Source organism: Microbulbifer sp. YPW16, assembly GCF_021290385.1.
Taxonomy (GTDB): domain Bacteria; phylum Pseudomonadota; class Gammaproteobacteria; order Pseudomonadales; family Cellvibrionaceae; genus Microbulbifer; species Microbulbifer zhoushanensis.
In genome coordinates, this window is record NZ_CP089928.1 from 2,294,290 (window position 1) to 2,350,243 (window position 55,954).

Sequence of the window (55,954 nt, forward strand, 5' to 3'; positions counted from 1 at the left end):
CCGTCGCGCGAATCTGGTTCCCGCATGCACTGCCCGCACTGTCACTGATGTGGTGGGGCGCGGGAGCCTTGCTGCTGGCAACGATGGCGCTGGATGGCCTGGCTGTTTTCCGCCTCAATGGCCTGTCAGCAGACCGCCAGCTGGCCTCCAACCTGGCACTGGGCGTGCGCAGCGTCGTTAACCTGGAGCTACGCAACGAGGGCAGCCACCGCCTGCGGCTGGAGGTATGCGACCAGGTGCCGCCGCAGCTGGCCGTCGCCGATTTGCCCCGCACGGTCGAGCTGCAGCCGGGCCAGGTTTCCACCCTGGAATACGCAGTGACACCGGAGAATCGTGGCCTCGCCCGGTTCGGGCAGGTTGAAGCACTGGTAAGTTCTCCCCGGGGACTCTGGCAGAGAAAGGTGCGCCTGGCGGGGCCAGATGGGATCCGCGTCTACCCGAATTTCCTTGGCGTATCTTCACTGCAGGCCCTGTCCGCCGAACAGAGCCTGCGCCTGCTGGGATTGAACCAGCAGCAGCGCCGTGGCGAGGGCATGGATTTCCACCAGTTACGTGAATATCGCCGCGGAGACAGCCAGCGCCAGGTGGACTGGCGGGCCAGTGCCCGGCTGAGCAAACTGATCAGCCGCGAGTACCAGGATGAACGCGACCAGGACATCATCTACCTGCTTGATTGCGGTCGACGGATGCGCGCCCGGGACGGTCGCTACAGTCACTTCGACCACGCACTGAATGCGCTGCTGCTGTCGGCGTATGTAGCCATCCGCCAGGGGGACGCGGTGGGCCTGCAGACCTTCGCCACCGGCGCGGGCCCCACGGTGCAGCTATCCCCGATTCGCGGCGAAGACAGCATCAACGTGCTGCTAAACCATGTTTACGACCTTCACTCCAGTACGGCGCACAGCGATTACACCACCGCCGCCCGCGACCTGATGGAAAACCACCAGAAGCGCTCGCTGGTAATACTGGTCACGAACCTGCGCGATGAGGACAGCGATGAGCTGCTGGACGCCGTGGAACTGCTTGCGCGCCGGCACCTGGTGATGGTGGCGAGCCTGCGCGAGGAGGCCCTGGATGACCTCCGGGAGACCCCGGCTGCACAGTTCCCGGCCGCACTCGAATACCTGTCGGCGACAGACCTGGCCCGCCGCCGCCAGGGGCTGCTGCAACACCTGCGGGCACGCAATATTATCGTTGCCGACGCGCGCCCCGAAAATATGCACCTGTCACTGGTGGAAAATTACTGGCGACTCAAGCGTAGCGGCAAGTTGTGAGGCGCGACACCACTGCCGTCGGGGGAACGGGATCTGAGCGGGCCCGGCCGGGTCCCTGATGATTGCCGGCAGAGCGGGCGAGTGACCGGCTGCGGCGCGGGAAAACGCCGCAACTTATCCGTGCGGGCGGGCTGCTTACTGCGGCCCGAAAAACCGATAGCTGAAGTTGAGGGTCAGTGAACGCAGGTGGCCCAGGTCAAACCCCGCCACCGTGCCAACGTCGTTGTACATGTACTCCACCGAGGTATCGAAATCCCGCGTCCAGCGGTAGCGATAACCCACACCGGTATGCCAGTAGTCGTCACTACCGTCTTCTTCCACCAGGATGGTAAGCCCGCGGCTGTCGATGGTGTCGACGTCGAATTCACCGTATGTCCAGCCGGCCATCCAGTACAGGCACTGCACATCACAGTCAAAACTGAAGTCGACCTTGAAATTCAGGCCGTAGGTATCGGCGGAGACACCGCCATCGTCAAAATTGGAATAGCGCAGCTCTGTCTGCCACACCCCCACCGTGGGGGTAATGCCGATGCTGGCATAGCCGAAACCATCCTGGTCCTTGTTCACCTGCAGCTCGCCCGCGCCAAGACCGACTGTGCCCACTACCTGGTATTCACCGGCACAGATACCGGCGATCGGGTTATTCCACTCCACTGCCAGGCTGGCCGTGGAAAACAGCAACGCAATCGCGAAAACAACCTTTCTCATTACATCCTTCCTTGGTACTGACAAGCTTCCTTGCTAATCACGTGGGTAATCACATGCTCCGGTAACTGGTTCAGGGCTGTGTCTTCGGTGATGACTGCTCGTGTGCCACATCGATGATGGCCCAGATGCCGCCACTGAAAGCCGGGTTGCCGCGCAGCTTTTCCAGCTCGCTGGGCGGTGGCGGGGCGCTACCCGCGGCACCCAGTTCCTCGACTCGCTGCAGGATGGTTTCGGCCATTTTCTGCAGGATGTCGTCGAGTGTTTCCGCGTGGCAGTGGCAGTGGGGCAGGTCCGGCGCAATGGCACCGAAGCCGGCATACTCGATATTGTGGATCACTACCGGATAGCGCATCGGGCTGACTCTTTATGGCTTTAACTCACCAAGCGTAGACCCGATTGAAACTTTTGTGCTGCTTTGGCGCCACAGTCAAACCGGCCGGCAGGCCGCGGCGGGGGAACAGGAGGGGCCGTCAGCGGGGGATACGGCCGAGCAGGGCGCGGCGGGAAAAAATCATTTCCTTGTAAGTCTGCACCAGGGTGAGGTCCAGCTCCTCGCCATCCCCCCGGGCCGCTTCCATCTGGCGGTCCAGCCAGGCGATTTCCTCTTCCAACTGCTGGCGCAGGCGGCGGATCTCGGGTTCGGGGAGGTTGAAATAGTGGCTGTTTTGACTGGACATGACTCCGGACACAATTCCTGTGCGGGCAGCGGACAGCCCGCAGGTGCTTTTACGGTGCTGTACCGGCGGATGGCACAGCACCGTAAAGCTTAGTCCAGGGTCACTCAGTCAGAGAGCAGGCGGCGCCAGTCGAAACTGTCATCGCCGATTACGTAAAAAAACGGGTTGAGGAGGGAGTCCTTGCGGTTGTAGCGCAACAATTCGAACCGGTCATCCACCACCGTGCCCCCGGCAGCCTCCACCACTGCCTGGGCCGCGGCGGTATCCCACTCACAGGTGGGTGCCAGGCGCGGGTAGAGGTCGGCGGCGCCCTCGGCCACCAGGCACAGTTTCAGGGAACTGCCCATGTTCTTGAGACCGGTCTTGCCCAGCTCGCCCTCGATCCGCTCCAGCAACTTGTCCACAGCACCGGCGCCGTGACTGCGGCTGGCCACCAGCTCCACCGGCTGGCCCGCATCCAGGCGCTCGCGCACGGAACGCACACGGATCGGCTGCTCGCCGTCGGCAGTGCGCTTGAAGGCGACGCCTTTGCCTCCGGCGTCCCTGCAACCGGCGTAGGTGATGTTCAGTACCGGCACGTAAACCACCCCCAGCACCGGCTCGCCGTCCTCGATCAGGGCCACATTGACGGTGAATTCGCCGTTGCGGCGGATAAATTCCTTGGTGCCGTCCAGCGGGTCGACGATCCAGTAACGCTGCCAGCTGCGGCGCTCGTCGAAGGAGGGCATTTCCTGCTCCTCGGACAGTACCGGTACGCCTTCCACCAGTCCGGCCAGTGCCGGCTCGAGGACCTTGTGAGCGGCCAGGTCCGCGGCGGTGACGGGGGAATCATCCGCCTTGGTGTCAATCTCCAGCTCGGCGCTGCTGTTATATACCTCGAGGATGGCCTCGCCCGCGCGCTCGCAGATTCCAATCACCTGCTCGAGCAGTTGTTTCTTGTCCAGCTCTGTACCCATAGGTCCCCCTTGTTAGCGATGGCGGCATTATACGCGGTTGCCGCCAGCGCTGATAACCCGGGGATCGCTGGCGCGGCCGCCGTCAGGCGGGGAACAGGTCATCAATGGAAAGATAGCGCTCGCCGGTGTCATAACTGAACACCAGCACCCGGCTGCCGGGGGCGAACTCCGCCTGCCGCTGCTTCACTGCGGCCAGGGTTGCACCGGAGGAGATGCCGACGAAAATGCCTTCCCGTGCTGCGCACTGGCGCGCCATCTCAAAGCTGTCCTCCTCGGAAACCTGGATGGTACCGTCGAGGGTTTCCCGGTTGAGGATTTCCGGCACGAATCCCGCACCAATACCCTGCAGGCGGTGGGGGCCCTTTTCGCCGCCGCTGATTACCGGTGACTTCTCCGGCTCCACGGCGAAGGTCTGCATCTTCGGGAAATGCTCCTTGAGCACCTCGGAACAGCCGGTGATATGCCCGCCGGTGCCCACCCCGGTGATCATGTAATCGAGCCCCTCGGGGAAATCGGCGAGGATCTCCCTGGCACTGGTGTCGCGGTGCACCTGCACATTGGCGGGATTGCGGAACTGCTGCGGCATCCAGCTGTTGGCATGCTGCTCCAGCAGCTCCTCGGCCTTCGCGATGGCACCGGGCATGCCGGTCTCTTTCGGCGTCAGCACCAGTTCTGCGCCCATGGCCTTCATGATGCGACGGCGTTCCAGCGACATCGACTCCGGCATCGTGAGGATCAACCGGTAGCCGCGCACGGCCGCCACCATGGCGAGGCCGATCCCGGTATTGCCGGAGGTGGGCTCGATGATCACGCCACCGGGCTTCAGCGCACCGCTGCGCTCGGCATCCTCGATCATCGCCAGGGCGATGCGGTCCTTGATGCTGCTGCCGGGATTGAAGCGCTCCACTTTCATCCACACTTCGATATCGTCGCGGAATAACCGGTTGAGCCGCACATGCGGGGTATCGCCGATTGTCTCGAGAATATTCTCAGCCTTCATCGATTACGCTCTCCCTTCCTGGATTTGCCTGTTGATTGATGTCCCGCCGGGCGTGACCTTGCCGGATAGCGGCGGTCGGCGTCATCATACGCCCCACGGTAAACAAGAAAACACGAAAAGCCGGGACAATGCCATGACCGCCACCACCGCTACAGCTGACTCCAGTGCCAGATCCGGGCACCACCGCCCTGTCGCCGACGGCGGCATTCCCATCGCCGCGTTCCTGGTTGGCGCCGCCGCCTACATGCTAGTGGACGCCTCCGGCTGGCAGGGTGCCGGCAGCGGGCTGCTGCTGCCGCTGGTGAAGGCCGCCCCCATCCTGTTGCTGCTGTGGCTTTCGAGCCGCTGGCTGCACGGCGCCACCCGGGTCCTGGCGGCCACCGCGCTGGGCTTTTCCGCCCTGGGGGACATCCTGCTGGCGCTCGACTTCCCGCAGCAGTTTGTCTTCGGCCTGGGCGCCTTCCTGCTGGCCCAGCTGACCTATGCCTGCCTGTTCCTGCGCCACGCCGATTTCCGTTCCTGGCGCTTCCTGTTGCGCGGCCTGCCGGTGCTGGCTGCCGCCTTCCTGCTGGCCCGGCTGCTGCTCCCGGCCGCAGGGTCCCTGGCCGGTCCGGTCACTGCCTACCTGCTGGCGATCCTCGCCATGGCCCTGGCCGCCGCGGCCCATCGCGGCAACTCGGCGCTGCTGTTCTGTGGCGCGGTGACGTTCATGGCATCCGACGCCCTGATCGGCCTCAACCGCTTCGTGGTCACCATCCCCATGGCCGGCACACTGATTATGGTCACCTATTACGCTGCCCAGCTGTCCCTGCTGGTGGGTATCCGGCGCGCCAGCCCGGGCGGGCGCGGCAATAATCGGGCATAATAGGGGGACCATGCCTTCGATCAGAGAGGTTTACCGACCGCATGCTGGACTGGCACGACGTCGACACGGTGATGCTGGACATGGACGGCACCCTGCTCGACCTGCACTACGACAACCACTTCTGGTTGACCCACCTGCCCCAGCGCTATGCGCAGACCCACGGATTGACCCTGCAGCAGGCCGAACAGCGGCTGGTCGGCCAGATTGACGCCCGTCGCGGCACCCTGGAGTGGTACTGCCTGAACTTCTGGTCGCGGGAACTGAATATGGATATCCCCGCGGTGCTCCGGGAAATCGAGGACCGCGTCGCCCTGCGCCCGCACACGCCTGCCTTCCTGGATGCGTTGCGACGCATGGAAAAGCATGTCCTGCTGGTCACCAACGCCCACCCGGACGGCCTGGTGCGCAAGCTGGAGATCACCGGTATCGATCGCTGGATGGACGGCATCATTACCTCGCACGAGCTGAAGCACGCCAAGGAGAGCCCCTTTTTCTGGGAGGCCCTGTCGAAGCATATCGAGTTCGATCCCGATCGCACCCTGTTCGTCGACGATAACGAGCAGGTGCTCACCGCCGCCCGGGATTTCGGTATTGGCCACCTGCTGTGCATCCGCCAGCCGGACAGCCGCGGCCCGCTCCGGGATATCACCGATTTCCCCGCCATTCACCATTTTGACGAGATTGTCCCGCTGTAATCCCCCCATGGATAAAGTACGTATCGACAAGTGGCTCTGGGCCGCGCGCTTCTACAAGACCCGCAGCCTCGCCAAGCAGATGATCGAGGGCGGCAAGGTGCAGGTGGACGGCCAGCGCATCAAGGCCAGCAAGGAGATCACCACCGGCGCCACCCTGACCCTGCGCCAGGGCTGGGACCAGCTGGAAGTGGAGGTGCTGGCGCTGTCGGACCAGCGGCGCGGCGCGGAGGTCGCCCGCGAGCTCTACCGCGAGACCGAGGCCAGCCAGGCCAGGCGGGAACGCGAGGCAGCGGAGCGCAAGGTCGCCAATACCGGTATTCGCAGCGAGCGCCCGAACAAGAAGCAGCGCCGCCAGATTCACCGCTTCCTGCGCGAGCAGGACTGACCCCGGGCAACGAACAAAACGCCATTGCCCCCACAGGTGGCGACCAATGCCGGACACCGCTGTCCAATAATTCCGGCCTGCTGGCCGACACCGGGCCGGGCCGGGCGCCCGGGCAACTACTGCTAAACTGGCCCCACAACCGGCCCCCACACCGACGGGACACAGATCCATGCTGACAAGAATCCTTTCACTCGCCGCCATCCTCCTGCTGCTCTGCCAGCCGGCGCTCGCCGATAACCGTGAGCACGAGCAACTCAAGCGGTCGATCATCAAGATCTACACCACCGCCGCGGCACCGGACTACTTCAATCCCTGGTCGCTGCTCAATCCCAAGCAATTGTCCGGTTCCGGCGCGGTGATCGACGACGAGCGCATCCTCACCAATGCCCATGTGGTTGCCAATGGCAGCTTTATCCAGGTGCAGCGCCACGGCGACGCGCAGAAGTTCCGCGCCCACGTGGAGTTCGTTTCCCACGACGCGGACCTGGCCCTGCTGCGGGTCGAGGACGAGAGCTTCTTCGACACCACGCGGCCGCTCGACCTGGGCGAGCTGCCGGACCTGCAGGAGGAAGTGTCGGTGTACGGCTACCCGATCGGTGGTAAATCCCTTTCCATAACCCGCGGCGTCCTGTCCCGGATCGAACACCAGTTTTACGCCCACGCCGGCAGCTACCTGATGGCGGGCCAGATCGATGCAGCCATCAATCCGGGTAACAGCGGCGGCCCGGTGATTTCCGGCGGGCGCATTGTCGGTGTCGCCATGCAGACCAACCACAGCAAGGGCGCTGAAAACCTGGGTTACTTCGTACCACCGAGCGTGATCGAACATGTCCTCGAGGATGCCGAAGACGGCGTGCACCAGGGCTTCCCCGAGCTGGGCGCGGTCACCCAGAGCATGGAAAGCCCGGCCATGAAACAGGCCGCGGGCCTGGCCGACGGCCAGGAGGGCGCCCTGGTGGTGAAGGTATTCAGCGACTCCCCCGCGGCGGATGTACTGCAGACCGGGGACGTACTGCTGGAGGTGGACGGCTACGAGGTGGCCGCCGATCGAACCGTGGAATGGCGCGAAAACCAGCGCACCAACTACCACTACGCCGCCGATCTCTACCACGTGGGTGACCGCCTGCCGGTCAAGTTCGCCCGCGCAGGCGAGGTCATGGAAGCCGAAATCGAGCTGGCCGCCCCGTCGCCGTCGCGTTCCCTGGTCCTGAGCGAGAAGTTTGACCAGCGCCCGCGCTACTACATCTATGGCGGCGTGGTGTTCGTGCCGCTGAACATGAACCTGATCAAGCGCTGGGGCAATAACTGGCACTCCAAGGCACCCATCGAATACCTCTATGCCCGCAACCAGTGGAGCGAACAGGGGCGACGCGAACTGGTGGTGGCGCTGAAGGTACTGCCCGCCGGGGTCAACCTGGGCTACCACGACTGGAAGAACTGGATTATCGATTCAGTGAATGGCCATCGCGTAGCGGATTTCGATGAGTTCGCCCAGTTCATGGAGGGCAACGAGCAGCAGTTCGTCGAATTGCGCGATGAATCCGGCTACCGCATGGTGCTGGATGCGGCAGCCGCCCGCGAACAGGAACCACTGATCCTGCAGACCTACCATATCCCCCATCGCCACTCCCCGGGCCTTTTCAGTACACTGGCAGACAACGAGGACAAGCCCAGGGAAACACCGTGACCACAGCACCTCCCGGCCGGCTGGCAACAGCGCTGGCCGCCCTCCTACTGGCGTCCGCTGCCAGCGCGGACAAGCTCTACCGCTGGGTGGACGAACAGGGCAATGTTCATTTTGGCGACCGCCCGCCCGGGGAGGCCCGGGCGGAGGACCTGTCGGGGAAGCTGGCACCGGTCAACAGTGCCGATGCCACCAGCGCCCGCTCCCGCAACAGTAGCGGCGACGCCAGCCTGCAGCGCGACTACCAGGAAAACCAGCGGCGCCAGCGCCTCAAGCAGCAGCAGGAAAGCCGCCGGGCCTGCGCCCTGGCCCGCAATCGCCTGCGCATCCTGCAGGGACCGGTGGCCCTGGTGGACGGCAATGGCGAGGAAATCCGCATGAGTGAACGCGAGCGCCAGCGGCGGGCGAAGGAACTGGAGCGGGAAATCACACGGCTGTGCGGTCAGTAGCAACACCACCCGGCCGGGCCTCGCGCCGTCCATGGCGCGTCCGGCAACTACCATTTATGGTAACGGGGCACTAAAATCCCGCGCCTTAAATCCCCGAGACTGCCCGAGGCCTTCGATTCATGTCCGACCAGCTGGAACGCTTCATTTTCTCCCACCACGATATCCGCGGCCAGGTCGTCACCCTGACTGGCGCCTATCGCGAGGTTCTGGAAAATAACCAACTGCCGGCCCCGGTGGCGCTGGTGCTGGGGGAGTTCCTTGCCGCGGCCTGCCTGCTGTCCACAACCCTCAAATTCGAGGGCCTGCTGAGCCTGCAGGCCCGTGGCGATGGTGACGTGCCGCTGCTGCTGGCAGAGTGCACCCACCACAGCGACCTGCGCGGCATCGCCAAGCTCGCCGACGGGGCACAGATCGAAGAGGGCGCCAGCCTGCGCCAGCTGGTGGGCAAGCGCGCCGCCCTGGCCATTACCGTGGAACCCGAGCAGGGCGAGCGCTACCAGGGCATAGTCCCGCTGGAAAAAGATACCCTGGCGGAGTGCCTGGAGGATTACTTCACCCAGTCCGAGCAGCTGGCCACCCGCTTCTGGATCGAGTCCAGCCCGGACACTGTCGGCGGCATCATGCTGCAGGTACTGCCGGGCAATAACGCCGCCAGCGCGGCCGAGAACGAGGATGCCTGGGAAACCGCCCAGCACCTGGCGGAAACCGTGACCGCCGACGAGCTCCACTCCCTTCCCCACGAACAGCTGCTCACCAGGCTGTTCCACCAGCTCACGCCCGCCGCCCTGGGCACCGCCAACATCCGCTTCCGCTGCAGCTGTTCGCGCGAGCGCAGTGCCCGGGCCCTGGTGGCCATGGGCCCCGAGGAGGTTTACCAGCTGCTGGAGGAGCAGGGTGGGGAGATCATCGCCGATTGCCAGTTCTGCAACGCCCGCTACCGATTCGATGGCGACGATATCGAGAGCCTGTTCAACGCGCCCCCGCATACGCTGCACTGAGGCCGCGGGTGCTCCCGCCGGCCACGGGGAGACACAACGGAAACCGGGCCCAAAACGGTGCAAACCATCGACCTTTATTCACGTGATCGATAGGCGCATTTATCGACATCATACAGGCGGATAAAACAGCACAAAATTTTGCCAGACAACGCTGTCATTGGGTAAAAAATAGCCTTTTTTGCTATCCCGCCAAATTGAACTTTGCCATAATTCGCCACCCGAATATTACCGGCCGCGCTCCCTGTGGCGCGGTCGTACTATGTTTTACTCCATACAACTTTCACGGGTAATCGACGAATGGCACAGACCGATGATACGGCGCAGGTGATGAAGAACCTGTCTGCGGCGCAACTGGTTGAACAGGCGCTGCTGCGTGGCGAGGGCAAGCTGTCCGACACCGGCGCGCTGGTAACCGAAACCGGTGCGCGCACCGGCCGCTCCCCGGCCGACCGCTTCGTGGTGGAAGAGCCTTCCACCAGCGACAGCATCGCCTGGGGCAACGTGAACCGCGCCTTCCCGCAGGACAAGTTCGACGCGCTGTGGAGCAAGGTGGAAGAGTTTGTTTCCGGCTCCGACACCTTTGTCCAGCAGCTGCACGTGGGCCAGCACGAGGACTACTACCTGCCGGTCGTCGTCACCGCCCAGACCGCCTGGCATTCGCTGTTTGCCCGCAACATGTTCATCCGCCCGGACAAATACAATCCCAAGGGCAAGGAAGAGTGGCGCATCCTGCACGCCCCCAACTTCGTCTGTGAACCCGAGCGCGACGGCACCAATTCCGAGGGCTGCGTGATCATCAACTTTGCCCAGCGCAAGGTACTGCTGGCTGGCATGCGCTACGCCGGCGAGATGAAGAAAGCCATGTTCTCCGTGCAGAACTTCCTGCTGCCGGAAAAAGACGTCATGCCCATGCACTGCGCCGCCAACGTCGGCAAGGACGGCGATGTATGCCTGTTCTTCGGCCTGTCCGGCACCGGCAAGACCACCCTGTCCGCCGACCCGGAACGCTACCTGATCGGTGACGACGAGCACGGCTGGGCCAAGGGCGGCGTGTTCAATATCGAGGGCGGCTGCTACGCCAAGACCATCAACCTGAGCCGTGAAAACGAGCCGGTGATCTGGGATGCCATCCGCTTCGGAGCCATCGTGGAAAACGTGGTGACCGACGACGCCGGCACCCCCGACTACCACGACACCAGCCTGACCGAGAACGGCCGCTGCTCCTATCCCCTGGAGCACGTGGTGATGCGCCAGCCGGGCAACCAGGCCGGCGAGCCCAAGAATGTGATTTTCCTGACCTGCGACGTTTCCGGCGTATTGCCCCCGGTATCCATCCTGTCCAAGGAAGCGGCCGCCTATCACTTCCTGTCCGGCTACACGGCCCGCGTGGGCTCCACCGAACTGGGCGCGGAAGCGGGTATCCACCCGACCTTCTCCACCTGCTTCGGCGCGCCCTTTATGCCGCGCGCACCGCGCGAGTACGCCGACCTGCTGATGAAGCGTATCGAGGACTTCGGCTCCAATGTCTACCTGGTAAACACCGGCTGGACCGGCGGCTCCGGTGACAAAGGCAAGCGCTTCCCGATCCCGGTGACCCGCGCAGTGATCGCCGCGATCCAGAGCGGCGCGCTGGAAGGCGCCGACACCCAGCACCTGGAAGCCCTGAACCTGGATATCCCGCTGGACGTACCGGGCGTGGACAAGGCCTACCTGAACCCGCGCGAGGCCTGGACCGACCAGGGCGCCTATGACGAGCAGGCCGCCAAACTGGCCAAGCTGTTCGCCGAGAACATCGAGAAGTTCGAAGTGAGCGCAACCGTCAAGGGCGCCGGCCCCCGGGCCTGAGCCTGACCGCCGGCGCCCCACCCGGGTCGCCGCGGATTCAAAACGCCCCCGCGGAGCATTCCCCGGGGGCGTTTTTATTGGGGCCGGCACGGTCACGCCGGAGGATTGGGCAGATAGCGACTATATTGAATAAATGACGCGCCGCCGAAGGCGCCAGATCCATCGCGACGACGACCACAGGCACAGGTAAGCCCATGCCAGCAGGCCAGCCGTTTTCCAGCTATCGGACCCGACCACCGGGCCAGCGCACCAATCGCCTGGTGATCGCCGCCATCGTGCTGATTTTGCTGGGAATCGTCGGTGGCCTGTGGCTCTACCTCTATTTCAAGGCGCTGGAAAAACCCTATCGCGATGTGCAGGGCTATCGCGTGCCCGCCGACCATGCACTGAGGGCATTCCTGCGCCAGGGGGACAACCGCACGCGCATGAAGGCCCTGGAAGGCTACCTCCGGGCCGAGGGCGCCGGTGACGTGGTCGAGGCCGGCGTGCTCTTTCGCCAGGGTTCCGACTGGCTGGACATCAATGAGCCGCCCTTCGCCATCCCCCCGCGCCGGCAGTGGGAGAATATGGTGAACACCCTGGCACTGGTGCGGGACGAACTGGTCCCGGCAATCGGGCCGGTGGAAATCCTCTCCGCGTACCGCACCGACAGTTACAACCGCAAGGGTGGCGGTGCCGGTGGCAGCAAGCACCGGGAATTCTGTGGCCTGGACCTGGTGCCACTGTCCAATATCAGCCACAAGGAACTGGTGGAGGAGCTGAAGATGCTGCACGCGCGGCTGGGCGAGCCCAGCCGGATGGGGCTGGGTATCTACAGCAACGTGCGTTTCCATATCGACACCTGCGGTTACCGCAGCTGGTAGGCAGTTTTTCCAGGAGCGGTTGAGCAATGGATATCAAGGAGAGCCCCGATCACGAGTGGATCGACATACATATCGAGCGCAAGCGGGTACTGTGGATCACCGCCGCGGTGCTGGCGGGCATCCTGCTGCTGGTGATCCTCACCGTGGACAAGGTCCGCGAACTGGCGGAGCGCGCCGTTACCCCGCGGGAGTATGCCCCGGTAGAGCGTATCCCGGAAACCGCCGAGATCCCCGAGGTATATGACATCAAGGGCTACGCGGCCGCCTCGGCGCGCGCCTTCGAGCGTTTCCTCGGCGACAGCGACCGGCGAGAACTCTACACCCGCCTGCAGCATTTCCTCTTCCTCAACAAGGTCGATGGCGTGCTCCCCTCATACCAGCTGCTGCGCCAGGGCAGTGACTGGCAGAAAATCGATGAGCCACCGTTCGCCATTCCACCGGAGCAGAACTGGGAGACCATGGTGGATACGCTGCGCGTCCTGCAGGACGAAATTATTCCCCGTATCGGCCCGGTAACCGTCCTGTCCGGCTGGCGCACCCCGGCCTATAACGCCAAGGCCGGCGGCTCCAAGCGCAGCAAGCATATGCATTTCTGTGGCATCGACGTGGTGCCGGAGCGCGATTACACCCGCGAGGAGTTGATTCCCATCCTGCGGGATATCCACCGCAAAGTGGGCAAGAAGTGGAATATGGGGCTGGGGATATACAGCGGTGTGCGCTTCCATGTGGACACCTGCGGTTACCGGCGCTGGTAATTGCGACGCCCGGTTGCCCTGGAGGCGAGCGGCAGTGGTAGCATAGCGCGCATCGACAACAATAACCGCGGGGGCTCCCTTGGTTCAGGAAAAGCTGGAACGGCGCTCATTCATCGCTGCGCTGCTGCTGGTGACAGTGGCATTTACCTTTCTGCTCAGGCCCTTCTTCACGCCCATTTTCTGGGCCTGTGCCATCGCCGTGATTTTCTTTCCCGTGCATCGCACCCTGTCCCGTCGCTACCCGAACTGGCCCAACCTGATGGCACTGCTGACGCTGCTGCTGTGTATGGTGCTGGTCGTGATACCGGTGCTGGTGGTGGCCAGCTCGTTCGTCAATGAGGCGGCCAGCGTCTACCAGAAAGTCCAGAGCGGCGAGATCGACGTGGCCGGCCAGGTGGATCGGGTGCGCAGCGCCTTCCCCGGCTTCGAGGCCCTGATGCAACGCATCGGTATCGACCTGGACCAGCTGCGCGAGCGCCTGCTGAGCGGCTTCATGAGCGCCGGCAGCCTGATCGCCAAGAATGCCCTGGCGCTCGGCCAGAATACGGTGAATTTCTTCGTGATGCTGGGCCTGATGCTCTACCTGACCTTCTTCCTGATTCGCGACGGCGAATCCCTGGTGGGGCTGCTGATCCGTGCCCTGCCACTGGGCGATGAGCGCGAGCACCTGCTGCTGGCCAAATTCGCCGAGGTCACCCGGGCCACCGTCAAGGGCAACCTGGTGGTGGCGGTTACCCAGGGCACCCTGGGCGGATTGATTTTCTGGGCCCTGGGGCTGCCGGCTCCACTGCTGTGGGGCGTGGTGATGACGCTGTTGTCACTGCTGCCCGCCATCGGCGCTGCACTGATCTGGCTGCCCGCCTCGATCTACCTCTATGCCATCGGCGATGTGGTCAAGGGCACGGTGTTGCTGATCTTCGGTGTGGCGGTAATCAGCCTGGTGGACAACCTGCTGCGCCCGATCCTGGTGGGGCGCGATACCAAGCTTCCAGACTATATCGTGCTGTTTTCCACCATCGGCGGGCTGATGATGTTCGGCATCAGTGGCTTTGCCATAGGTCCGTTGCTGGCTGCACTTTTTATGGCATTCTGGGAAATTTTCATGCGCGAGTTCATCAACTCCGCCGAGATGAAGTCCCTGTGAATTTCCGTACTGGAGTTGCGACGACACAAAAATAGTCAGTGCACATCGGGCACAGTGTCGTCGCGACGGGCCTTCTCCGCCCGCTTCAGGTGCTCATTCAGTTCTGCCATCGGCCGCTGCTCGATGACCAGCGTGCCCTCAGTGGCGCGGTCCAGGTCGGCGATCAGCAGGATCGCGGTGGAGAAGGTGATCGCCAGGGTCACCGCCACATGCACCGACCCCCCGCGGCTGATACCGAACTGGTAGCCGATGGCGAGCATTGCCAGTGCCGTCATGAAGTACAGTGCCAGCCAGATGGGCGTGGGAATACGGAACTCCAGCCCCACCACCACCCGCGAATAATGTTTATTGATTACGTCACTGACCGGCTCCACGAACTGGCGCAGGTAGCCGGCATCGTATTTTTCGGCCACGTGCTCATCGACCAGTTCCCACAGCTGCTGGTGCAGGCGCTCACTCTGGAGCAGGTCATCGGCAGTGATTTTTTCCTTCAACGGATCAAAATCACGCAGGTCCGTGTAGGCCGCCAGTAGCGACCTGGCGCGGGCCGCGGCATCCGGCACAAGGAAGTCCGCGTGCAGGTATGCCGTATGGATCGCGTTCACTTCCTCCACGAGCAGGGCCTTGCGCTGGTTGAAGCGGTCGGCAGTCATGTTGAAAGTAAACGCCAGCAGGAAAGCCAGCAGCCCCAGGGTGGCCGTGATGGCATTGCGCATCGAGGATTCTTTCTGTTCCCCGTAGCGATGTACCGACCAGCGCCCCACGACCAGGCCCGCCCCCAGCGCGGCAAGTACAAACAGCACCGTTAAGACATAGACGGCGGCCAGAGGCATGGTATGGAACAGGTCTTCGGCGTACATGGGGGACCGGGGCAATTTAGGACAAGTCTGGCCCAGCCGGAATCCGCTCGCCAGTCGATGATAGCCGCGCTAATCCGGGCCGGCGCCCAGCCGCCTGCGCTCGGCCGCCTGTAACTGCTGGCTCAGTTCTGCCATTGGCCCCTGGTCCACCACCAGTAGGCCCTCGTAACTACGGTCCAGGTCCTCGATCAGCAGGATTACCAGTGAAAACGCCAGTGCCAGCGCCAGGGCCACCAGTGGCGAAGCCCCCCGGCTGGTGCCCAGCTGGAAGCCGATCCCGAACATCGACAGCGCAGTGATTGCGTAGAGTGCCATCCAGATAGGAGCGGGTATCTGGTAGCGCCCACCCACCAGGACCCGCCGGGTATGGTAGTCGAATACCTCATTCAGGGGCTGGTAAAAGGCCCTCAGCTCGCCCGCGCCATAACCACGGGATTCGTGCTCCGCCACCAGGGCCCACAGGGACGCCTGGATCTGCTCGCTACGGGCCAGTGCCCGCAGATATTCCCGCTCGTCAAGGGTATACGGGTCGAACGCCCGGACCTGCGCATACTCGGCCAGTAATTCCCGTGCCCGTGCCGTGCCCTTCTCATCGAGAAAATCCGCCCGCAGGTAAGCGGTGGAGATGGCGTTGATTTCTTCGAGCAACAGGGCCTTGCGCGCACCGAAGCGTTCGGCTGTCATATTGAAAGTAAACGCCAGCATAAACGCCAGCAGGCCCAGGGTGGCCGCGACGATACTGCCGATGGAGCCCTCGCTGACCTCCTTGTTGCCGCGTGCGAGTATACGCCCCAGCAACATGCCGGCGGCGAGTGACACCAGCACCACCATGATGGCAAAGGCGCAGACACCCCACAGCGGGAGACTTGAAAAAAAAGTATTGAAGGTCATGACGGCTTCCGGCAGCTTCTTACTATTCTGGACCAGCTGCGCACCGGCTGCCGTGGGAAGCACTATGGCTGCGCAGCCGGCCGGAATCCCCCGCCCTCCCGACGGATCAATTCGATCGCGCGCTTTGCAAACCGTTCACCCAGGACCCGGTATCCGGTGGTGGAATAGTGCAGGTCATTGGCCACCTGCCTGCCATCCCGGTTCAAGCCATCGTTCAGGTCGTCGGTATCGACCCAGGCCGCCCCGGGCCGGCTTTCAGCGAACTGCACCTGGATCTCGCGGATGCGCTGCCAGTGGGCGGCGCTGCGACGCGCCAGGCCGTAATCGCTCAGGCGACCGATCACCACATTGATCTGCGGCTGTCCCAGGTCCCGCTGCAGTTGTGTCACCAGCGTGCCGAGGGCAGGGCCGTAGGCGGCGCTGCGACCAAACCTGGCGTCATTCTCACCCTGCATCCAGACAAAAGTTACCGACGCAAGGTGTTTCCCGTGCGTGGCGCGCCCAACCTTGCGCAACAACCTCTGGTACAGGTCACCCACCTGTTTGCCCGGATCCCCGATACCCTCCTGTGGGGCCACCAGCCAGCGCTGGATCGGCTGGCCTCCCTGGGCATCCTTGACCACGAGGATGCGATCCCGGCCAAACTCTGCAGCCACCAGCGGTGTGAAGAAAGCATCCGCATCGAGCCAGGCCATGTTGGATTGGCCGGAGAGAATAAACAGGTGCTGGCCCTGGACGGCCAGTGCCTGCGGCGGCGCGGCCACCGAAATCAACAGGATAGCCAGGCCAAAGAAATGCAATGCACGCATACCGTGCCTCCAGTCCCTGGAAAATAGCCGGCGGCACCAATCCGGGTGCCGGGTTTTGCGTATGAATGTAATTCAAGTCCCGGGCCTGTGCCAGCCCGGCCAATGGCAGCACCGCTCCCGGCGCGTTAGCATAGCCATCACCCGATCCAGTAAATACCTACCCGGAGAATTCGATGAGACATGCACTGACCCTGCTGCTGGCCACGCTGGTAAGCCTGCCGGCGCTTGCCCTGGAAGTGGGCCAGCCGGCCCCGGACTTCACCCTGGAGGCTTCCGACGGCAAGACCTACTCCCTGGACGACTTTCGCGGCAAGCGGGCGGTGGTCATCGCCTGGTATCCAAAGGCGTTCACCAGGGGCTGCACCATCGAGTGCAAGTCACTGGCGGAAAACGGCCACCTGATCCGTGAGTACGACGTGGCCTACTTTATGGCGAGCACTGACGAGGTGGAAACCAACAAGAAGTTCGCCGCCGCAGAGAAAGCGGATTTCCCGCTGCTCAGTGATCCCGAGGGGAAAGTGGCAAAAGCCTATGACGTGCTGGTGCCGGCGTTGAACATCGCCAAGCGGGTGACTGTCTACATCGGCAAGGACGGCAAGGTCCTCAAGATCGATCGGGATATCAAGCCCGCCACCAGCGCCGAGGACATGGCTCAGACCCTGGGGGAGCTGGGTGTGGCCCGTAAGGGCTGAGCCTGTCTGTGGCAGGAATCCCGGAATTCCTGCCACGGTATCCTGGCACCACCAGCGCGACAGGAGCTGGCTTACCGGCGGCGGAATGGCCGCGGTCGCACCCAGAACCAGCTGAGCACCACCAGCAGCCCAAACACCGTGTAACAGAGCGCAAAGACCCAGGCCGGGGCACGGTAGTAGAGGATGCTTTCCAGCCAGTGGGCGATAAAGGAGCCGGTATAGGTCACTTCCCCGGCCCGCGCCCGCAATGCCATTTCCCAGGTGGTGAGCGGGCAGATCACCCCCAGCCACGCCTGTAAAACCACGACCCCGATTGCCATCAGGTGCGCCAGGCGGAACCAGGGATTGTGCACCCAGGCCCAGCCTCGCAGCCTCCCGACCAGGATCAACAGCAGGCCGCTGACCACAAAGGCAACGAAGAGCACGTGCAGGAACAGCACGAGATCTGCGGCGAATCGATAGAGGAGTTGTGGTTCCATTGGCTTCCAGGCAGTTTCCCGGGCGGTCACACCATCCCGGTTTTCTCCCGGATGGCTCTGGTCAGGAACCTACTGTAGGGATCAGGCGCATAGTCGGCAAATGGTCCGCATTCGATAAAACCATATTTTCTATACAGTGCAACCGCCGGCTCAAACGCGTTATGCGTGCCGGTCTCCAGGCTGATCCGGGTATAACCACGCCGCCGCGCCTCGCGCATGATTGCCTCAAGCACCCGGGCGGCTATCCCCATTCTCAGGAAAGCTGACCCGGTTTTCATTGACTTGATCTCGCCCAGCCGCGGCGAGATTTCCCGAAGGGCCCCGCAGCCGGCCAGCTGGCCATCGACACGGGCGGCCCAGAAAGTCATACGCGGATCTTTCAGCTTGCCTGTATCGAGGGCATGAATGCTGGCCTCCGGAGAGTATTTGCGCATATCTTCCAGGTGCGCACGCAGTAATTCGATAACCGCGCCATCCGATAAATCATCCGTTTGCAGGTCGACATACATTCAAAAGATTTCTCTCGTTTTCAATTCAGTCTTTGCCACTGCAATTCGGCCATAGCCTGAAAGTAAAGAGGCCGCTCCGGAAAGCGGCCTCTCAGGGTTAATGACTGACGCCATCCACTGGCACGGCTCTACTCGGAGTCGCCGTTCATGCCCAGCTCTTTCAGCTTGCGGGTCAGCGTGTTGCGGCCCCAGCCCAGCAGTTCGGCGGCATCGCGCTTGCGCCCTGCGGTGTGCTTGAGTGCGATCTCGATCAGCGCGCGCTCGAACTGGGGCACCGCCTCACTGAGGATCTCGCGGCGGCCATTGGCCAGGGCCTGGTCGGCCCACAGGCGCAGTGCCTTCTGCCAGTCCTGCGGGGCCTGGGTGCCGGCGGTCTGCTGGTGCAGCTCCTGCGGCAGGTCCTCAATATGCACCTCGCGGCCGGAGGCCATTACGGTAATCCAGCGACAGGTATTCTCCAGCTGGCGCACGTTGCCGGGCCAGTCGAGGCCGGTGAGGTATTCCTCGGTCTCCTTCAGCAGGATCTTCGGCTCCACCCCCAGGTCCTTGGCGGCGCTGGTAAAGAAATGCTGCACCAGCCGCGGGATATCCTCGCGACGGTCAGACAGGCGCGGAATATGGATGCGGATTACATTGAGGCGGTGGAAAAGGTCCTCACGGAATTTATGCTCCTCCACCAGTCGCTCCAGGTCCTGGTGGGTGGCAGCAATGATGCGCACATCCACCTTGACCGGGGTGTGGCCACCCACGCGGTAGAACTCACCATCGGCCAGCACCCGCAGCAGGCGGGTCTGGGTTTCCGGCGGCATATCGCCGATTTCATCAAGGAACAATGTGCCGCCATTGGCCTGCTCGAAGCGGCCGGTACGTTGCGCGGCGGCACCGGTGAAGGCACCCTTTTCATGGCCAAACAGTTCGGATTCCATCAGGTCCTTCGGAATCGCGGCCATGTTCAACGCGATAAAGGGCTGGCTGCGGCGGGGGCTGTGGTTATGCAGCGCCTGGGCCACCAGTTCCTTACCGGTACCGGACTCGCCATTGATCAATACGGTGATATTGGAATGGGACAGGCGACCGATAGCGCGGAACACCTCCTGCATCGCCGGCGCCTCGCCGATAATCTCCTTGCTGGCCTGGCTGTTTTCCAGGCTGACCTGCTCACCGCCCTGCTGCTCGCTGGCATGGGCCAGGGCACGGCGGGTCACAGCCACCGCCTCGTCGACGTCGAACGGCTTGGGCAGGTATTCGAAGGCACCGCCCTGGTAGGCGGCCACGGCGCTGTCCAGGTCGGAGTGTGCCGTCATGATGATGATTGGCAGGGCCGGGCGTTCGCTCTGGAAGCGTTGCAACAACTTGAAGCCATCGGCACCGGGCATGCGAATATCGCTGATTACCACATCGGGGGAGTCGCTGTAGAAATCGTCCAGTGCCCGGTCACCACTCTCGTAGCACTTGGTCTCGATACCGGCCCGGGTCAGGGCCCGCTCCAGTACCCAGCGTATCGATCGGTCGTCGTCAATGATCCAAACGCGGTTGCTCATGGTCTTTCCCAGTGTCTAATCGTTTATTCGGTTTCCAGCGGCAGGTAAATCTGGAACACACTCTGTCCCGCCTGGCTGTCGCACTTAATCAGTCCGCGATGCTGGTTGATGATGTTTTGCGAAATAGAGAGCCCCAGCCCGGAGCCCTCCGCGCGCCCGGAAATCATCGGGAAGAAAATCCGCTCGCGGATGTCTTCCGGGATACCCGGGCCGTTGTCCTCAATTTCGATCCTGCACACCAGCGGGCAGTGGTGCTTGCCGATGGTGAACTGGCGCTGGATGCGCGTGCGCAGCACGATCTGTCCCGCCGGCAAACCGATGCTCTCGTCGACAGCCTGCATGGCGTTGCGGGCAATATTGAGCAATGCCTGGATCAGCTGTTCCCTGTCGCCCGGCAGGTCGGGGATCGACGGGTCGTAGTCACGGCGTATGCTCAGCTCCCCATCGCACTCGGCGTCGATCAGCTGCGCCACCCGCTCGAGCACCTCATGCACATTGGTGGGCTGCATATTGGCGGGCTGGCGTGGCCCCAGCAGGCGATCCACCAGGTTCCGCAGGCGGTCGGCCTCGTCGATGATGATCTGCGTATATTCCGCCAGCTCCGGGTCCGGCAGCTCCCGCTGCAACAGCTGTGCCGCGCCGCGGATTCCGCCCAGGGGGTTCTTCACCTCGTGGGCCATGCCGCGGACCAGGTTGCGGGTGGTTTCCTGGGCATCGATCAGGGCGTCTTCCCGCGCAATCCGCAGCAGCCGGTCCATGGTCTGCACTTCCACCAGCAACAGGCCCAGCTCCGCCACCGGGCTCACCGAGTAATCGACGGTACAGGTTTCCAGGTTGTGCAGGTGCCAGGTGGCACGTCGCACGGTGTACTTCTGCCCGCTCACCAGCGCCCCGCGCATGGCGCGCTGCGCGGCGTCAGATTCCCGCACGACCTCTTCCAGCGGCTGCCCGCTGACCCTGGCACTGGATGCGGCCAGCAGGTCCTCGGCAGCGGAGTTCAGGTAGCAGAGCGCCAGGCGCTCATCCAGCACCAGTACTGCGGCGGAAAGGTTGTCCAACAGTTGACGCAACTGGCGGTCATTCAACATGCAAAAGTCCCGGGGTCATTCAGCGGGCGGTTCTGGGGCACGGCGTACCCTGAGGTCGCGGTGCCCGCCAGCACTGTTTAAGACAGTGCAAGAAGCAAACCAAAATGGCGCACGATAGTGAGTGCGGTGAGTTCCGGGGGCAGGCAGGCAATAGCCAGCCCCCGAGCGCACCATTGTGGTGCATAGATCAAAAAAACGCCAGTGCAGGCGCATCATTTTGGTGTGGAAGTGCGCCCGCCCGGTCAGCCGGGCGGGAGAAAGCGGGCCGCCTTCAGTTGCGGGAGCGCCGGGACTGGCTGGTTGACTGGGGCACGCCCGGCGCCGTGGGTGCCTGGGGCGCGGGCACCGCCTGCGGGGAGGGGTTGTCCGGCAGGGTGCCGCCCGGGCGCTTGACGAAGATGGTGATGGGCTGGGAGCGCGCCAGCACCTGGCCGTCGGGATCGGTAAGCACGGCCTGGATATCGTGAGTGCCCCGCTCCAGTGCGGAGATATCCAGGCTGTTGCCACTGGAACTGCCCTGCCACGGCCGGCCGTCGACTACGGCGAAAAAGCGGTAACCGCCGGGAGGCGCCGGGTCGATGGCCACCCGCAAGACGATCAAGCGCTGTCCCGGGGGAATGGTGGCGCCACTCTGGGGACTGACGATGGCGAAGTTGATAGGGCCCAGGGGCCTGTCGCGTTCGCGCCGGTCATTGGGTGACAGCTTGCGCGTGGGCATGGGGCGCGGCCGCACGATCGGCTGCACGTTGGTGGGAGCCAGCCTGATACGTTCCGCCTTGCCGTCTTCCGGCGGTACATCGGTGAAGGTCACCTTACCATCCGGGCCCACGGTCTTGTAGATCGCCTTGCCGTCGCTGGCGTCATCTTCCCCCGAACCGCCCGCCAGCGCCCCGGCAGTGGCGAACATGAGGGCCGCTGCGGCAAAGGTTGCGACGACAGCGCCGGTGATGGTGTGGTATCTGCGCATTGGCACTCCTGCCTCCGGCATGCCCGCAAAATGGCGGGGCTTCATTAGGTGAAGGCTAGTTTACCCCCAATAAAAAAGCCCGTACCAGACGGTACGGGCTTTCTTGACACGCGGATTGCGTGAGGGCGCCTATACGGAGTAGTACATGTCGAACTCGACCGGGTGAGTGGTCATGTTCAGGCGCTCCACTTCCTCACGCTTCAGCTCGATGTAGGCATCGATGGCGTCGTCGGAGAATACGCCGCCCTCGGTCAGGAAGGCGCGGTCCGCGTCCAGGGCATCCAGGGCCATTTCCAGGCTGGAGGCAACGGTCGGGTACTCGGCCACTTCTTCCGCCGGCAGGTCGTACAGGTCCTTGTCAGCCGGGTCGCCGGGGTGGATCTTGTTCTTGATGCCGTCCAGGCCGGCCATCAGCATGGCGGCGAACACCAGGTACGGGTTGGCGGTCGGGTCCGGGAAGCGGGCCTCGATGCGCTTGCCTTTCGGGGAGGCAACGTACGGAATGCGGATGGACGCAGAGCGGTTGCGCGCGGAGTAAGCCAGGATCACCGGCGCCTCGAAGCCCGGTACCAGGCGCTTGTAGGAGTTGGTCGAGGCGTTGGCGAACGCGTTGATGGCGCGCGCATGCTTAATGACACCACCGATGTAGTACAGGGCGGTCTCGGACAGGCCGGAATAGCCGTCACCGGCAAACTGGTTCACGCCGTCCTTGCTGAAGGACATGTGGATGTGCATGCCGGAACCGTTGTCGCCTACCAGCGGCTTGGGCATGAAGGTGGCAGTCTTGCCGTAGGCGTGCGCAACATTGTGCACCGCGTACTTGAGGATCTGCACCTCGTCCGCCTTCTTGGTCAGGGTGTTGGCGCCAACGCCGATTTCACACTGGCCAGCGGTACCCACTTCGTGGTGGTGCACTTCAACGTGCAGGCCCATCTGCTCCATGGCGGAACACATGGCGGCACGCACGTCGTGCAGTGAGTCGACCGGCGGTACCGGGAAGTAACCGCCCTTGACGCCCGGGCGGTGGCCGATATTGCCTTCCGGGTGCGGCATGCTGGAGGACCAGGCCGCTTCCTCGGAGTTGATCTTGTAGAAGGCACCGCCCATCTCGGCACCCCAGGTGATGTCGTCGAATACGAAGAACTCGGGCTCCGGGCCGAACAGCGCGGTGTCGCCCAGGCCAGTGGACTTCAGGTATTCCTCGGCGCGCAGGGCGATGGAACGCGGGTCGCGCTCGTAACCCTGGCCGGTGGACGGCTCGACGATGTTGCAGCGCACGATCACAGTGGGCTCATCGGTGAACGGGTCCAGGAAAGAGGCCTCGTCATCCGGCATCAGGATCATGTCGGACTCGTTGATGCCTTTCCAGCCGGCGATGGAGGAGCCGTCGAACATCTTGCCCTCTTCGAAGAACTCGCCGTCGACTTCGGAAGTCGGCAGGGAGACGTGCTGCTCCTTACCCTTGGAATCGGTAAAGCGCAGGTCTACCCATTTGGCTTCACTCTCTTTAATCAAACCGAGCGTATTCGCTGACATTGCTGTCCTCCAGGTCTTGAAAGTTTGTAGGTCGCTGAACGTTAACCCTTGGTGAGGCTCGACTCTTTAGCGACGGCGTACTGTTCGTGGTCAGTACTGAAGCAAGGAGTGTGCCAAATTGGGGCAATTGGGCCGGAGCCACGGGCACCGGGGTCCAGGGCACGGATTGGGCGCCGCCCTGAGCAAAATAGACGCAAACTGGCGCGCCGGCCACCAATCTGCGCACCAAAATGGCACGAATTGGGACCCTGGCGCACAAATTCAGTGCAGCACAATATTCAACATTGCGCCAGTCACCCCCAACTGCTCCCCGGCCCGGTGAATTTACAGCCAGACTGTTTATAATTCCGTGCTCATCATCAACCTGCGGTACCCGGTCAACAACTCATCATGCACTTTGTCGTCAAGTTCTTCCCCGAGATCACCATCAAGAGCAACCCGGTGCGCAAGCGCATGTCGCGGCAGCTCAAGGACAACCTGCGCATCATGCTGCATCGGCTCGATGACCGCATCAAGGTGCTGAAGGACTGGGAAAAGATAGAGGTGATTGCACCGGATGCCGTCTCGCACCTGGCGGACCGCATCGAGGAGGTACTGGCACACACCCCCGGTATCGCCAACTTCGCCCGGGTGCGCCAGTACCCCCTTGGTGATTTCCACGACATCTATGAGAAGACCCTGTCCGTGTGGGGCGACAAGCTGGACGGCAAGACTTTCTGTGTGCGGGTCAAGCGCAGCGGCAAGCACGACTTCCAGTCCCTGGATGTAGAGCAGTACGTGGGTGGCGGCCTGAACAAGAACACCGGGGCCGCCGGGGTCAAGCTGAAGGACCCGGATATCACCGTGCGCCTGGAGATCCGCCACGACAAGCTCAACGTGGTGGAGCAACAGCACGCCGGCCTGGGCGGCTTCCCCATGGGTACCCAGGACCCGGTCCTGTCGCTGGTTTCCGGTGGCTTCGACTCCACCGTGTCCAGCTACCTGACCATGAAACGCGGCATCCGCACCCACTTCCTGTTCTTCAACCTTGGGGGGCGCGACCACGAACTGGGCGTCAAGGAAGTGGCCTACTACCTGTGGAACCGCTACAGCTCATCGCACCGGGTAAAGTTCATCACCGTGCCCTTCGACGAGGTGGTAGCCGAGATACTGCAGAATGTGGACGACTCCCATATGGGCGTGATCCTCAAGCGCATGATGCTGCGCGCCGCCACGGCCATCGCCAACGAGCTGAAGGTAGACGCGGTGGTGACCGGTGAGGCCATTGCCCAGGTATCCAGCCAGACCCTCAAGAACCTGAAAGTGATCGACAGTGTCACCGACACCCTGGTGCTGCGCCCACTGATCACCAGCGACAAGGGCGACATCATCCGCACCGCGCGGGAGATCGGCACCGAGGAGTTTGCGGCCAATATGCCCGAGTATTGCGGGGTCATCTCGGTCAAGCCCACCACCCGGGCCAAGCTGTCGCGGGTGGAGGAGGAAGAGGGCCACTTCGATTTCAGTGTCCTCGACCGCGCCATCGACGAGCGTGTGCTGCAGAACATCGACAAGGTCATGGAGGATGTGACCGAAGGCGCGCCGGAGGTTGAGATCCTCGCCGAGCCCGGCGACGCGGTGGTCATCGATATCCGCCACCCGGACGAGGAGGAAGTGGACCCGCTGGAGATAGAGGGCAGCGACGTGGAGACCATTCCCTTCTACCGCCTGAACAGTGCGTTCGCCGGACTGGACCCGCAAAAGCAGTACCTGCTGTACTGCAGCCGCGGCGTGATGAGCCGCCTGCATGCCTCCCACCTGCTGGACGCCGGCTATCGCAATGTGGGCGTGCTGCGCCCGCATATCCCCCACCGGCCCGACTGAGGCAAGCCGCTTCTCCCCCTCCAAGACCCCGCCCTGGCCACAGAGCGGGGCATTCCCGGGCCAGACCGGCCAAAATTGACCACTTTTTATGCAAAAGCAGCTCGCAGTTGTCACGCTTGGCCACTATAATCGCCGCCTTTGGCCGGAGAGCCGCTGCCCGTCAGCCCCCGCCCCGATACATTTGACGCGACAGTCAGGGGACTGCGCGCTTTACCCCTCAGAGGTTCATAGTGATAGACAACCTGCGCAATATTGCGATCATCGCCCACGTAGACCACGGCAAGACCACCCTGGTGGACAAGCTGCTGCAGCAGTCCGGCACCCTGGACCGCCGCGACGAGGGCGCGGAACGCGTAATGGACTCCAACGACCAGGAGCGTGAGCGCGGCATCACCATCCTGGCCAAGAACACCGCCATCCGCTGGCACGACTACCGCATCAACATCGTCGACACCCCCGGGCACGCCGACTTCGGCGGCGAGGTGGAGCGCGTCCTGTCCATGGTGGATAGCGTGCTGTTGCTGGTGGATGCCGTGGACGGCCCCATGCCGCAGACCCGTTTCGTGACCCAGAAGGCCTTCGAGCAGGGCCTCAACCCGATCGTGGTGATCAACAAGATCGACCGCCCCGGCGCGCGCCCCGACTGGGTGATGGACCAGGTGTTCGACCTGTTCGACAGCCTCGGCGCCACCGATGAGCAGCTGGACTTCCCGGTGGTCTACGCCTCCGCCCTGAACGGCATCGCCGGCCTGGACGACACCGACATGGCCGACGACATGACGCCGCTGTTCCAGATGATCGTGGACAAGGTCGAAGCGCCGAAAGTCGACGAGAAAGGCCCGTTCCAGATGCAAGTGTCCGCACTGGACTACAACAGCTATGTGGGCGTGATCGGCGTGGGCCGTATCACCCGCGGCACCCTCAAGCCCAACCAGCAGGTAGTGGTGCTGGACCGCGAGGGCAACCAGCGCAAGGCCAAGGTACTGCAGGTGATGGGCTACCTGGGCCTGGAGCGCGTGGAAGTGGAGCAGGCCAGCGCCGGTGACATCGTCTGCATCACCGGTGTGGGCGAACTGAACATCTCCGATACCCTGTGCAACCCGGAAAACCCCGAGGCCCTGCCGGCGCTGTCCGTCGACGAGCCCACCGTGAGTATGACCTTCCAGGTGAACGACTCGCCGTTTGCCGGCCAGGACGGCAAGTTCGTCACCTCGCGCAATATCAAGGAGCGCCTGGAACAGGAGCTGATCCACAACGTGGCGCTGCGCGTGGAGCAGGGCGATTCCCCGGAAAAATTCAAGGTGTCCGGCCGCGGCGAACTGCACCTGTCGGTGCTGATCGAGACCATGCGCCGGGAAGGTTTTGAGCTGGGCGTATCCCGCCCGGAAGTGGTACAGAAAGAAGTCGACGGCGAGATCCAGGAGCCCTACGAGGAGGTGGTGGCCGACGTCGAGGAGCAGCACCAGGGTGCGGTGATGGAAGAGCTGGGCCTGCGCAAGGCAGAGCTCAAGAACATGGAGCCCGATGGCAAGGGCCGTGTGCGCCTGACCTTTATCGTGCCGTCCCGCGGCATGATCGGCTTCCGCTCACAGTTCCTGACCATGACCAGCGGCTCCGGCATCATGACCAGCATCTTCGACCACTACGGCCCGGTGAAAATGGGTGACGTGGGCAAGCGCATCAACGGTGTGATGGTCTCAATGGTCAAGGGCAAGACCCTGGCCTACGCCCTGTACACACTGCAGGACCGCGGCCGCCTGTTCCTGGGCCACGGTGAGGATATCTACGAAGGCCAGATAGTGGGTATTCACTCCCGCAACAATGACCTGGTGGTAAACCCCACCAAGGCCAAGCAGCTGACCAACGTGCGCGCCGCCGGTACGGACGAGGCCCTGACCCTGACCCCGCCGATCCGCCACACGCTGGAACAGGCACTGGAGTTTATCGAGGACGATGAGCTGGTGGAGGTGACCCCGAACCACCTGCGCCTGCGCAAGAAGATCCTGCAGGAAAACATGCGCAAGCGCGCCAAGAAGTAAGCACTCGTTAACTTCAGAGTGCAAAGAGAAAGGCGGGCCACTGGCCCGCCTTTTTCGTTTCCGCTCTCCCGCCAGGCCGCAGGCCCGCCTGTCCGCTAAATCCGGGGCCCCGCATGGACTGGCTGCAGGTAGCGGCCACCACTGCGGTCATGACGGTGTAAAGAACCTGCGCTCCACCTGCTGCCATTCAGCCAGTGCCGCAGGGGTGTGGAGGCAAACCGTAATCTGGCTAAATTCATGCGCCCGCGGGTGCAGCACTTCCAGTGCCTGGTGCGCGGCGATACTGTGCGGAAAGCGATTGGTGCCCGCCCCCAGGGCGGGAAACAGCAACGTATCTATTTTTCCCTGTCGCGCCAGGTCCAGCACACTGTGATAGCACTGGCGTAACTCGACCAGCGCCCGGGCACCCCACTGGTCGCCACTACTCCACTGTGGTGTCACCGTGTGCAACAGGTATTTCACCGGCAGGTTGTATGCGCGAGACATGCGCGCCTCGCCCACCCCGCACTCAGCGACATGCACACAGGCATCCCGCAGCGGCTCACCGCCGCGCTCGTATACCTGTGCCGACAGCCCGCGCCCGGGTATCAGGTGCTTGTGAGCCGGGCAGACCAGGGCCCCGGCACGCAAAGTCAGGATATTTCCACAAGTCAGTCTCAAGGGTTCCAAAAGTGCACAATTCCGCAGTCAAGTTGCTGTTAAAACTATAGCCGGGCTTTGGCGGCGCAAAAAATCACAATATACTCGGCGGTTTATCTAAATATTTAGATTTGCGCCATGCGCACCACGCCGCCGGATCCCGGGGTATCCTGCAACGGCGGCGCAACAACGATCACTTTAAGACATCCGGGCCATGCCGGAGTCAGCGGGCCCACAGGAGTTTTGAGGCCCGTTACACAGGAATTCCCAATGGGTTCAGGGCATCAGGACAGCACCGCACACAATCCCGCCGCCAGGTCTATGGAACTCGACCTGCGCCGGCGGGTGCAGGCCTCCGGCTATATGCTGATCTTCTCGCTCGCCATCACTGCCGCCATGGCGGTACTGGCGCTCACGGACGGCGCACTGCTGCAGTCCCTGACCCTGCTTGGTGTGACGGCACTGATCCTCGCTACCTATATCGCCATCAACCTGGTGAACCCCAGCAGCAAGACACCGGTCCTGGTCACCTGCCTGTTACTGGTCCTGTACTTCTACCTGCTGCTTTCCGGCGGCGTCAACAATACCGGCCTGATGTGGGCAGTAATGCTGGTGCCGGGTTTTATCAACCTGTTCGGTTACCGCCTTGGCACCCTGGTGCTTATGGCGGTGGGCGCCGCCACGGCTCTGGTGCTCTTCTATCCGGATTTCCCCGGGCTGGCAGCAGAGTATGACGTCGCCTATCGCGCCCGCTTTATTGCCGTGTTCGGTGCCCTGACCGCACTGACTGCGCTACTGGACAGCAGCCGGGACGAGGCGCAGAAACTGCTCAATACCCTCACCGTGGAACTCGAGAACCACGCCGCCACCGATGCGCTTACCGGTCTCGCCAACCGGCGCGAGGCCTACCGGGTTCTCCAGGAACTGGAACGGGCCGGCCAGGCGCTGGGTGTACACGCCATATTGATCGGCGACCTGGACCACTTCAAGGCACTCAATGACAGTCGCGGCCATAACTTCGGCGACCGTGTATTGAAAGACGTGGCGGCAGTGCTGAAGGGTAATACCCGTTCCGGCGACCTGGTGGCGCGCTGGGGGGGCGAGGAATTCCTGGTGCTGCTTCCCAATACAGGCACCAGCGGCGCTTCCGTGCTGGCGGAGAAGCTCCGCCAGAAGGTGGAGGCGCTGGGCCACCAGTACGAACCGCCCGCGCGCCTGTCCATGAGTTTCGGCGTCGCTGCGTCCAGTGATGGCACACAGAACCAGACTGAGCTGCTGGCCGAGGCCGATGCGCGCCTTTATCGCGCCAAGCACGCGGGTCGCAACCAGGTGGTAGTCGCCTGAAACAGCGACGCGCGGGTGTCCCCGCATACCCGCGGTCGCCCTGTCAGACGTTAGTACTCAGAAGTGCCAGCGCGCGCCGATCTCGACAATCAGGCTCTCGGTATCGATATCGAAATCAGCCGGCAACAAACGCGAGCGAACCTCGGCGTCGTCCGTTTCACGCCAGCGCAAACCGCCAAAATAGGTAAGCTCATCGGTGCACAGGTAATTGATGCCACCCATTAGCTGCCAGGCGAAGACACTATCGTCATCATCGACGATACGCACGTCCGAGGGTTTGTAGTCCACGTCCACCCAGGCATTGCCCAGGCCCGCACCGAGGTAGGGCTGCCACTGCGTCCCGGTATCGAAGTCGTAATACGCGTTGAAGAACACAAAGTCGGTACTGACATCACCCTGGCCGCCATCGACGAGCTCACCCACAGTGACACCGAGTGGCTCAAGCTGTCCGGTCAGGAGCACAGCGGCATCCACTCCGTCGATATTTGCACCGCCAACACGCACATTTTTGTGGGACTCCACGTCGTGTTCGGCCCAGGCGTACTCCACTTCAAAGCGCCACTCGCGCATGCGCCAACCGGCGGCCAGCTGGACACCCCAGCTGCTGTCGATATCCGTATCCCAGCGCAGCCGGGTGCCGCGCGGAATGACCACACCGGATGGAATCGCCACCCCCTCTCCGGTGACAAAGTCACCGGTAAAGCGGCCATCGGTATCGATATCATCCATGTCATTCCAGCTTACCGAACCACTGATATAGAAATCTTCGGCATGTGCGGAGACGGAAGCGAGGGCTGCCGCCAGTGCTGTCATAGCTAGCTTCTTGCTGATCATAATTACATCCTGTAATTGCATATTCGCCTGGAATATTTACGTGGACGCACGACCGGCGGACCTCTGTCCAGCGATAAGTGCCGTTTAAAAACCTGCAGACTTTCAGCGCGATTCTGGTTAACGCGCCATGCCGGTTCAAAACTGATCCACAGCACTCACGGGGGAAATACTCTCCCGCTTCTCTCACGATAGACCTGATTTTCAACGACAGGAGGAATGCAACACTCACTAATTAAAAACGGGCGCCACGAGCGGCAGTTGAATTCCTGCCAGCCGTGACGCCCGCAACATCGTACCGGTCTGTTTCCTGGTCAGAACTGCCAGCGGGTGCCAACTTCGGCGAGGAAACTGTCAGCGCCAATTTCAAACTCGGCCGGGAACAGGCTTGCATTCACGGACAGGTCATCAGTCTGGCGCCAGCGCAGGCCACCGAATACTTCCAGTTGTTCGCTCACGGCCAGGCTCGCACCGCCCATAAACTGGTAGGCAAGCACACTGTCGTCGTCCTCGATGATGCTGACGCCGGAGGGGCTGTAGTCCACATCAATCATTGCGTTACCGATACCGGCACCAATATATGGCGTCAACGCGGTGCCGAGGTCGAAATCGTAATAGGCATTTACGAACAGGTAATCCGCACTGATTTCCCCTTCACCTGCTGCCACCAGGTCAGCGACGGTGACACCCAGGTTGTCCTGCCGACCACTGATCAGCACCGCTGCATCTTCCCCGTCCAGTGGAATACCCGCAGCAGAAACACTCCCGTGGGAGTCAATATCGTTGTCGGCCATGGAGTACTCGGCCTCGAAACGCCACTGGTCGATTCCATAACCTACAGCAAAGGAGATCGCGGTACCGCTGTCGACACTGGTATCCCAGTTCACGCCGGTACCGGCCGGCAGGGGGGTGCCCACCGGAATATTGGTGCCTGCACCGGTGGTAAAGTCACTGGAAAAAGCGCCGGCAGTGTCTATATCGTCCAGGTCGTTGTAGCCGATATTACCGCTGATATAGATCCCTTCCGCCATGGCCGCGGTGGAAAACGCACAGCCCAGCATTGCACTAAACAAAATATTCTTACGCATTTGGTTGCTCCCCTGATCTGGTTTCGGTGCATCACTTGCTCTGGCATATCAAGTGGTGCGGGCTTGTCTACGGGGGAGCATCGAATGGCAGATTAACCGGATTCCTGCAATGGAGGGAATTTGTGAGCGGGTTTCCAGTTTCAACGAAACAATGCATGGCCGCTAATCCGGATTTGCATGGCCCCCGTAAACCCACAACTTGGCGCTGCCGTAAATTATGAGCCAGAGGTGAACTTATTGAGTAAATAACCAACCAGGAACGCCAGCAGTGCCGCGCTGCCCCCAAGCAGTAGCGTGCGCCCCCCGGCGCTCAGCAGCGAACTACCATTGACGAAGCCCTTGCCCACGCCCACGGCAAAAAAAGCGAGTCCTGACAGCCCGGCACTCAGGTAAAACCGCACTGGTTCTGCCAACCCGGGCAAAAGAAAGGGCACCAGCGGCACGGCACCAACCAGCAGGAATGCGAAAAAGGTGACAATGGAAGAACGCAATGGGCTGGCCCGCGTCGGGCTGATGCCATGTTCCTCGGTCAACATGGTTTCCACCCACAGCTTCCGGTCGCGACAGATCGTGGACACGATTTCCTCAAGTGTCGCATCGCGAAAACCCTTGGCGGCGAAGATCTGGCGAATTTCCTCGCGCTCCCCCTCCGGCACCAGGTCTATATGCCGCTCTTCCGTGCGGCGAATGGCAAATTCGTGGTCGAGCTGCGCCTGTATCGCCTCATAGTTGCTGACCGCCATACTGAAGCCGTCCGCCAGCAGGTTGGCAAAGCCCATGATTATCACCACGATTGAAGGGAAGCCGGCGCCATAGGCGCCGGATACAATCGCAAAGGTAGTGACGCACCCGTCGATAGCGCCCAGCACAAAATCCCCGAGTGTTGGCGGGCGCGAGGGCTCGCGCAATCGCCGGGCGATATTTTCTGGGCGATGCTGGCGCCGCAGGGCTTGTCTGCCCGGCTCATCCATTTCGGTAACCTTCCCTTCTGCCCAGCGGGCCGATGTAAGGCAGTTTAGCTTTTTACTATCGACCCGTTTGTGGCCTGTCCGGGATCAGGCAGCGAGGTTCACCGGCGCCGTGTCCCGGTTACTGAGAAAGTCCGGGCGCGGTTCCTGCCCACCAAATGGCGCGCGAGGCCGGTTATGTACGCTGTTGTAGACGCACATCATCACTTGTCGCGGATTGCTGGAAATATTGTCGGGGGAACCATGCAGGAGGTTGCATTCATGGATCACCAGCGTACCGGGCCGGCCCGTGATGGCGCGAATTTCCCGGTCGCGAAGAATTTCATTCATGGTATCAGGCTGTGGCACGCCGAGTTTCTGTTGTCGCAGGGAAGTTTTATAGTTGTCCCTGCCGGTCCGGCCCCTGCAGGAGATAAACAGGTGGTGGGAGCCCGGGACTACATAGAGTGGGCCGTTGTGGTCGTGGTTTTCACTGAGCATGATCCACGCGGTAAGTGCCCGCATACGCGGCATGCCATCCTCCACGTGCCAGGTTTCAAAATCCGAGTGCCAGGCAAACGATCTGCCGGTATAGGCCGGCTTGTTATTAACCCGCGATTGCATCAAGTAGACATCTGAGCCAAGCAGCTGCTGCACCATGGGCAGTATTTTCGGATGCCGGAAAAATTCGTTCGCCACTGAGCTGAAGCGGCAGGGATTGAAGATTGTGCGGAGTTCCTTGCCCTGGGGTTCAAACACAAGCTCTTCACGCCCCGCCAGTGAATGCTGCATTCGCACCACTTCTTCCTGCAATGGTTCTACCATTTCGGGCATAAAATCCGGAAAAACCAGATAACCGTTTTTTTCGTACTGGGCCAGCTGCATCTGATTGAGGGGATTACTGGTATCCGGCGCCTGATTATGGAAAACCACCGGATCCTGTCGGGGGATGATTTGTTCCCTGCCGCCAATGCGCGAAGGGTACAGATCACCAGTCATAGGCATTCTTCCTCCTGTGATTAATTCTATCAGTGCACACATTGTCCCGGATGGGCAAACACCATGCGGTATTTTGTCGGGGAAATGTGGCCTGAACGGCCTGCCGCAGTGGGCAGCAACCGCCAGGTGGTGACGGGTCCCATGGATGGACTCGCTGCACCAGTGTGAATTACCCTGCATTGCGCAGGGCAGGAAACACGGTGCCTGTTCAGCGGGCGCAAAACTTAATGGTTCCGGCGTTTTGTTGTCAAGCTGTTGCTGGCGGAAGAGGGAGGTGGGGGCCGTAACATAGTGGGGGGCCACCCGCGCACAAACTTTTTTGCACACGGGTGGGCAGTGCGGTTTATTCGCGCACGATAAAGCTCACCCGGTCCACGCCGGTATTACCGGTACGCTCGTCGAATGCATAGACCCGTAATTCGTAAACACCCGGTTCTTCGGGGGCCAGGGAAGCGGCAAAAGTATTGTCAGTATCGGTCATCGCCAACGGAATAGTCCGGTAGGCCTTGCCGTCTTTCTTGACCAGCGCCGCCACCTCCATCTTGCTGCCGTCCCAGAGTCCGCCATCGGTAATCGGGCAACCACACATCATTACCACATTGGCGCGAATCTCGAACGGGGCTTCTGCCATGGTGGTATAGCGATGGGTCTGCGGGCTGAGAATGTCCACTACCATGCCGGGAATCTCGATCACCAGCCCGTCACCGTCAATCGACTTGCCAGGCACCAGCCAGGTCTGGGTGGTGGCAAGCACCCGCGCCTGCTTCTTGATATAGGGCGCCAGTACCTCGACGGTGACGAATACCGGCTCCTCGATATCCAGTTCGGCGCGGAAGGCCGCGGCCCCTTCGCCTATCTCCTGGTAGCGGGAATGTGGCTGGCGCATGATGATGTCGGTATTACCGGTACTGCCGCTGGTTATGCCTTCAGCCAGGATGGTGCCGCTCTCGGCATCACGGATCCTTACCGAGGCGCCACCGATCGACGAGCCAATAAACTTTGCGTCCTTGGCCCGGGCACGCACCACCACCTCGGTCGGCTCCGCCTGCACGGCGGCAATATCGCCAAGCAGGAATACCAGCCCGAGACAAAACAGCGGGAATATTTTTGCCATTTTCTTCATGGGGAGTTTCTCCAGGTTCAGCACGGGCTCAGTTCTCTACCGGCTCGAGACGAAAGAGGCCGCCATCGGGCAGGTCGTTCAGCAGGTAAATATAGCCATCCCGGCCCTGGCGCACATCGCGGATACGGCCCAGATCACCTTCAATCAGGGTCTCGGTGGACTGCACATCGTCACCCTGCAGCACCACACGCAGCAGTTTTTCACTGCCCAGGCCGCCGGCCAGTAGATTGCCGCGCCACCTGGGGAAACGATCACTGTCCACAGCCGCCAGGCCCGAGGGGGCAAAGCGACCGCTGTAGATATGCCGCGCCTCGCGCATGCCGGGCATGCTGGCCTTGCCAATCGGCGCCTTCGAGCTGTATTCCTTGCTGCGGGTGGCCTCCGGCCAACCGTAGTTTACGCCGGGCTCGATCAGGTTCAGCTCGTCCCCGGTGCGGGCCGCATGCTCGCTGGCCCAGATTCGGCCATCGGCACCCACTGCCAGCCCCTGGATGTTGCGGTTGCCGTAGCTGAAGATTTCATCGTGGCCTTCTTCCTTCCCGGCAAAGGGGTTATCGGCTGGCGCGCCACCGGTCTCGGTCAGGCGCAGCACACTGCCGGCGTGGTCATTGATATCCTGAGCGCGGGAGCGGTCCACACCACGATCGCCAATGGTCATCAACAGGGTGCCATCCTTGCGCCAGGCCAGCCGGGAGCCGTAGTGGCGGCCCGGGGAAGAGAAGCGGTCCTGCACAAAGAGCTCTTTGACATCGACCAGGGCGCCGTCACCCAGCCGCGCACGGGCCAGCGCGGTCGCGGTGCCGTCGTCGCCGGGCTTGGAGAAAGTCATGTACACCCAGTCGTGCTCACCGTCGCCGTATCCTGGGTGCAGCACTACGTCCAGTAAGCCACCCTGGCCCATGGCCGAGACTTCCGGCACGCCATCGATGTAGCTGACCTCATCACCGTCCACCAGTGCCAGGCGACCGCCGCGCTCAGTCACCAGGAAACGTCCGTCGGGCAGTTGTGCGACACCCCAGGGATGCTTGAATCCCCCTGCCAGTTTCACGATCCGGAAATCATGCTCCTCTGATTGCACGTTTTCCTCGACAACTTCCGCAGCATTGGCGGCTGTGGCAAAGGCCCCACACAGGGCGAGCGTGCGGGCCAGTCTCCGCACCGCGTTCAGCAGGTCTGTCATGGTGTACTCCTCACCGTCATCTTTTTCTATTGGCCCGATGCTACTGCCCCCATCGCAAGAACACAAAGCGGGCCGGCAATCGCCGGGTACAAAAAAGCCGGGCAGCGCCCGGCTCCTGGATCAACTGGATCCTTTGTTACCGTCCCTGCCGATACGACAGGAAACGGCGGCAAGATCAGCTGCCCTTGGTTTCCTCGATCCAGCGATTCACACGCTCTTCCAGCATCGGCAGGGGCAGTGCGCCGCCGCCAAGCACGGTGTCGTGGAAGCCCCGGATATCGAACTTGTCGCCAAGCTCCTGCTTCGCTTTCTCGCGCAGCTCCTGGATCTTCAGCATGCCGATCTTGTAGGAAGTGGCCTGGCCCGGCAGGGTCAGGTAGCGGCGCACTTCGGAGCGCACCGCACCTTCCGGGATGGCAGAGTTTTCCAGGAAGTATTCCACCGCCTGGTCCTGGCTCCAGCCCTTGGAGTGCATACCGGTATCCACCACCAGGCGAATCGCGCGCCACATTTCCGCGGTCAGGCGGCCGAAGTCCTTATAGGGGTCCTCGAACTGGCCCATTTCCTTGGAGAGTGTCTCGGAATACAGCGCCCAACCCTCGATATACGGGGTAAAGTGGGCCTGGGTGCGGAATTGCGGGATACCTTCCAGCTCCTGGGCGATGGAGATCTGCATATGGTGACCGGGGCTGCCCTCGTGATAGGTCACGGTTTCCATGTCAGTGGTGGACAACGCGCTCATATCGGCCATGTGCACATAGTAAACACCCGGGCGCGAGCCGTCCGGGGTACCGGATTGGTAGTGCTGCGCACCGCCCGGCACTTCACGGAAGGGCTCGACGCGCTTCACCACCAGGTCCGCCTTGGGCAGGATGCCGAAGTACTCCGGCAGTTTCTCCTTGATATCGGCGAGGAAGCCACGGGTCTCTTCCAGGTAACCCTCGCGCCCCTCATCGGTGTTCGGGTAGTAGAACTGGTCGTCGGTGCGGATAAAGGTGAAGAACTCCTGCAGGTTGCCGTCGAAGTTCACCTGCTCCTTGATTCCCTCCATTTCCTTGCGGATCCGCGCCACCTCGTCCAGGCCGATCTGGTGTACCTCGTCTGCCGTCAGCGGCAGGGTGGTGTAATAGGCCAGGCGGTTGTTGTAGTAGGCATCACCGTCGGGCAGGCTGGAAACACCCTGCGGTTCCTCATCGGCATTAACGCGGTCTTTTTCCAGCCAGGCAATGTAGGCATCGTAGGATGGCTTGAACTCTTCTTTCAGGGCGCTTTCCACCTGGTCCAGCAGCGCCGACGCTTTTTCGCCATCGATCTTGCCGGCTTCTTTCAGGCCCTCGATCTTGCCTTTGGCGTCCGCAAACAGAGGCGCATCTTCCTCGCCAGCGAAGGGCTGGCCGGTGATGACATTGTTGGCGCGCTTGATCGCCAGGTCGTAGGCGAACTGCGGCGGGCGGATATCCTTGCTGGCGGAGAGCTGGGCGCGCTCCAGCAGCTGGCCCAGGGCACGGGAGACACCGCCGATACGGGCGATGTAGGCATCCATGTCCTCGACCGTGTCCACCTTGTGCTGGTTGATCAGGAAGGTGGGCAGGGAGGCCTCGGGGCCGTACAGTTCGCTGGCGAAGTAGGCGTGGTTCCAGAAGGGCTTGTTGGCCTTGGCCTGCTCGTACTGGAAAATCCACAGGTCGTAGGATTCCTTGCCGGCGGTGCTCAGGCTGTCGTAGTCGAACTTTTCCTTCAGCTCCTCGACGGTCTTGGCCTTCCATTCCAGCTCGCGCTCACTGGCGGCCAGGCTCATATCGTCAATCTGGTCGTAGAGTTCCTTGCGGCCCAGGTAGCTGAGCTGCATGGGGCTGAACTGGAGCTCCTCCTCGAAGCGCTCATCCAGCCACTCGGTCAGGCGCGCTGTTTCCGCCGCCGGGTCGGTCGCCTTGTCACCAGCGGGGGCCGCGGCCTCGGACACCTGGGCGCTCTGCGCCTGTTGTGCGGCATCGGCGGCCTGGTTCGGGTCTTCCCCCTGGCACCCGGAAAGGATCGCCAGCGCCAGCAGGCTGGGAATAAATGGGCTGTTCAGATTGCTTCGCATCTCTTTGCCTCGGTTAATTTTTAAACAGAAAAACGCCCAATACTTTGCCATGCTTTGGCATCGTAGTCGACGCAGGACAGGTTATTTTCAGGCAGGCTCCCGGCCCCGTGCGGCAGGCTGACGAGCCCTCCGCTCAGCCGTCGCCGGGTTCGGCCTCACCGGCGATCGTCCGCCGGCGGCGCCAGCGCCGGTAGCGGGTATGCACACCGCGGGTAAACAGGGACGAATACTCTTCCAGAATATCCACCCCGAGGAGCACGAACAGCACCAGCCCGGCCAGGACCACCGCAGTGCCCGGCGCGCCGAAACCAATCAGGGTGCCTATGGCCGCCTGGACCCAGATGGTGGCCGCGGAGGTGACTCCCACCACCACACCGTCGCGCGCCAGCATCACGCCGGCGCCGAGGAAACCGATACCGGTAATGACCTGCCCCAGTACTCGCGCCCGGTCGGGCCCGCCTCCCAGTGATACCGCCAGAGCGGTGAAGGCATAGGTGCCCAGCACAATCAGGATCGAGGTACGGATACCGACCGGTTTACCGCGCAACTGTCGCTCCAGGCCGATGGCTCCCGCACACAGCATGGCGGTCAGGACACCGCCCCAGTCGAGCGGGGCGATGGTGAGCCAGTCACTCATGCTCGATCTTCTCCAGCGGTTGCCGGGCCACCTGGTTCACAATATGCAGCTCGCGCTGCGGGAAGGGAATCGACAGGCCTTCCGCCTCCAGGGCCGGCTTCAGCTTGGCCATCAGTGACCAGTAGACATCCCAGTACTCTTCAGTGCGTGTCCAGGCGCGCATGTGCAGATTCACCGAGCTGTCCGCCAGCGCGCGCACGGCAAACGCGGGCTCGGGTTCCGGTAGCAGGCGCTCTTCCTCGGCCACCAGCCGGCGCAGCACCTCGATGCCCTTATCGATGCTGTCGCCATAGGCGATGCTGGCAATGATCTCGATACGGCGGGTGGCGTTGCGGCTGAAGTTGGTCAGGGTCTGGCCCCAGACATTGCTGTTGGGAGCGGAAATACTCAGGCCGTCCACGGTATCCAGCTGGGTGGTAAACAGGCCCACTTCCTTGACCGTGCCCAGGATGTCGCCGAACTGGATAAAGTCGCCGACGCGGAAGGGACGCAGGCCCAGCAGGATAAAGCCCGCAGCAATATTCTGCAGGGTGTCCTTGAGCGCCAGGCCGACGGCGATACCCGCCGCACCCAGCAGGGCCACGACGCTGGTGGTATTCACCCCGAAGCGCCCCAGCACCATCAGCAGGCCGATAATGTACACAGTCCATGCGGCCATATTGGCGAGCACGGGGATCAGCAGCGCATCCAGCTTACCGCTCAGGCGCTTTACGCCCCGGCGCGCGAGCCGGGCGGCGATCGCGGTGGCGACCAGGATCAGGATCGCCGCGCCGAGATTCAGTGCCAGCGCCATCAGCTGCGGCCAGTACTCTTCCAGCAGTGCGTTGAAGTCCATCAGTCTCTCCCTGGATAAGTATTCAAGAAAAGGAGCATACGTTAATCGGTGCAGTCACTGCACGCCCGCGTTATGCCCCCTGGCCTACAGCAGGCCCTTACGCCGCGCCTCGTCGAGGCAGGGCTGGCGCGCGGGGCAGCCCAGCAGGTGATCATTAACCATACCCGTGGCCTGCATATGGGCGTACATGATGGTGGAACCAACAAAACTGAAGCCGGCCTTTTTCAGGGCCCTGCTCATGGCATCGGACTCCGGCGTGGTGGCTGGCACCTCGGCCAGGGTGCGAAAATCATTGACGATCACACGCCCATCGGTGAACTGCCAGAGGAATTCCGACAGGGTGGTACCACACTCGTGCAGCTCCAGGTAAGCCCGGGCATTCTTCACCGCTGCCTCCACCTTGCGCCGGTTGCGGATAATGCCCGGGTCCTGCAGCAGTTGCTCGATTTTCCTGTCGGAATAGCGGGCAATCTTCCCCGCATCGAAACCGTCAAACGCCGCACGGTAATTCTCCCGCTTGTTCAGCACGGTGATCCAGGATAACCCCGCCTGCGCGCCCTCGAGGATCAGGAACTCGAACAGCAGCTGGTCATCGACGACCGGGCGCCCCCATTCCTCATCGTGGTACCTCTGGTACAGGGGTGTGGAAAGGCACCAGTCACAGCGTTGGTCTTGCATGGTTCTACTGTCTCAAAAAAGCGCGTTTGCCGGGACCGGGTTTTGTGAATCCAGGCCAACGCGGGTTCGCGGCCATGGCCCGCCGCTGCAATTACGCGTGATCTATGGATTTACTGCGCACCGGTGAAGAAGTAGTGCTGGATCAGCTGCAATACCAACAGCGTCATCACCAGGATAAAGACAATATTATTGCGATTCATAAATTACCCCTTGTTGGAGTTGCAGCAGCCCCTGCTCAACGAGCCAGTCGCGACTCTCGGCCAGCATCTGCCCGAGTTCGACATCAGTGGTGTAGCCCAGTTCGCGCCGCGCCCTGTCGCTGCTGGCGACCACACGACGGGTCAGCATTGCCGCCTTTTCCGGTGTCACCGCCGGCTCGCGCCTGGTGATGCGCGAAACCCAGTCGTTGCAGCGGGCCAGCGCGCGGATTGCCAGGGCCGGTGTGGTGCGCCGCGGTTCCGGCTTGCCCACCAGCCGCGCAATCTGGCCAAAGAATTCCAGGAAGGTCGCATCGGTGCCGGCGAGGATATAGTTCTCACCACAGCGGCCGCGGTGCCAGGCGCTGATATGCGCTCGCGCCACCTCGCCCGCGTAGCAGAAGGAACCCGCACCCGGCGGCACCCCCGGCAACCGGTCCTGCGCGATCATGAAGAAAGTCTGTGCCCAGCTGCTGGTGTCGTACTTACCGACGATACCGCAGGGGTTCAGGAAGAGCGCATCCAGTCCACGACCGATTTCCTCACGCACCACCTGCTCGGCCCGCTTCTTGGTATACAGGTAGTGATGGCGCGGGTCATCCGCCAGCTGCGGGCTCGCCTCGGTGATTTTCTCGCGGTGGTAGCCATAGGCGGAAATGGAGCTGGTCACCACCATACGGCCCACTCCCTTCTCCCGCGCCACCCGGGCGATGTTGGCCGACCCCACCACATTGTCCCGCCATTGCTGTGCGTTGCCACCCCGCCACATATTGGTATTGGCGGCCACATGGAATAGCGCGTCGATCCCCGCCGGTACCGCCGCGCGCAGGGAGTCGATGTCCCCCAGGGCGGCCGGCACCAGTGTGACCCCGGCCCGCTCGACCAACCGGGTGTCAGAGCCTTCCCGATGCATCGCCGTCACCTGCCAGCCATCGGCCAGTAACTGTTCGACCAGGTTGGCACCGAGGAAGCCGGTACCGCCGGTGACAAAGGCATGCAGGCCTTGCTCTTTATTATTCACTTGCACTCCAGGATTGCCGGCAACTCGCCGCTGCCGTTCAGTAGCATTCGGGTGGCCAGTGCCACCACACTCCTATTTCAAGTTTGCACATACCCTGCTTGCGGTTTTGCCCGCGCAGGCAGTCGTTTAATCTATGGTATTTCCCCAACCCGATCCACAGCACCAGGAGAAGCGAGCAATGAAGGGCCTGATCCAACGGGTAAGCCATGCGAGAGTCGAAGTCGGCGGCGAGGTGGTGGGGGCTATCGATCGCGGCCTGCTGCTGTTGCTGGGCGTGGAGGGACGGGATGACCGGGCCAGTGCCGACAAGCTGTTGCACAAGGTGTTGCATTACCGCGTATTCGGCGATGACGAGGGCCGCATGAACCTGAACGTACAGCAGGCCGGCGGAGGGCTGCTGGTGGTAAGCCAGTTCACCCTGGTGGCCGAGACGGCAAAGGGGCTGCGGCCCAGCTTCAGCCGCGGTGCCAGTCCACAGCAGGCAGAGGAGCTGTACGACTACTTCGTCGGGCGGGCCCGCGACCAGTTGGCGCCGGTGTCCAGCGGTGTGTTCGCCGCCGACATGCAGGTCTCGCTGTTGAACGATGGCCCGGTGACGTTCCTGCTGGAGACCTGAGCGGCGGCGTCCAGCGCATCCAGCTCCCGCTCCCGCTCCTCCTTGTCCCGCTCGCCCAGTCGCTCGGTGGCCTCGTAGAACGCCTCCCAGCTGCCGGAGCGCCGGTACAGCTCCTCGAACGCCGGCACCCGCGACTGGTATTCCGCCGCCAGCGCCAGGGTGGCGTTGTTGGTCTTGTCGATATAGGCCTGGTAAAGCGCGGGATTGGGCCAGTCCGCTGACATTTCCCGGTAGCAGGCACGCAGCTGCGCCAGCACGGCCTCCTTGCGGGTGCGCATGGTGCCCTTGGCCAGGCCCGACTCGTACAGATCTTCCAGCTGTTTGCGGGCGGTGGTCATCAGCTGGCGTACTGCCTGCGCCTGGGCGGTGCGGTCCGGGGCCGGGCCGGTCAGGCCCTGGCGCCGGCGCCAGTCCGGCAGTGCCAGGCGGGAGACGGCAGTGGCAAAGCTCTCGTTGAACTTCGTATCGTTGGCGATATAGACCCGCCGGTGAGCCAGCTCGTGGAACAGCAGCCCCGCCAGGCGATCCTCGGGCCATTTGACGAAGCTCGACAGCACCGGGTCGTCGAACCAGCCCAGCGTGCTGTAGGCGGGCACCGGGCCCAGGTATACGTCATACCCCTCATTGCTCAGCTGCTTCCCCTTGGCGACGGCATCTTCCTTGTCGAAATAACCGCGGTAGCTGGCGCAGCCGGCAATGGGGTAACACCAGCGCTTGGGATCCAGGGAGAACTCCGGCGCCGCCAGTACGTTCCACAGCGGGTAGTCACTGTCGAGCTTGACGTAGTCCCCGTAGGCGCCCCCCACCGGCAGCCCCAGCTCGCCGCTGGCGTACCAGCGGATCGACTGCACCAGCCGCAGCCGCTGCTGCAGTGTGGCATCGGTATCACCGGCGTCGATCACCCGCTCGAGGGGCTCGCGTGCGGCGAGGATGCCCAGCTGCCCCACGGCCGCCTGGGTGTAATAGGACGCGGTCTCGCAACCGGCCAGCGGCAGGGAAAACACAAACAACGCCAGCAACGCCGGCACAACCCGGCGGCGAAACGGTAGCCCCGGAATACGGGGCCGTTGGCGCGGCAGCCTGATGTACACTCACTAATACCCGATTTAGTTCTGGTTTCCGTCGTTCCTGACCGAGGACAGAGGCATGGAGCCCGTCGCCGCGGTACTGACAGTTTTCGGCATCGTATTCGCCGCCCTGGCCTGGCTGCGCCTGCTGGCAGTGAGCTTCCGCGCGCACCCGGCAATGGGCTTTATCGCGGTATTACTGCCGCCGCTGGCGTTGCTGTGCCTGGTCCCCCGCTGGCGCCAGGAGCGCGAGCTGTTCCTGCTGGCACTGGCGGCGCTGGTCTTCTCCAGCATAGCCACTGTTTTCTGATCACTTCCGGCTGCAGGCCCCGGCAAACCGGCCCCGCCCTTGATCCAGGTCAATAGAACCCCTCCGCCGCCGCATAAACTGGCCACCAGTCAGATGTGATAGCGAGGAACCAGAAATGGACGCACTGATCGACCTGTTCACCAGCTTTTCCGGCCTGCTGAGCCTGGGCATTATCGGCTTTATCCTGCTTATGGGCGCCTTTATCACCCGCATGGCACTGCGCAATATGAACGAGGGCAAGTGAGCCGGGAGACACCGCGGGGGCGGTAATTGCGTCGCCGGTGGAATTTTTCCGGATTCACAGGCTCAAAGTCAGCGTTGTTGAATTCGGAAGTGTCTCTTATGAACCGCGCAATCGCCGCCATGTCAGCCTGTCTCACCCTGCTTGTGGGCGCCTGTGACCGCGGATCCCATATCATGAGGGGCGAGGTCGACTCGCTCATGTACCTCTGTGACCAGGGCGCGGAGCTCGCGGTGCGCTACCTGACCCCGTCACAGGGCCCGGCCACAGCAACCCTCACTTACGACAACAAGCTGATTACCATGCACCAGGAGCCCGCGGCCTCCGGAGTGCTGTTCGTGGCCGACAAGGGCTATCCGGACTACCGCTGGCACACCAAGGGACAGGAGGGCATGCTGGTGCTCTACTCCTCCAACGACAAGGACGGCAATGTCCTGCTGGGTGGCTGCACCACCCCCGACTGAACGCCGCGCACCGTCAGTGGCCACAGGCGTACTCACGCGCCGACTCACCGACAAAATAACCCCGCCACAGGAATCTCAGTGACTGCTCTATCACCTCGGCATCACGCATGATCGCGCCGTGGGTCAGCGGCACCACGTAAAACGCGCACATCCCCTCCACCTTCGCACTCTCCACACGGATACGGCCATCATCCGGGCCCTCGAGGATCGCCGAGGCGAACGGGTTGAGGCTGCGATCGCCGGTGATCACCCCCAACTCGAAGCGTACCGGGCCCATCTGCAGCGGCAGGCTGTTGTCGCCGGTGCCCATCTGCCGGCCCGCGGGACCGTTCACATCCTTGATCCAGGGAATATGGTCCAGCCAGTCACCCACGCGGCTGCCCTGGTTGGGTGGCGCCAGCATCACCACACGGTCGATACCGGAGACGGGCCGGTCCTGGAAGTAATAGCGGACCAGCAGTCCGCCCATGGAGTGGGTGACGAAGTTCACCGGCGCCGCCCCCGCCTGCCGGCACTGCGCCAGCCCCTCATCCACGGCGGTGGCGGCCAGTTCCTGGATCGGCTTCTGTCGCGACGGGTAGCCGATATTGACCACGTGAAAACCGGCCTCGCCGAGGCGCTGCGCCAGCGGCACCATACTGCTGGCGTCCTTGGTCAGGCCGTGCAGCAGGATCACGCATTCCTGCCCCGCCAGTGCCGGGCGCCAGGACAGCACGAGGGCCAGCGCAAGCAGGAGAACAATAAGTGGGGAGCGGGGGGCAGCGCGGGCTGCCCCGGCGGGAACACGGGTGTTGGCGTGGCCCGCCTCAGGCATGCTCTTCCCGGTCACGGGCCTTGATCCAGCGGCCGAAGAAGATGCCTACCTCGAACAGCAGCCACATGGGCACCGCCAGCAGTGACTGGGAGATGACATCCGGCGGGGTCAACAGCATCCCGACCAGGAAGCAGCCGACAATCACATAGGGCCGCTTACTGGCCAGGGTTTTGGCGTCCACCGCGCCGCTCCAGATCAGCAGCAGGGTGGCGATGGGAATCTCGAATGCGAAGCCGAAGGCGAAAAACAGTTTCAGCACCAGGTCCAGGTATGCGCGTATATCCGGCATTACCTTGATGTCGGCGTGCGCGGAGCTGACAAAGAAATCGAACAGGATCGGGAACACCACGTAATAGGCGAAAGCCATGCCGGCGTAGAACAGCACGATACTGCTCACCAGCAGCGGCACGGCCAGGCGCTTCTCGTTTTTGTACAGGCCCGGCGCGATGAAGGCCCAGGCCTGGTACAGCACAAACGGCACCGAGATAAAAAACGCCAGCACAAACGTGGTCTTGAAAGGTGTCAGGAAGGTGGACGTGACCTCGGTGGCAATCATGCCAGCACCGCCCTCGGTGAGGCGCGCCTGCAGCGGCTCGGCCACGTAATCGTAGATCTCCGCGGCGAAGGGCACCATACAGGCGAATAACACCACCACCACCATGAAGACTTTCAGCAGGCGGTCGCGCAGCTCGATCAGGTGGTCGATAAAAGGCTGGTTCTGTTGCTCGCTCATGAATGGTTATCTTTACCCTTGCCCTTGGCGGCTTCCGCTTCTGCAGCGGCTTCCTCCGCCGCTTCCTGCTCCAGCCTGGCCAGGTTGTCCGGGTGGTCCTCGACCAGGTCCGGATCGCCATAATCGTGCCAGTGCTCGGGGTACTCCGGGTCCTGCAGGTCCTCGGCGTCCTCGTCCTGCTCGGGCAGGTAGTCTTCCGCGTCCGCGCTGGGATGGGCCGGATCGTGCGCTGCCGGCTCCCCGTGCCGGGTGCCTTCCGCCGCGGGTTCTGCCGCAATATCGCCGGCAATGGATTCGGCCGGCTCGGCGATGGCCTGCTCTACCTCGCGACGGCTCTCCTCCAGCTCGCGCATGATGCGCTCGTTGTGCAGCTCGCGGCGGATTTCATCGGCGCCCACCTCGCGCTCCAGCTCGTCCTTGGCGCTCTGCAGCGTGCGCTTGAAGCCCGACCACCAGCGCGCGGTGGTGCGCACCGCATCCGGCAGGCGCTCGGGTCCCACTACCAGCAAGCCCACAACGCCCACCAGCAGGAGTTCAAAGAAGCCGATATCAAACACGCGCCGGCGCTCCCGTTACTTGTGCTGGGATTGGTTGTCTTTGTCCTTGACGGATTCACCGGTGGTGGAGGACTTCTTCTCGTCCTCACCCAGGCGACCGGGCTCCCCGGTCTCGTCCTCGAACTCCTCGTCCTTCTTGTCCTCGTCCTTGATCGCCTTCTTGAAGCCCTTGATGGCCCCGCCCAGGTCACCGCCGAGGTTTTTCAGGCGCTTGGTGCCGAACAGCAGCAACACGATTACCAGAACAATCAGCAACTGCCAGATACTAATACCGCCAAAACCCATAACTTTCTCCTGATAATCACTTTGCAACCGGGCCAGGTGTTCCGGTGCGGGTTTTTGTGGTGGGCGGCGCCATCGCCGCCCCTTTGCTTATTCTATTCCCTGCGCATCCAGATGGGTTGTCCCGGTTATGGCTGCGCGCCCCGTGCGGCCTTCTCCTCCAGCCCCGAGAGGCCGAACCGCCGCGCGAGCTCGCGCAGCACATCCCGGGAATCCGCGCCCAGGTGCGACAGCATCACCAGGGAATGGAACCACAGGTCGGCAGTCTCGGCGATCATTGCCTCGCGATCGCCGCCATGCTCCGCATCCTTGGCGGCCAGGATCACCTCGGTGGCTTCCTCACCCACCTTTTCCAGGATCTTGTTCAGGCCCTTCGCGTGCAGGCTGGCCACGTAGGAACTGCCGGCATCGGCGTCCTGTTTGCGGCTTTCCAGTACGGCGTCCAGTTCTTGCAGCAGGTCACTCATGGTCGCTCACTTGTAAATACTTTCCGGTTGCTTGATCACCGGTTCACGCGTTTGCCACTCGCCATTATCGAGCACGCGGTAAAAACAGCTGGTGCGGCCGGTGTGGCAGGCGATGCCACCCCGCTGCTCCACCACCAGCAACACCGTGTCGCCATCGCAGTCGAGCCGGATTTCGCGCACGGCCTGCACATGGCCGGAGGACTCGCCCTTGCGCCACAGTTTACCGCGCGAGCGTGACCAGTAGACGGCACGCCCCTCGTCGATGGTGAGCTGCAGGGATTCGCGATTCATCCACGCCATCATCAGTACGCGGCCACTCTTGAAATCCTGGGCAATGGCCGGCACCAGGCCGTCGCCGTTCCAGCTGACCTGGTCGAGTATCCCGCTGTCGCCGATTTCGCTCAAGGTACCTTCCTGTCTTTACCGTTCTATTGTAGGTCTGCGCACTGGTCCCCTCAGGGCCACAAAAGTAGCACTGCGGCACCCAGGGCCAGCGCCCAGCCCGCCGGCGGCAACTGGGCCGCCAGTTGCGGCGCCGCCAGGGCGGCGGCACCGGCCGCCAGCACCACGCCGGCCACCCGGCGCAGGTAGCTGCGGCGCCCGCGGCGGCGGGTCTGCGCCAGTTCATCGCCGATCGACTCGAGCCGTGGCGCCACCTCGCGGGACTGCTCCAGCGCGGAGTAGAACAGCTGCGGCAGCTGCGGGAATTTCTCCAGCCACTCGGGCCCGTAGCGCTGCACCTCGCGCCAGATGGTGCGCGGGTGGACCCGGTCGCGCATCCAGCCCTCGAGGAATGGATGGGCAGTCTTCCACAGATCCAGTTCCGGATAAAGCTGCCGGCCCAGGCCCTCGATATTGAGCAGGGTCTTCTGCAGCAGCACCAGTTGCGGCTGCACTGTCATGTCAAAACGACGCGCGGTCTGGAACAGGCTGATCAGCACCCGGGCGAAGGAAATCTCCCCCAGGGGTTTTTCGAAAATCGGCTCGCACACGGCGCGGATCGCCGCCTCGAAGGTATTGATGGGGGTATCGGCGCGCACCCAGCCGCTCTGCACATGCAGCTCCGCCACCATGCGATAGTCGCGCCTGAACATGGCCAGCAGGTTGCGGGCCAGGTAGTACTGGTCCTCGCGGCTGAGGCTGCCCACGATCGCGGTGTCGATGGCGATGTACTGGGGCTTTTCCGGCTTCTGCCGCGAGACGAAGATATTGCCCGGGTGCATGTCGGCGTGGAAGAAGTTGTGCTCGAACACCTGCTTGAAGAAGATCTCCACGCCGCGCTCGGCCAGCAGCGGCATATTGGTGCCCTGGGCGCGCAGCTGCTGCAGGTCGGTCACCGGGATACCGTCGATGCGCTCCAGTACCAGCACCTTCTCGCGGGTATAGTCCCAGTGAACCTCGGGTACGTAGAGCAGCGGCGAGTGGGCGAAGTTACGCTTGAGCTGGGTGGCATTGGCGCCCTCGCGCACCAGGTCCAGCTCGCCCTCGATGGTGTGGCGGTAGTCGTCCACCACCTCCACCGGGCGCAGGCGGCGCCCCTCCGGGCCGAGCCTGCGCACCCAGCCGGCGATTACGCGCAGCAGGCGCAGGTCCTGCTCGATCACGTTCTCGATCCCGGGGCGCAACACTTTCACCACCACCGCGGCGCCGGGCTTGCCGTCGCGATCGAACAGGCGCGCGCCGTGCACCTGGGCCACCGAGGCGGAGGCCAGCGGCTGCCGCTCGAACTCGGCGAACAGGTCGTCGACCTTCGCCTCCAGCTGCTCCTCGATCAGGGCGACGCACTGGTCCACCGGGTAGGGCGCGACGTTGTCCTGCAGGTGGTCGAGCTCCTCCACCATATCCGGCGGCAACAGGTCGGGCCGCGTGGATAGCAGCTGGCCGAACTTGACGAAAATCGGCCCCAGCTGCTCCAGCGCCCGGCGCAGGCGCTCGCCGCGGGCGGCCTTCGGTGCCGGCAGCAGCGCCAGTGGCGACCACAGCACCCGCAGCCACAGGGGCCGGCGCTCGGCCGGCAGCAGGGTATCCAGGCGGTAGCGGACGAAAACCCGCGCGATGGTAAAACTGCGCTTCAACGGCACGGTCAGTCGTCCCCCCGCGCAGCCAGTTTTTCCTTCAGCAGCGCCACCCGTGCCTCCAGCCGGTCGGTTGCCAGCGCCAGCTCGGCCACATCCTCGACGAACGCCTCGAACTGCGCCCGCGGCGGGGTCAGGCGCCATTCCTCGCTCACCGTCTCGGCGGCGGCCTGGGGAGCCTGCTCGATGCTGTCGCGCAGCCACTGGCCGGCAGTGCGCAGGGCCTCGCCGATGGTGTGGGCCGGGACGTCCCCCAGCAGCCGCGCCAGCGGCGCCTCCCAGTCGATATCCAGGTCCTGCAGGATGGATTGCAGTTCCGCCAGCAGCGCACTGGAGCCGGTCACCGTCACGCCCAGGCCCGCCGGGGTGGCGTCTTCGTCGCGCAGCAGGCGCAACATGGCGATGGCGGAGCCGCGCAGGCGGGTGGAGATTTCGCCGTCCCAGTAGTGGCGCACGCTGACCTGGTCGCCCTCGATACACAGCACCAGCGGCAGCGGCGGCACGGTGATATCCAGGGCCAGGGCGCGACCGTCGAGCTGCGCCAGGCGCGCGCGGGTGCCCGGGTCGTAGCGCAGGGCGGCGTTGATGGCAGTTTCCAGCGCGGCATCAAAGCCAGCGCGCAATGTGGGGTCAGTCATAGTCCGTATCGGGCAGCGAAAACCCATGCGAGGGTGCGATGCCCGCAGCTGTTGTCCTTACTGTCGCCGGGAGGGGCCGCTGGCGCCGCGAGTGCGCGCAGCGGCCGGGGTCCTCGCCGGCAAGCCTACAGGGATGTATCCACGGAATGCCTCAGGGCTTGATGCCCTTGTGCAGGGCGACGATACCCCCGGTCATGTTGTGGTACTCGCAGTCGACGAAGCCGGCGTCGGCCATCATCTGCTTGAGGGTTTCCTGGTCCGGGTGCATGCGGATGCTCTCCGCCAGGTAGCGGTAGCTGTCGGCGTCGTTGGCCACCAGCTTGCCCATGAACGGTAGCAGGCGGAAGGAGTACTGGTCGTAGACCTTCTCCAGCAGCTTCGACTCCGGCTTGGAGAACTCCAGCACCAGCAGGCGCCCACCGGGCTTCAGCACGCGCAGCATGGAGCGCAGCGCCAGGTCCTTGTCGGTGACGTTACGCAGGCCGAAGGCGATGGTGATGCAGTCGAAGGTGTTGTCGGGGAACGGCAGGTACTGGGCGTCGGCCTGCACCGCCTCCACATTGCCGGCGATACCCCGGTCCAGCAGGCGGTCGCGGCCCACGCGCAGCATGGACTCGTTGATATCCGCCAGCACCACGGTGCCCTCGGGACCGACGATACGGGAAAAACGCGCCGTCAGGTCGCCGGTGCCGCCGGCGATATCCAGGATCGTCTGGCCCGCGCGGGCGGCGGACATCTCGATGGTGAGGCGCTTCCACAGCCGGTGCACGCCGCCGGACATCAGGTCGTTCATGACGTCGTAGCGCGCCGCCACCGAGTGGAACACGTCGGCCACACGGCCGGCCTTCTCGTCCACCGGGACTTCCTGGTAACCGAAGTGGGTGGTCTTGCGATCCTTCATCTTCTGCCTGCTAAGCCAAACTATGGCGGCATTGTACATTGGCGCGGCCGCGACGGCACCGCCGCTGGCTAAACTTGTGCACGGGGAATCGGCGACGGGACACAGCCATGGGCTACAAGCTGGACAAAAAAAAGCCGTTGCCGGAGGCGCTGCGCAAGGTGGCCCATGCCGAGGTGGCCGCCGCGCAGGCGGCCCTGCAGGAACTCCCGGCCGAGGAGGCCGTGCACGAGGTGCGCAAGCACTGCAAGAAACTGCGCGCGCTGCTGCGGTTAGTGCGCAACGATACCGACAGCCTCTACCGCTACGAGAACGCCCACTACCGCACCCTGGCCAATGCGCTGTCGGGCAGCCGCGATGCCATATCCATGCGCGACATATTCCTGAAAATTGCGCCCGCCGGGGAATTCGACGAGGTGCGCGATTTCCTCGACCGGCGCGCCGACCAGCATGCCGACCCGGACGCCATCGCCGAAGCCGGCGAAATGCTGCAACAGGGCGGCGCGCGGATTGATGACTGGCCTGTGGACAAACTGGCCTGGAAGCACGCCAGGCGCGGCTACCGCGATTACTACCAGCGCGCCCGCAAGGCCATGGACCAGGCCTTCGCCGAGGAAAGCGCCGCGACCTTCCACGATTTCCGCAAGCGGGTGAAGGACCACTGGTACCACACCCGCCTGCTGGAAAAGAAATACAAACAGCTGGCCCCGCGGCGCAAGCCACTTACGGCTCTTTCCCGGGCGCTGGGGGACTGGCGCGACCTGCACCTGCTGTGCAGCCTGCTGGCGCCACGCAGCGGCGAGTTCTCCGGCGAGCTGATCCCGCTGCTTGACCTGGCCAATCACCGCATGGGGGTATTGCGCCGGGAGATAGACGCGCTCGCCGGCGAGTTGTTCACGGGGAAGAAGCCGACCCTGTAATCCTGGCCTGCCCCTCACCAGGCCCTGATCCGCCCCCATCAACTGGCCCCGGCGCCCTGTCGGGCATCCGGACCTGCCATTCCTGTCGCCCCGGCGAAACTCCATCCCAAGAGAGGCACTTTTTGGCATACTCTGTGGCACAAATCACGCCAAAGAGAAGAACAACGTCATGCTGGAGTGGCTGAACACGCATATCGCTTATTGGCACTGGCTGGTACTGGGCCTGCTGCTGGTGACCGCGGAGATCTTTGTCTCCGGGTTTGTCCTGTTCTGGTTCGGACTGGCCGCCCTGCTGATGGGGGTAGTCACCCTGGCGGTGGATATGCCCTTTACCCTGCAACTGATCCTGTGGGCATTCGCCTCGATCGCGCTGGTGGTGATCTGGGTCAAGAGCATCAAGCCCCGCTGGAAAGACCGCACCACCGCCGGCATGGCCTATGAGGCCCTGGTGGGGCAGGTGGGCCTGGTGCTGGAACCCAACACTGGCACGGGACGCGGCCGGCTGAAATTCCCCGCGCCGATCCTGGGGGAGGACGAATGGATCTTTATCTGTACCGAGGAAGTTGCCATTGGCGACCGCGTGCGGGTGACCGATATTTCCGGTAATGCGCTGATGGTCACCCGCCACTGAGCGCGCTGCCCTGTCGAGAACAACCAATACCAACAACAAACATCGATTAATTTTTTATACCCCGGGGAGGGAAACAGGAAGTGGAAGGTTTATATGTAGTACTGGCGCTGGTGGCACTGGTGGTCATCACCATCGCCAAGGGCGTGCGAATCGTGCCGCAGGGTTCCAAGCACATCGTGCAGCGGCTGGGTAAATACCACCGCACGCTCACACCCGGTATGAACGTGGTCATCCCCTATGTCGACCAGGTGCCCTACAAGGTCACCACCAAGGACATCGTGCTGGATATTCCCTCGCAGGAAGTAATCACCCAGGACAACGCCACCATCATTGCCAACGCCGTCGCCTATATCAATATCGTCTCGCCGGAGAAGGCGGTGTACGGGGTGGAAGATTACGAGATCGCCATCCAGAACCTGGTGCAGACCGCGCTGCGCTCCATCATCGGTGAGATGTCCCTGGACTCGGCGCTTTCCTCCCGCGACCTGATCAAGGCCAAGCTCAAGGAAGGTATCTCTGACGATATCGCCGACTGGGGCATTAACCTCAAGACCGTCGAGATCCAGGACATCAACCCGTCCCAGACCATGCAGACCGCCATGGAAGAGCAGGCCGCCGCCGAGCGCCAGCGCCGCGCCACTGTCACCCGCGCCGAGGGTGAGAAGCAGGCCGCCATCCTCGAGGCCGACGGCCGCCTGGAAGCCTCCAAGCGCGACGCCAAGGCCCAGGTAGTCCTGGCCGACGCCAGCCGCGAGGCCATCGAGCGCGTCTCCTCCGCCATCGGCGAACAGGAAATGCCGGTGATGTACCTGCTGGGTGAACGCTATATCAGTGCGCTATCGGAGTTGTCGCAGTCTGACAATGCGAAGAATGTGATTTTGCCAGCGGATTTGCCGCAGGCGGTTAAAGGGTTGTTGAACCGATAACAGTGGAGGCGCCCGGCGCCAATAATGCGCCGGGCGAGCAATGTCCCGCAGCCAAGATCAAGTGATGCCGCCTGTATAACTGACGATATATAGACGCGTCTTGATATTTCTGGTCGAATAACTTTGATCTTTATATAAGCGATTGATTTAAAAAGGTTCTATTCGATTCAATAGACCAGACGCTGTTGCCGGATGCAGAGATATAGAGACGCGTCCTTTGAATAAACTGTTATGCATCTCAAGCCATTGTGGTAAGAAATGAAAAAGGAATTTATTAAAAAATCTGGGAGCTATGCGCTAATTCCACTTGGAGTTGGCGCCGGGCAATATATTGGTGATCTCGTTGGTGGAGAGCAAAGCAGTACCGTTACCTACATTGCCATACTTTCGGTACTTGCGAGTATTGTTACTTTCCTGATTCTGATGGTATTTCTCCCTTGGTGGGAGTCAAAGAAAGGAAATCTTGGGAAATCGAAGCCAGTGCCAGTTTACTGGTCTCCTGTCCTGTGGGTACCTCTGGCCTTTGTGGCAATATTTGTAGTACATCGTGTCGTCAATGCATAACAATCAGCGGCAGAGCGACAGCCAACGCTACGCACCTTTTGTGTTACTCGCTCGCGCTAAAACATTAACACAAAATGCGCTCCGCGCTGGCTGCGCCTGCGCTGGGCGTTCTGGCTGTAGAAAAACTCTTAAAATATAGTGTTTTTTGATAGAATTGGCAGGTCGAAAAGGGGAATCCCGCCATGCCAAACTTCAAGCGGTACAATTACAACCAGGACGCGATGGTTGTGATCAATTTCGAAGAGCAATTGCAGCCGAATACCTTCGAATTTACCCTCCACCACCTGATCGATGACCATATCGACCTGTCTGCCTTCTACGAAAAGTACCAGAATGACGCCGGTGGTCGATCGGCTTACGATCCCGCCATTCTGTTAAAGATCATCCTGTTCGCATACTCCAAGGGCATCACCTCCAGCCGCGAGATCCAGTGGCAATGTGAGCACAATATCATCTTCAAGGCGCTTTCCTGCGATTCAGTGCCGCACTTCACCAGTATCGCCAGCTTTGTCAGCAGTTACCCGGATGCGATCGAGTCGATCTTTGAGCAGGTACTGATGGTATGTGACCAGGAGGGACTGCTGGGCAACGAGCTGTTTGCGATTGATGGTTGCAAGATGCCGTCGAATGCCAGTAAGGAGCACTCCGGTACATTCAAGGAACTCGAGCAAAAGCAGGCCAAGATCCGCAAGAAGATCCGGCACTGCATCAAGGAACACAAGAAGCTGGATGGCCGCAAGCCCGCCGAGCGGGAGCGCAAGCAGCGACTGGCGCAGGCGACGGATACGCTCAAGCAGCACTTCGAGAAGATAGACAAGTTCCTAAAGACGCAAGCCCCAAGGATGGGGCAAGGCAAGACCCCGAAAGAAGTCAAAAGTAATATCACCGACAATGAGTCGGCCAAGATGACCACCAGCAAGGGCACCATCCAGGGGTACAACGGTGTCGCCGCAGTGGACAAGAAACACCAGATCATTGTCGAGGCGCAGGCTTTCGGCGAGGGCCAGGAATACCATACGCTCAAGCCCATGCTGGATGGTCTCACCGCACACTACCGGAAAGCCGGCATCCATCCGGACATCCTCGCCGATGGCACCATCGTGACCGCCGATACTGGTTTCTCCAACGAGGGCAATAATGCCTATCTGAAAGAGGAAGGCATCAACGCCTATATCCCCGACAACCAGTTCCGCTCGCGGGACAAGGCGTTCGCCAAACAAAAAGAAAAGTATGGCAAGCGTCATCGCGATACCCTGGTGGGCGTCAAGCAGGTGATTCCTGCCAGGGAATTCACCTTCGATAAGCGCCGCAAGACCTGTATCTGCCCAGCCGGTAAAGAACTGCTTCTCTACAGGGAGGAGCAAGTCAGTGAGGGCAAGCGCAAGCTGTTCTTTGAGGGCCGCCTGACTGACTGCCGCCACTGTCACCTCAAACACCAGTGCATGCGCAACCCCGGTTCTGCCGATACCCGCGACGGCCACGGCCGGCAGGTGTCCACCACCTGGACCAATGGCCGCACGGCGACCGACTGGATGAAAAAGCGCGTCGACAGTATCGCGGGAAAGACGATCTATAGTCACCGGATGTCGGTGGTAGAGCCGGTGTTCGGTAATATTGGTACCAATAAACGGCTAGGCCGTTTCTCTTTACGTGGTCGTGAGAAGGTCCAGGGGCAATGGCGTATGTTCTGCCTGGTGCATAACATTGAGAAGTTGATGAGATACGGGGCGATCCACTGATTCACAGGGATATCCACACTCGTCTGCGCAAAAGAGGCCCTTAATACGTGCAATGAGTGATTATGTAAAACGGATGTGTTTAAATCGTGATCATTAAACTTATAAGAAAGAGAGCCGATGGGATATCAGGTTGTCATCCTGTTTTTCTACAGGCTCGTTAAGTTTAAGGATTACCATGCTAGAAATCCGTCCAAATTGTGAATGCTGTGATAAGGATTTGCCACCGGATTCAGTCGAGGCAATGATCTGCACTTACGAATGTACATTTTGCAGGCAATGTGTAGATGAGGTTTTGGAAAATGTCTGCCCTAATTGCGGGGGAGGTTTTTCGCCGCGACCTGTTAGGCCTAAAGTTGCAAGACGGGCAGGGTTAAGCATTGAGCACCAACCCCCATCGAAAAAAAGGGTCAATACCAAGTACAGCACAAATGAGTTGAAAGAATTTTCAGCTACAGCAAAGCATATTGCACCAGAAGACAGATGATAAAAATAACCTCACATAACAAGGCGATCCAGTTAGGACCTACCAGCGTACGACACTTCGCTGGACATTAACTTTAGGGGGAAGGGTGACCTCAGGGCTTTATACTGGAAAAATTGACCATAAAGACTCACCTGGCGAGTATCGTCAGGCAGTTTTTCGATACGTTAGAGATTTGATTGGTGCCCGGGGTAGATCGCCAGAGAGCTTTGCCGAATTTTGTGGCGAATGGGTTTGTGACCAAGTCCAGGGTGAAGGGCAGTCCACTAGTTGAACTAGTGTATCCGAAATAACAATTGAGCCAAGTGGTGAAGCGCCTTCAAAAGCATTGGATTCAAGCTGGGAATGTCCACG

The 55,954-nt window shown here is 62.1% G+C and carries 62 protein-coding genes (2 of these 62 running past the window's edge); 26 read left to right on the top strand and 36 right to left on the bottom strand.

Annotated features, from left to right (window positions below):
* Positions 1–1,274, top strand: the 3' portion of a protein-coding gene (locus tag LVE68_RS09695; protein WP_232940053.1) for a DUF58 domain-containing protein. The gene continues 79 nt to the left of window position 1, outside the view; 1,274 of the gene's 1,353 nt are visible here — the last part of the coding sequence; the start codon falls outside the window, past its left edge; it ends in the stop codon at positions 1,272–1,274.
* Between the two features lie 135 nt (positions 1,275–1,409).
* Here LVE68_RS09695 and LVE68_RS09700 read toward each other — a convergent pair whose 3' ends face one another.
* The 5 genes from LVE68_RS09700 to cysK form a co-directional block, all read right to left on the bottom strand.
* Complete coding sequence (locus LVE68_RS09700; protein ID WP_232940054.1) at positions 1,410–1,982, bottom strand: outer membrane beta-barrel protein; 573 nt, start codon at positions 1,980–1,982, stop codon at positions 1,410–1,412.
* Between the two features lie 70 nt (positions 1,983–2,052).
* Positions 2,053–2,334, bottom strand: a complete 282-nt coding sequence (locus tag LVE68_RS09705; protein ID WP_232940055.1) for a type II toxin-antitoxin system HicB family antitoxin — start codon at positions 2,332–2,334, stop codon at positions 2,053–2,055.
* Positions 2,335–2,452: 118 nt separating this feature from the next.
* Positions 2,453–2,659: a hypothetical protein gene (locus LVE68_RS09710; protein WP_232940056.1), complete on the bottom strand. Its 207-nt coding sequence runs from the start codon at positions 2,657–2,659 to the stop codon at positions 2,453–2,455.
* Positions 2,660–2,763: 104 nt separating this feature from the next.
* The gene (gene cysQ / locus LVE68_RS09715) at positions 2,764–3,615 is read right to left on the bottom strand and encodes a 3'(2'),5'-bisphosphate nucleotidase CysQ (RefSeq protein WP_369413272.1); all 852 of its coding nucleotides are present in this window, start codon (positions 3,613–3,615) and stop codon (positions 2,764–2,766) included.
* Between the two features lie 82 nt (positions 3,616–3,697).
* Positions 3,698–4,615: a cysteine synthase A gene (gene cysK / locus LVE68_RS09720; RefSeq protein ID WP_232940058.1), complete on the bottom strand. Its 918-nt coding sequence runs from the start codon at positions 4,613–4,615 to the stop codon at positions 3,698–3,700.
* A 133-nt stretch (positions 4,616–4,748) separates the two neighbouring features.
* On the opposite strand from cysK, the gene LVE68_RS09725 reads away from it, so the two are divergent.
* The 10 genes from LVE68_RS09725 to LVE68_RS09770 all read left to right on the top strand — a co-directional run bounded on the left by LVE68_RS09725 (position 4,749) and on the right by LVE68_RS09770 (position 14,298).
* Entirely contained in the window at positions 4,749–5,480 is a 732-nt protein-coding gene (locus tag LVE68_RS09725; protein WP_232940060.1) for a lysoplasmalogenase, read from the top strand.
* 41 nt (positions 5,481–5,521) lie between these two features.
* A complete protein-coding gene (yrfG, locus tag LVE68_RS09730; protein ID WP_232940062.1) occupies positions 5,522–6,175 on the top strand; it encodes a GMP/IMP nucleotidase in 654 nt (217 codons plus the stop codon).
* 7 nt (positions 6,176–6,182) lie between these two features.
* The gene (locus LVE68_RS09735) at positions 6,183–6,560 is read left to right on the top strand and encodes an RNA-binding S4 domain-containing protein (protein WP_232940064.1); all 378 of its coding nucleotides are present in this window, start codon (positions 6,183–6,185) and stop codon (positions 6,558–6,560) included.
* A 169-nt stretch (positions 6,561–6,729) separates the two neighbouring features.
* The gene (locus LVE68_RS09740; RefSeq protein WP_232940065.1) at positions 6,730–8,247 is read left to right on the top strand and encodes a S1C family serine protease; all 1,518 of its coding nucleotides are present in this window, start codon (positions 6,730–6,732) and stop codon (positions 8,245–8,247) included.
* Complete coding sequence (locus tag LVE68_RS09745; RefSeq protein WP_232940067.1) at positions 8,244–8,693, top strand: DUF4124 domain-containing protein; 450 nt, start codon at positions 8,244–8,246, stop codon at positions 8,691–8,693. The genes LVE68_RS09740 and LVE68_RS09745 overlap by 4 nt, the downstream gene beginning before the upstream one ends.
* A 119-nt stretch (positions 8,694–8,812) precedes the next feature.
* Positions 8,813–9,691, top strand: a complete 879-nt coding sequence (gene hslO, locus LVE68_RS09750) for an Hsp33 family molecular chaperone HslO (protein WP_232940068.1) — start codon at positions 8,813–8,815, stop codon at positions 9,689–9,691.
* 297 nt (positions 9,692–9,988) lie between these two features.
* A complete protein-coding gene (locus LVE68_RS09755; RefSeq protein ID WP_232940069.1) occupies positions 9,989–11,536 on the top strand; it encodes a phosphoenolpyruvate carboxykinase in 1,548 nt (515 codons plus the stop codon).
* A gap of 194 nt (positions 11,537–11,730) precedes the next feature.
* Positions 11,731–12,399 (top strand): D-Ala-D-Ala carboxypeptidase family metallohydrolase, encoded by a 669-nt coding sequence (locus LVE68_RS09760; RefSeq protein WP_232940070.1) that lies wholly within the window; start codon positions 11,731–11,733, stop codon positions 12,397–12,399.
* 26 nt (positions 12,400–12,425) lie between these two features.
* Positions 12,426–13,154 carry a D-Ala-D-Ala carboxypeptidase family metallohydrolase gene (locus tag LVE68_RS09765; RefSeq protein ID WP_232940071.1) on the top strand — a complete coding sequence of 243 codons (729 nt, stop codon included), beginning with the start codon at positions 12,426–12,428 and terminating at the stop codon, positions 13,152–13,154.
* Positions 13,155–13,233: 79 nt separating this feature from the next.
* Entirely contained in the window at positions 13,234–14,298 is a 1,065-nt protein-coding gene (locus LVE68_RS09770; protein WP_232940072.1) for an AI-2E family transporter, read from the top strand.
* A gap of 35 nt (positions 14,299–14,333) precedes the next feature.
* On the opposite strand, the gene LVE68_RS09775 is transcribed toward LVE68_RS09770, so the two are convergent.
* From LVE68_RS09775 to LVE68_RS09785, 3 genes are all read right to left on the bottom strand, one after another.
* A complete protein-coding gene (locus LVE68_RS09775) occupies positions 14,334–15,158 on the bottom strand; it encodes a bestrophin-like domain (RefSeq protein WP_232940073.1) in 825 nt (274 codons plus the stop codon).
* Positions 15,159–15,227: 69 nt separating this feature from the next.
* Entirely contained in the window at positions 15,228–16,049 is an 822-nt protein-coding gene (locus tag LVE68_RS09780) for a bestrophin-like domain (RefSeq protein WP_232940074.1), read from the bottom strand.
* Between the two features lie 62 nt (positions 16,050–16,111).
* The gene (locus LVE68_RS09785; protein WP_232940075.1) at positions 16,112–16,858 is read right to left on the bottom strand and encodes a sialate O-acetylesterase; all 747 of its coding nucleotides are present in this window, start codon (positions 16,856–16,858) and stop codon (positions 16,112–16,114) included.
* Between the two features lie 173 nt (positions 16,859–17,031).
* On the opposite strand from LVE68_RS09785, the gene LVE68_RS09790 reads away from it, so the two are divergent.
* Positions 17,032–17,550: a peroxiredoxin gene (locus LVE68_RS09790; protein ID WP_232940077.1), complete on the top strand. Its 519-nt coding sequence runs from the start codon at positions 17,032–17,034 to the stop codon at positions 17,548–17,550.
* 71 nt (positions 17,551–17,621) lie between these two features.
* On the opposite strand, the gene LVE68_RS09795 is transcribed toward LVE68_RS09790, so the two are convergent.
* The 6 genes from LVE68_RS09795 to glnA all read right to left on the bottom strand — a co-directional run bounded on the left by LVE68_RS09795 (position 17,622) and on the right by glnA (position 23,670).
* Positions 17,622–18,029 carry a DUF2784 domain-containing protein gene (locus tag LVE68_RS09795; RefSeq protein WP_232940079.1) on the bottom strand — a complete coding sequence of 136 codons (408 nt, stop codon included), beginning with the start codon at positions 18,027–18,029 and terminating at the stop codon, positions 17,622–17,624.
* Positions 18,030–18,055: 26 nt separating this feature from the next.
* Complete coding sequence (locus LVE68_RS09800; protein WP_232940081.1) at positions 18,056–18,538, bottom strand: GNAT family N-acetyltransferase; 483 nt, start codon at positions 18,536–18,538, stop codon at positions 18,056–18,058.
* A gap of 128 nt (positions 18,539–18,666) precedes the next feature.
* Complete coding sequence (gene glnG / locus LVE68_RS09805) at positions 18,667–20,079, bottom strand: nitrogen regulation protein NR(I) (protein ID WP_232940083.1); 1,413 nt, start codon at positions 20,077–20,079, stop codon at positions 18,667–18,669.
* Between the two features lie 23 nt (positions 20,080–20,102).
* Positions 20,103–21,167, bottom strand: a complete 1,065-nt coding sequence (glnL, locus tag LVE68_RS09810) for a nitrogen regulation protein NR(II) (RefSeq protein ID WP_232940085.1) — start codon at positions 21,165–21,167, stop codon at positions 20,103–20,105.
* A 271-nt stretch (positions 21,168–21,438) separates the two neighbouring features.
* Entirely contained in the window at positions 21,439–22,134 is a 696-nt protein-coding gene (locus LVE68_RS09815; protein ID WP_232940086.1) for a DUF4124 domain-containing protein, read from the bottom strand.
* Positions 22,135–22,263: 129 nt separating this feature from the next.
* Positions 22,264–23,670 (bottom strand): glutamate--ammonia ligase, encoded by a 1,407-nt coding sequence (gene glnA / locus LVE68_RS09820; RefSeq protein WP_232940087.1) that lies wholly within the window; start codon positions 23,668–23,670, stop codon positions 22,264–22,266.
* A gap of 390 nt (positions 23,671–24,060) precedes the next feature.
* Between glnA and thiI the strand changes: the two genes are divergently transcribed.
* Positions 24,061–25,533: a tRNA uracil 4-sulfurtransferase ThiI gene (thiI, locus tag LVE68_RS09825; protein WP_232940088.1), complete on the top strand. Its 1,473-nt coding sequence runs from the start codon at positions 24,061–24,063 to the stop codon at positions 25,531–25,533.
* Positions 25,534–25,763: 230 nt separating this feature from the next.
* A complete protein-coding gene (typA, locus tag LVE68_RS09830) occupies positions 25,764–27,572 on the top strand; it encodes a translational GTPase TypA (RefSeq protein WP_232940089.1) in 1,809 nt (602 codons plus the stop codon).
* A 147-nt stretch (positions 27,573–27,719) separates the two neighbouring features.
* Here typA and LVE68_RS09835 read toward each other — a convergent pair whose 3' ends face one another.
* Positions 27,720–28,241 carry a macro domain-containing protein gene (locus LVE68_RS09835; RefSeq protein WP_232940090.1) on the bottom strand — a complete coding sequence of 174 codons (522 nt, stop codon included), beginning with the start codon at positions 28,239–28,241 and terminating at the stop codon, positions 27,720–27,722.
* A 240-nt stretch (positions 28,242–28,481) separates the two neighbouring features.
* On the opposite strand from LVE68_RS09835, the gene LVE68_RS09840 reads away from it, so the two are divergent.
* Positions 28,482–29,555: a GGDEF domain-containing protein gene (locus LVE68_RS09840; protein ID WP_232940091.1), complete on the top strand. Its 1,074-nt coding sequence runs from the start codon at positions 28,482–28,484 to the stop codon at positions 29,553–29,555.
* Between the two features lie 57 nt (positions 29,556–29,612).
* On the opposite strand, the gene LVE68_RS09845 is transcribed toward LVE68_RS09840, so the two are convergent.
* The 11 genes from LVE68_RS09845 to LVE68_RS09895 all read right to left on the bottom strand — a co-directional run bounded on the left by LVE68_RS09845 (position 29,613) and on the right by LVE68_RS09895 (position 41,177).
* On the bottom strand, positions 29,613–30,389 hold the full coding sequence (locus tag LVE68_RS09845; RefSeq protein WP_232940092.1) for an outer membrane protein: 777 nt from the start codon (positions 30,387–30,389) through the stop codon (positions 29,613–29,615).
* A 311-nt stretch (positions 30,390–30,700) separates the two neighbouring features.
* Positions 30,701–31,474, bottom strand: coding sequence for an outer membrane beta-barrel protein (locus LVE68_RS09850; protein ID WP_232940094.1), 774 nt, complete (start codon positions 31,472–31,474; stop codon positions 30,701–30,703).
* A gap of 215 nt (positions 31,475–31,689) precedes the next feature.
* Positions 31,690–32,445 (bottom strand): VIT1/CCC1 transporter family protein, encoded by a 756-nt coding sequence (locus tag LVE68_RS09855; protein ID WP_232940096.1) that lies wholly within the window; start codon positions 32,443–32,445, stop codon positions 31,690–31,692.
* Positions 32,446–32,529: 84 nt separating this feature from the next.
* Positions 32,530–33,462, bottom strand: a complete 933-nt coding sequence (locus LVE68_RS09860) for a phytanoyl-CoA dioxygenase family protein (RefSeq protein WP_232940098.1) — start codon at positions 33,460–33,462, stop codon at positions 32,530–32,532.
* Between the two features lie 301 nt (positions 33,463–33,763).
* Positions 33,764–34,543, bottom strand: a complete 780-nt coding sequence (locus tag LVE68_RS09865; protein WP_232940100.1) for a hypothetical protein — start codon at positions 34,541–34,543, stop codon at positions 33,764–33,766.
* Positions 34,544–34,571: 28 nt separating this feature from the next.
* Positions 34,572–35,723 (bottom strand): PQQ-dependent sugar dehydrogenase, encoded by a 1,152-nt coding sequence (locus tag LVE68_RS09870; protein ID WP_232940101.1) that lies wholly within the window; start codon positions 35,721–35,723, stop codon positions 34,572–34,574.
* Positions 35,724–35,898: 175 nt separating this feature from the next.
* A complete protein-coding gene (locus LVE68_RS09875; protein WP_232940102.1) occupies positions 35,899–37,809 on the bottom strand; it encodes a DUF885 domain-containing protein in 1,911 nt (636 codons plus the stop codon).
* Positions 37,810–37,942: 133 nt separating this feature from the next.
* A complete protein-coding gene (locus LVE68_RS09880; protein WP_232940103.1) occupies positions 37,943–38,446 on the bottom strand; it encodes an MgtC/SapB family protein in 504 nt (167 codons plus the stop codon).
* Positions 38,439–39,281 (bottom strand): mechanosensitive ion channel family protein, encoded by an 843-nt coding sequence (locus LVE68_RS09885; protein ID WP_232940104.1) that lies wholly within the window; start codon positions 39,279–39,281, stop codon positions 38,439–38,441. Before LVE68_RS09885 ends, LVE68_RS09880 begins: the two co-directional genes overlap by 8 nt.
* Before the next feature lie 84 nt (positions 39,282–39,365).
* Complete coding sequence (locus LVE68_RS09890; RefSeq protein ID WP_232940105.1) at positions 39,366–39,959, bottom strand: DNA-3-methyladenine glycosylase I; 594 nt, start codon at positions 39,957–39,959, stop codon at positions 39,366–39,368.
* Positions 39,960–40,145: 186 nt separating this feature from the next.
* Complete coding sequence (locus LVE68_RS09895) at positions 40,146–41,177, bottom strand: SDR family oxidoreductase (RefSeq protein ID WP_232940106.1); 1,032 nt, start codon at positions 41,175–41,177, stop codon at positions 40,146–40,148.
* A gap of 178 nt (positions 41,178–41,355) precedes the next feature.
* Here LVE68_RS09895 and dtd point away from each other — a divergent pair, with 178 nt between their 5' ends.
* Positions 41,356–41,793, top strand: coding sequence for a D-aminoacyl-tRNA deacylase (gene dtd / locus LVE68_RS09900; RefSeq protein ID WP_232940107.1), 438 nt, complete (start codon positions 41,356–41,358; stop codon positions 41,791–41,793).
* Here dtd and LVE68_RS09905 read toward each other — a convergent pair.
* Positions 41,676–42,884, bottom strand: a complete 1,209-nt coding sequence (locus tag LVE68_RS09905) for an aminopeptidase (RefSeq protein ID WP_232940108.1) — start codon at positions 42,882–42,884, stop codon at positions 41,676–41,678. The two genes, dtd and LVE68_RS09905, sit on opposite strands and share 118 nt — an antisense overlap.
* A gap of 55 nt (positions 42,885–42,939) precedes the next feature.
* On the opposite strand from LVE68_RS09905, the gene LVE68_RS09910 reads away from it, so the two are divergent.
* The 3 genes from LVE68_RS09910 (at position 42,940) to LVE68_RS09920 (ending at position 43,875) form a co-directional block, all read left to right on the top strand.
* Entirely contained in the window at positions 42,940–43,170 is a 231-nt protein-coding gene (locus tag LVE68_RS09910; RefSeq protein ID WP_232940109.1) for a hypothetical protein, read from the top strand.
* Positions 43,171–43,285: 115 nt separating this feature from the next.
* Positions 43,286–43,414, top strand: coding sequence for a DUF3149 domain-containing protein (locus LVE68_RS09915; RefSeq protein WP_232940110.1), 129 nt, complete (start codon positions 43,286–43,288; stop codon positions 43,412–43,414).
* A 98-nt stretch (positions 43,415–43,512) separates the two neighbouring features.
* Entirely contained in the window at positions 43,513–43,875 is a 363-nt protein-coding gene (locus tag LVE68_RS09920) for an MliC family protein (protein WP_232940111.1), read from the top strand.
* Between the two features lie 13 nt (positions 43,876–43,888).
* Here LVE68_RS09920 and LVE68_RS09925 read toward each other — a convergent pair whose 3' ends face one another.
* From LVE68_RS09925 to ubiE, 9 genes are all read right to left on the bottom strand, one after another.
* On the bottom strand, positions 43,889–44,689 hold the full coding sequence (locus LVE68_RS09925; protein WP_232940112.1) for an esterase/lipase family protein: 801 nt from the start codon (positions 44,687–44,689) through the stop codon (positions 43,889–43,891).
* Positions 44,682–45,422, bottom strand: coding sequence for a twin-arginine translocase subunit TatC (gene tatC / locus LVE68_RS09930; protein WP_232940113.1), 741 nt, complete (start codon positions 45,420–45,422; stop codon positions 44,682–44,684). Before tatC ends, LVE68_RS09925 begins: the two co-directional genes overlap by 8 nt.
* Entirely contained in the window at positions 45,419–45,979 is a 561-nt protein-coding gene (tatB, locus tag LVE68_RS09935) for a Sec-independent protein translocase protein TatB (RefSeq protein WP_232940114.1), read from the bottom strand. Before tatB ends, tatC begins: the two co-directional genes overlap by 4 nt.
* Positions 45,980–45,994: 15 nt before the next feature.
* Positions 45,995–46,264 (bottom strand): twin-arginine translocase TatA/TatE family subunit, encoded by a 270-nt coding sequence (gene tatA, locus LVE68_RS09940; protein ID WP_232940115.1) that lies wholly within the window; start codon positions 46,262–46,264, stop codon positions 45,995–45,997.
* Positions 46,265–46,389: 125 nt separating this feature from the next.
* On the bottom strand, positions 46,390–46,728 hold the full coding sequence (locus LVE68_RS09945; RefSeq protein ID WP_232940117.1) for a phosphoribosyl-ATP diphosphatase: 339 nt from the start codon (positions 46,726–46,728) through the stop codon (positions 46,390–46,392).
* A 6-nt stretch (positions 46,729–46,734) separates the two neighbouring features.
* Entirely contained in the window at positions 46,735–47,124 is a 390-nt protein-coding gene (gene hisI, locus LVE68_RS09950) for a phosphoribosyl-AMP cyclohydrolase (protein ID WP_233006706.1), read from the bottom strand.
* A gap of 59 nt (positions 47,125–47,183) precedes the next feature.
* Complete coding sequence (ubiB, locus tag LVE68_RS09955; RefSeq protein ID WP_232940119.1) at positions 47,184–48,809, bottom strand: ubiquinone biosynthesis regulatory protein kinase UbiB; 1,626 nt, start codon at positions 48,807–48,809, stop codon at positions 47,184–47,186.
* Between the two features lie 2 nt (positions 48,810–48,811).
* The gene (locus tag LVE68_RS09960) at positions 48,812–49,441 is read right to left on the bottom strand and encodes a ubiquinone biosynthesis accessory factor UbiJ (protein ID WP_232940120.1); all 630 of its coding nucleotides are present in this window, start codon (positions 49,439–49,441) and stop codon (positions 48,812–48,814) included.
* A gap of 151 nt (positions 49,442–49,592) precedes the next feature.
* A complete protein-coding gene (gene ubiE / locus LVE68_RS09965; RefSeq protein ID WP_232940121.1) occupies positions 49,593–50,342 on the bottom strand; it encodes a bifunctional demethylmenaquinone methyltransferase/2-methoxy-6-polyprenyl-1,4-benzoquinol methylase UbiE in 750 nt (249 codons plus the stop codon).
* A 107-nt stretch (positions 50,343–50,449) separates the two neighbouring features.
* Between ubiE and LVE68_RS09970 the strand changes: the two genes are divergently transcribed.
* The 7 genes from LVE68_RS09970 to LVE68_RS10000 form a co-directional block, all read left to right on the top strand.
* Complete coding sequence (locus LVE68_RS09970) at positions 50,450–51,259, top strand: CHAD domain-containing protein (RefSeq protein WP_232940122.1); 810 nt, start codon at positions 50,450–50,452, stop codon at positions 51,257–51,259.
* Positions 51,260–51,428: 169 nt separating this feature from the next.
* A complete protein-coding gene (locus tag LVE68_RS09975) occupies positions 51,429–51,890 on the top strand; it encodes an NfeD family protein (protein WP_232940123.1) in 462 nt (153 codons plus the stop codon).
* An 80-nt stretch (positions 51,891–51,970) separates the two neighbouring features.
* Positions 51,971–52,816 (top strand): SPFH domain-containing protein, encoded by an 846-nt coding sequence (locus LVE68_RS09980; protein ID WP_232940124.1) that lies wholly within the window; start codon positions 51,971–51,973, stop codon positions 52,814–52,816.
* A gap of 258 nt (positions 52,817–53,074) precedes the next feature.
* A complete protein-coding gene (locus LVE68_RS09985; RefSeq protein ID WP_232940125.1) occupies positions 53,075–53,380 on the top strand; it encodes a hypothetical protein in 306 nt (101 codons plus the stop codon).
* Positions 53,381–53,562: 182 nt separating this feature from the next.
* A complete protein-coding gene (locus LVE68_RS09990; protein WP_232940126.1) occupies positions 53,563–55,119 on the top strand; it encodes a transposase in 1,557 nt (518 codons plus the stop codon).
* A 175-nt stretch (positions 55,120–55,294) separates the two neighbouring features.
* Entirely contained in the window at positions 55,295–55,603 is a 309-nt protein-coding gene (locus tag LVE68_RS09995; RefSeq protein ID WP_232940128.1) for a DUF1272 domain-containing protein, read from the top strand.
* A gap of 325 nt (positions 55,604–55,928) precedes the next feature.
* Positions 55,929–55,954, top strand: partial view of a hypothetical protein gene (locus LVE68_RS10000; protein ID WP_232940129.1) — the start only. Its footprint extends 199 nt past the window's final position; the window shows 26 of its 225 coding nt (coding positions 1–26); it begins with the start codon at positions 55,929–55,931; the stop codon falls past the right edge of the window.

Bases quoted from the DNA above. Each gene is read 5' to 3' on its own strand.
- LVE68_RS09755 (WP_232940069.1), top strand. From the start codon at position 9,989: ATGGCACAGACCGATGATACGGCGCAGGTGATGAAGAACCTGTCTGCG.
- LVE68_RS09845 (WP_232940092.1), bottom strand. From the start codon at position 30,389: ATGATCAGCAAGAAGCTAGCTATGACAGCACTGGCGGCAGCCCTCGCT.
- LVE68_RS09815 (WP_232940086.1), bottom strand. From the start codon at position 22,134: ATGCGCAGATACCACACCATCACCGGCGCTGTCGTCGCAACCTTTGCC.
- LVE68_RS09785 (WP_232940075.1), bottom strand. From the start codon at position 16,858: ATGCGTGCATTGCATTTCTTTGGCCTGGCTATCCTGTTGATTTCGGTG.
- LVE68_RS09945 (WP_232940117.1), bottom strand. From the start codon at position 46,728: ATGAGTGACCTGCTGCAAGAACTGGACGCCGTACTGGAAAGCCGCAAA.
- glnL (WP_232940085.1), bottom strand. From the start codon at position 21,167: ATGTTGAATGACCGCCAGTTGCGTCAACTGTTGGACAACCTTTCCGCC.
- LVE68_RS09890 (WP_232940105.1), bottom strand. From the start codon at position 39,959: ATGCAAGACCAACGCTGTGACTGGTGCCTTTCCACACCCCTGTACCAG.
- LVE68_RS09760 (WP_232940070.1), top strand. From the start codon at position 11,731: ATGCCAGCAGGCCAGCCGTTTTCCAGCTATCGGACCCGACCACCGGGC.
- cysQ (WP_369413272.1), bottom strand. From the start codon at position 3,615: ATGGGTACAGAGCTGGACAAGAAACAACTGCTCGAGCAGGTGATTGGA.
- LVE68_RS09840 (WP_232940091.1), top strand. From the start codon at position 28,482: ATGGGTTCAGGGCATCAGGACAGCACCGCACACAATCCCGCCGCCAGG.
- LVE68_RS09885 (WP_232940104.1), bottom strand. From the start codon at position 39,281: ATGGACTTCAACGCACTGCTGGAAGAGTACTGGCCGCAGCTGATGGCG.
- LVE68_RS09800 (WP_232940081.1), bottom strand. From the start codon at position 18,538: ATGTATGTCGACCTGCAAACGGATGATTTATCGGATGGCGCGGTTATC.
- LVE68_RS09735 (WP_232940064.1), top strand. From the start codon at position 6,183: ATGGATAAAGTACGTATCGACAAGTGGCTCTGGGCCGCGCGCTTCTAC.
- glnA (WP_232940087.1), bottom strand. From the start codon at position 23,670: ATGTCAGCGAATACGCTCGGTTTGATTAAAGAGAGTGAAGCCAAATGG.
- thiI (WP_232940088.1), top strand. From the start codon at position 24,061: ATGCACTTTGTCGTCAAGTTCTTCCCCGAGATCACCATCAAGAGCAAC.
- LVE68_RS09970 (WP_232940122.1), top strand. From the start codon at position 50,450: ATGGGCTACAAGCTGGACAAAAAAAAGCCGTTGCCGGAGGCGCTGCGC.
- LVE68_RS09870 (WP_232940101.1), bottom strand. From the start codon at position 35,723: ATGACAGACCTGCTGAACGCGGTGCGGAGACTGGCCCGCACGCTCGCC.
- LVE68_RS09880 (WP_232940103.1), bottom strand. From the start codon at position 38,446: ATGAGTGACTGGCTCACCATCGCCCCGCTCGACTGGGGCGGTGTCCTG.
- LVE68_RS09865 (WP_232940100.1), bottom strand. From the start codon at position 34,543: ATGAAGAAAATGGCAAAAATATTCCCGCTGTTTTGTCTCGGGCTGGTA.
- dtd (WP_232940107.1), top strand. From the start codon at position 41,356: ATGAAGGGCCTGATCCAACGGGTAAGCCATGCGAGAGTCGAAGTCGGC.
- LVE68_RS09990 (WP_232940126.1), top strand. From the start codon at position 53,563: ATGCCAAACTTCAAGCGGTACAATTACAACCAGGACGCGATGGTTGTG.
- yrfG (WP_232940062.1), top strand. From the start codon at position 5,522: ATGCTGGACTGGCACGACGTCGACACGGTGATGCTGGACATGGACGGC.
- LVE68_RS09710 (WP_232940056.1), bottom strand. From the start codon at position 2,659: ATGTCCAGTCAAAACAGCCACTATTTCAACCTCCCCGAACCCGAGATC.
- glnG (WP_232940083.1), bottom strand. From the start codon at position 20,079: ATGAGCAACCGCGTTTGGATCATTGACGACGACCGATCGATACGCTGG.
- LVE68_RS09700 (WP_232940054.1), bottom strand. From the start codon at position 1,982: ATGAGAAAGGTTGTTTTCGCGATTGCGTTGCTGTTTTCCACGGCCAGC.
- cysK (WP_232940058.1), bottom strand. From the start codon at position 4,615: ATGAAGGCTGAGAATATTCTCGAGACAATCGGCGATACCCCGCATGTG.
- LVE68_RS09775 (WP_232940073.1), bottom strand. From the start codon at position 15,158: ATGTACGCCGAAGACCTGTTCCATACCATGCCTCTGGCCGCCGTCTAT.
- ubiE (WP_232940121.1), bottom strand. From the start codon at position 50,342: ATGAAGGATCGCAAGACCACCCACTTCGGTTACCAGGAAGTCCCGGTG.
- LVE68_RS09925 (WP_232940112.1), bottom strand. From the start codon at position 44,689: ATGCCTGAGGCGGGCCACGCCAACACCCGTGTTCCCGCCGGGGCAGCC.
- LVE68_RS09790 (WP_232940077.1), top strand. From the start codon at position 17,032: ATGAGACATGCACTGACCCTGCTGCTGGCCACGCTGGTAAGCCTGCCG.
- LVE68_RS09850 (WP_232940094.1), bottom strand. From the start codon at position 31,474: ATGCGTAAGAATATTTTGTTTAGTGCAATGCTGGGCTGTGCGTTTTCC.
- LVE68_RS09795 (WP_232940079.1), bottom strand. From the start codon at position 18,029: ATGGAACCACAACTCCTCTATCGATTCGCCGCAGATCTCGTGCTGTTC.
- LVE68_RS09920 (WP_232940111.1), top strand. From the start codon at position 43,513: ATGAACCGCGCAATCGCCGCCATGTCAGCCTGTCTCACCCTGCTTGTG.
- LVE68_RS09910 (WP_232940109.1), top strand. From the start codon at position 42,940: ATGGAGCCCGTCGCCGCGGTACTGACAGTTTTCGGCATCGTATTCGCC.
- LVE68_RS09740 (WP_232940065.1), top strand. From the start codon at position 6,730: ATGCTGACAAGAATCCTTTCACTCGCCGCCATCCTCCTGCTGCTCTGC.
- LVE68_RS09975 (WP_232940123.1), top strand. From the start codon at position 51,429: ATGCTGGAGTGGCTGAACACGCATATCGCTTATTGGCACTGGCTGGTA.
- LVE68_RS09765 (WP_232940071.1), top strand. From the start codon at position 12,426: ATGGATATCAAGGAGAGCCCCGATCACGAGTGGATCGACATACATATC.
- tatC (WP_232940113.1), bottom strand. From the start codon at position 45,422: ATGAGCGAGCAACAGAACCAGCCTTTTATCGACCACCTGATCGAGCTG.
- tatA (WP_232940115.1), bottom strand. From the start codon at position 46,264: ATGGGTTTTGGCGGTATTAGTATCTGGCAGTTGCTGATTGTTCTGGTA.
- LVE68_RS09855 (WP_232940096.1), bottom strand. From the start codon at position 32,445: ATGGATGAGCCGGGCAGACAAGCCCTGCGGCGCCAGCATCGCCCAGAA.
- hslO (WP_232940068.1), top strand. From the start codon at position 8,813: ATGTCCGACCAGCTGGAACGCTTCATTTTCTCCCACCACGATATCCGC.
- LVE68_RS09705 (WP_232940055.1), bottom strand. From the start codon at position 2,334: ATGCGCTATCCGGTAGTGATCCACAATATCGAGTATGCCGGCTTCGGT.
- LVE68_RS09960 (WP_232940120.1), bottom strand. From the start codon at position 49,441: ATGACTGACCCCACATTGCGCGCTGGCTTTGATGCCGCGCTGGAAACT.
- LVE68_RS09875 (WP_232940102.1), bottom strand. From the start codon at position 37,809: ATGCGAAGCAATCTGAACAGCCCATTTATTCCCAGCCTGCTGGCGCTG.
- LVE68_RS09860 (WP_232940098.1), bottom strand. From the start codon at position 33,462: ATGTGTGCACTGATAGAATTAATCACAGGAGGAAGAATGCCTATGACT.
- LVE68_RS09985 (WP_232940125.1), top strand. From the start codon at position 53,075: ATGAAAAAGGAATTTATTAAAAAATCTGGGAGCTATGCGCTAATTCCA.
- LVE68_RS09780 (WP_232940074.1), bottom strand. From the start codon at position 16,049: ATGACCTTCAATACTTTTTTTTCAAGTCTCCCGCTGTGGGGTGTCTGC.
- LVE68_RS09915 (WP_232940110.1), top strand. From the start codon at position 43,286: ATGGACGCACTGATCGACCTGTTCACCAGCTTTTCCGGCCTGCTGAGC.
- LVE68_RS09995 (WP_232940128.1), top strand. From the start codon at position 55,295: ATGCTAGAAATCCGTCCAAATTGTGAATGCTGTGATAAGGATTTGCCA.
- LVE68_RS09725 (WP_232940060.1), top strand. From the start codon at position 4,749: ATGACCGCCACCACCGCTACAGCTGACTCCAGTGCCAGATCCGGGCAC.